General features: G+C 70.2%; 45 protein-coding genes (2 of these 45 only partly in view). 26 read left to right on the forward strand and 19 right to left on the reverse strand.

What is annotated here, in order from left to right; genetic code table 11:
* Positions 1-223, reverse strand: partial view of a sterol desaturase family protein gene (locus WME82_RS18600; RefSeq protein ID WP_438043923.1) — the start only. It extends 647 nt beyond the left edge of the window; the window shows 223 of its 870 coding nt (coding positions 1-223); its start codon is at positions 221-223; its stop codon lies beyond the left edge, outside the window.
* 63 nt (positions 224-286) lie between these two features.
* Between WME82_RS18600 and WME82_RS18605 the strand changes: the two genes are divergently transcribed.
* From WME82_RS18605 to WME82_RS18620, 4 genes are all read left to right on the forward strand, one after another.
* On the forward strand, positions 287-940 hold the full coding sequence (locus tag WME82_RS18605) for a TetR/AcrR family transcriptional regulator (RefSeq protein ID WP_438043924.1): 654 nt from the start codon (positions 287-289) through the stop codon (positions 938-940).
* A 377-nt stretch (positions 941-1,317) separates the two neighbouring features.
* A complete protein-coding gene (locus tag WME82_RS18610; RefSeq protein ID WP_438043925.1) occupies positions 1,318-2,643 on the forward strand; it encodes a hypothetical protein in 1,326 nt (441 codons plus the stop codon).
* A gap of 668 nt (positions 2,644-3,311) precedes the next feature.
* A complete protein-coding gene (locus tag WME82_RS18615) occupies positions 3,312-3,788 on the forward strand; it encodes a hypothetical protein (RefSeq protein ID WP_438043926.1) in 477 nt (158 codons plus the stop codon).
* Entirely contained in the window at positions 3,785-5,188 is a 1,404-nt protein-coding gene (locus WME82_RS18620) for a multicopper oxidase family protein (protein ID WP_438043927.1), read from the forward strand. The genes WME82_RS18615 and WME82_RS18620 overlap by 4 nt, the downstream gene beginning before the upstream one ends.
* An 8-nt stretch (positions 5,189-5,196) precedes the next feature.
* Here the strand turns inward: WME82_RS18620 and WME82_RS18625 are convergent, their stop codons facing one another.
* Entirely contained in the window at positions 5,197-5,679 is a 483-nt protein-coding gene (locus WME82_RS18625; protein WP_438043928.1) for a hypothetical protein, read from the reverse strand.
* A 188-nt stretch (positions 5,680-5,867) separates the two neighbouring features.
* On the opposite strand from WME82_RS18625, the gene WME82_RS18630 reads away from it, so the two are divergent.
* Positions 5,868-6,761, forward strand: a complete 894-nt coding sequence (locus WME82_RS18630; RefSeq protein ID WP_438043929.1) for a LysR substrate-binding domain-containing protein — start codon at positions 5,868-5,870, stop codon at positions 6,759-6,761.
* Positions 6,762-7,057: 296 nt separating this feature from the next.
* Here WME82_RS18630 and WME82_RS18635 read toward each other — a convergent pair whose 3' ends face one another.
* The 3 genes from WME82_RS18635 to WME82_RS18645 all read right to left on the reverse strand — a co-directional run bounded on the left by WME82_RS18635 (position 7,058) and on the right by WME82_RS18645 (position 8,730).
* Positions 7,058-7,903, reverse strand: coding sequence for a hypothetical protein (locus tag WME82_RS18635; RefSeq protein WP_438043930.1), 846 nt, complete (start codon positions 7,901-7,903; stop codon positions 7,058-7,060).
* 182 nt (positions 7,904-8,085) lie between these two features.
* Positions 8,086-8,271 (reverse strand): hypothetical protein, encoded by a 186-nt coding sequence (locus WME82_RS18640; RefSeq protein WP_438043931.1) that lies wholly within the window; start codon positions 8,269-8,271, stop codon positions 8,086-8,088.
* 99 nt (positions 8,272-8,370) lie between these two features.
* A complete protein-coding gene (locus WME82_RS18645) occupies positions 8,371-8,730 on the reverse strand; it encodes a four-helix bundle copper-binding protein (RefSeq protein ID WP_438043932.1) in 360 nt (119 codons plus the stop codon).
* A gap of 287 nt (positions 8,731-9,017) precedes the next feature.
* Here WME82_RS18645 and WME82_RS18650 point away from each other — a divergent pair, with 287 nt between their 5' ends.
* The 3 genes from WME82_RS18650 (at position 9,018) to WME82_RS18660 (ending at position 11,113) form a co-directional block, all read left to right on the forward strand.
* Positions 9,018-9,431 (forward strand): hypothetical protein, encoded by a 414-nt coding sequence (locus WME82_RS18650; protein ID WP_438043933.1) that lies wholly within the window; start codon positions 9,018-9,020, stop codon positions 9,429-9,431.
* 120 nt (positions 9,432-9,551) lie between these two features.
* A complete protein-coding gene (locus WME82_RS18655; RefSeq protein WP_438043934.1) occupies positions 9,552-10,085 on the forward strand; it encodes a TetR/AcrR family transcriptional regulator in 534 nt (177 codons plus the stop codon).
* Complete coding sequence (locus tag WME82_RS18660) at positions 10,082-11,113, forward strand: SDR family NAD(P)-dependent oxidoreductase (RefSeq protein WP_438043935.1); 1,032 nt, start codon at positions 10,082-10,084, stop codon at positions 11,111-11,113. Before WME82_RS18655 ends, WME82_RS18660 begins: the two co-directional genes overlap by 4 nt.
* A gap of 159 nt (positions 11,114-11,272) precedes the next feature.
* Here the strand turns inward: WME82_RS18660 and WME82_RS18665 are convergent, their stop codons facing one another.
* Positions 11,273-12,061, reverse strand: coding sequence for a hypothetical protein (locus tag WME82_RS18665; RefSeq protein WP_438043936.1), 789 nt, complete (start codon positions 12,059-12,061; stop codon positions 11,273-11,275).
* 179 nt (positions 12,062-12,240) lie between these two features.
* Between WME82_RS18665 and minC the strand changes: the two genes are divergently transcribed.
* The gene (gene minC, locus WME82_RS18670) at positions 12,241-13,086 is read left to right on the forward strand and encodes a septum site-determining protein MinC (protein ID WP_438043937.1); all 846 of its coding nucleotides are present in this window, start codon (positions 12,241-12,243) and stop codon (positions 13,084-13,086) included.
* Positions 13,087-13,108: 22 nt separating this feature from the next.
* Here minC and WME82_RS18675 read toward each other — a convergent pair whose 3' ends face one another.
* A complete protein-coding gene (locus WME82_RS18675) occupies positions 13,109-14,851 on the reverse strand; it encodes an ABC transporter substrate-binding protein (RefSeq protein WP_438044905.1) in 1,743 nt (580 codons plus the stop codon).
* Positions 14,852-15,172: 321 nt separating this feature from the next.
* Here WME82_RS18675 and WME82_RS18680 point away from each other — a divergent pair, with 321 nt between their 5' ends.
* Positions 15,173-15,844, forward strand: coding sequence for a cyclase family protein (locus WME82_RS18680; protein ID WP_438043938.1), 672 nt, complete (start codon positions 15,173-15,175; stop codon positions 15,842-15,844).
* An 83-nt stretch (positions 15,845-15,927) separates the two neighbouring features.
* On the opposite strand, the gene WME82_RS18685 is transcribed toward WME82_RS18680, so the two are convergent.
* On the reverse strand, positions 15,928-16,902 hold the full coding sequence (locus WME82_RS18685; protein ID WP_438043939.1) for a DUF4423 domain-containing protein: 975 nt from the start codon (positions 16,900-16,902) through the stop codon (positions 15,928-15,930).
* A 142-nt stretch (positions 16,903-17,044) separates the two neighbouring features.
* Here WME82_RS18685 and WME82_RS18690 point away from each other — a divergent pair, with 142 nt between their 5' ends.
* Positions 17,045-17,674, forward strand: coding sequence for a hypothetical protein (locus tag WME82_RS18690; RefSeq protein WP_438043940.1), 630 nt, complete (start codon positions 17,045-17,047; stop codon positions 17,672-17,674).
* Positions 17,675-17,758: 84 nt separating this feature from the next.
* Here WME82_RS18690 and WME82_RS18695 read toward each other — a convergent pair whose 3' ends face one another.
* The 3 genes from WME82_RS18695 to WME82_RS18705 form a co-directional block, all read right to left on the reverse strand.
* Positions 17,759-19,399: a hypothetical protein gene (locus WME82_RS18695; protein ID WP_438043941.1), complete on the reverse strand. Its 1,641-nt coding sequence runs from the start codon at positions 19,397-19,399 to the stop codon at positions 17,759-17,761.
* A gap of 200 nt (positions 19,400-19,599) precedes the next feature.
* Entirely contained in the window at positions 19,600-20,037 is a 438-nt protein-coding gene (locus WME82_RS18700) for an NADAR family protein (RefSeq protein WP_438043942.1), read from the reverse strand.
* A 76-nt stretch (positions 20,038-20,113) separates the two neighbouring features.
* Complete coding sequence (locus tag WME82_RS18705) at positions 20,114-21,277, reverse strand: sugar ABC transporter substrate-binding protein (protein ID WP_438043943.1); 1,164 nt, start codon at positions 21,275-21,277, stop codon at positions 20,114-20,116.
* 375 nt (positions 21,278-21,652) lie between these two features.
* Here WME82_RS18705 and WME82_RS18710 point away from each other — a divergent pair, with 375 nt between their 5' ends.
* From WME82_RS18710 to minE, 3 genes are all read left to right on the forward strand, one after another.
* Positions 21,653-21,829 (forward strand): hypothetical protein, encoded by a 177-nt coding sequence (locus tag WME82_RS18710; protein WP_438043944.1) that lies wholly within the window; start codon positions 21,653-21,655, stop codon positions 21,827-21,829.
* A gap of 236 nt (positions 21,830-22,065) precedes the next feature.
* On the forward strand, positions 22,066-22,893 hold the full coding sequence (minD, locus tag WME82_RS18715) for a septum site-determining protein MinD (protein WP_437746851.1): 828 nt from the start codon (positions 22,066-22,068) through the stop codon (positions 22,891-22,893).
* Between the two features lie 12 nt (positions 22,894-22,905).
* A complete protein-coding gene (gene minE / locus WME82_RS18720) occupies positions 22,906-23,220 on the forward strand; it encodes a cell division topological specificity factor MinE (RefSeq protein ID WP_437767850.1) in 315 nt (104 codons plus the stop codon).
* 8 nt (positions 23,221-23,228) lie between these two features.
* On the opposite strand, the gene WME82_RS18725 is transcribed toward minE, so the two are convergent.
* Both WME82_RS18725 and WME82_RS18730 read right to left on the reverse strand, forming a co-directional pair.
* Positions 23,229-24,152, reverse strand: coding sequence for an SWIM zinc finger family protein (locus tag WME82_RS18725; protein ID WP_438043945.1), 924 nt, complete (start codon positions 24,150-24,152; stop codon positions 23,229-23,231).
* The gene (locus tag WME82_RS18730) at positions 24,149-27,184 is read right to left on the reverse strand and encodes an SNF2-related protein (protein WP_438043946.1); all 3,036 of its coding nucleotides are present in this window, start codon (positions 27,182-27,184) and stop codon (positions 24,149-24,151) included. Before WME82_RS18730 ends, WME82_RS18725 begins: the two co-directional genes overlap by 4 nt.
* Before the next feature lie 602 nt (positions 27,185-27,786).
* Here WME82_RS18730 and WME82_RS18735 point away from each other — a divergent pair.
* The 3 genes from WME82_RS18735 (at position 27,787) to WME82_RS18745 (ending at position 31,509) form a co-directional block, all read left to right on the forward strand.
* Entirely contained in the window at positions 27,787-29,409 is a 1,623-nt protein-coding gene (locus WME82_RS18735; protein ID WP_438043947.1) for a DUF1552 domain-containing protein, read from the forward strand.
* Positions 29,410-29,538: 129 nt separating this feature from the next.
* Positions 29,539-30,501 (forward strand): SMP-30/gluconolactonase/LRE family protein, encoded by a 963-nt coding sequence (locus tag WME82_RS18740; RefSeq protein WP_438043948.1) that lies wholly within the window; start codon positions 29,539-29,541, stop codon positions 30,499-30,501.
* Between the two features lie 24 nt (positions 30,502-30,525).
* A complete protein-coding gene (locus WME82_RS18745; protein ID WP_438043949.1) occupies positions 30,526-31,509 on the forward strand; it encodes an asparaginase in 984 nt (327 codons plus the stop codon).
* Here the strand turns inward: WME82_RS18745 and WME82_RS18750 are convergent.
* Positions 31,477-33,093: an amidohydrolase family protein gene (locus WME82_RS18750; protein ID WP_438043950.1), complete on the reverse strand. Its 1,617-nt coding sequence runs from the start codon at positions 33,091-33,093 to the stop codon at positions 31,477-31,479. The genes WME82_RS18745 and WME82_RS18750 overlap by 33 nt on opposite strands.
* Before the next feature lie 400 nt (positions 33,094-33,493).
* A complete protein-coding gene (locus tag WME82_RS18755; RefSeq protein WP_438043951.1) occupies positions 33,494-33,649 on the reverse strand; it encodes a hypothetical protein in 156 nt (51 codons plus the stop codon).
* Between WME82_RS18755 and WME82_RS18760 the strand changes: the two genes are divergently transcribed.
* Complete coding sequence (locus WME82_RS18760) at positions 33,615-33,905, forward strand: carboxylesterase family protein (RefSeq protein ID WP_437873867.1); 291 nt, start codon at positions 33,615-33,617, stop codon at positions 33,903-33,905. The genes WME82_RS18755 and WME82_RS18760 overlap by 35 nt on opposite strands.
* Before the next feature lie 125 nt (positions 33,906-34,030).
* Here WME82_RS18760 and WME82_RS18765 read toward each other — a convergent pair whose 3' ends face one another.
* The 3 genes from WME82_RS18765 to WME82_RS18775 all read right to left on the reverse strand — a co-directional run bounded on the left by WME82_RS18765 (position 34,031) and on the right by WME82_RS18775 (position 37,278).
* Positions 34,031-35,401 carry a hybrid sensor histidine kinase/response regulator gene (locus WME82_RS18765; RefSeq protein ID WP_438043952.1) on the reverse strand — a complete coding sequence of 457 codons (1,371 nt, stop codon included), beginning with the start codon at positions 35,399-35,401 and terminating at the stop codon, positions 34,031-34,033.
* 100 nt (positions 35,402-35,501) lie between these two features.
* Entirely contained in the window at positions 35,502-36,797 is a 1,296-nt protein-coding gene (locus WME82_RS18770; protein WP_437746863.1) for a hybrid sensor histidine kinase/response regulator, read from the reverse strand.
* A 34-nt stretch (positions 36,798-36,831) separates the two neighbouring features.
* Complete coding sequence (locus tag WME82_RS18775; RefSeq protein WP_438043953.1) at positions 36,832-37,278, reverse strand: histidine kinase dimerization/phospho-acceptor domain-containing protein; 447 nt, start codon at positions 37,276-37,278, stop codon at positions 36,832-36,834.
* Between the two features lie 52 nt (positions 37,279-37,330).
* Between WME82_RS18775 and WME82_RS18780 the strand changes: the two genes are divergently transcribed.
* The gene (locus tag WME82_RS18780) at positions 37,331-37,951 is read left to right on the forward strand and encodes a response regulator transcription factor (protein ID WP_438043954.1); all 621 of its coding nucleotides are present in this window, start codon (positions 37,331-37,333) and stop codon (positions 37,949-37,951) included.
* A gap of 175 nt (positions 37,952-38,126) precedes the next feature.
* On the opposite strand, the gene WME82_RS18785 is transcribed toward WME82_RS18780, so the two are convergent.
* Positions 38,127-38,738, reverse strand: coding sequence for a hypothetical protein (locus WME82_RS18785; RefSeq protein WP_438043955.1), 612 nt, complete (start codon positions 38,736-38,738; stop codon positions 38,127-38,129).
* A gap of 1,071 nt (positions 38,739-39,809) precedes the next feature.
* On the opposite strand from WME82_RS18785, the gene WME82_RS18790 reads away from it, so the two are divergent.
* The 7 genes from WME82_RS18790 to WME82_RS18820 form a co-directional block, all read left to right on the forward strand.
* A complete protein-coding gene (locus tag WME82_RS18790) occupies positions 39,810-41,000 on the forward strand; it encodes a lipase family protein (RefSeq protein ID WP_438043956.1) in 1,191 nt (396 codons plus the stop codon).
* Between the two features lie 115 nt (positions 41,001-41,115).
* A complete protein-coding gene (locus WME82_RS18795) occupies positions 41,116-42,681 on the forward strand; it encodes a carboxylesterase/lipase family protein (protein WP_438043957.1) in 1,566 nt (521 codons plus the stop codon).
* A gap of 88 nt (positions 42,682-42,769) precedes the next feature.
* Positions 42,770-46,795 carry an ATP-binding protein gene (locus WME82_RS18800; protein WP_438043958.1) on the forward strand — a complete coding sequence of 1,342 codons (4,026 nt, stop codon included), beginning with the start codon at positions 42,770-42,772 and terminating at the stop codon, positions 46,793-46,795.
* A 388-nt stretch (positions 46,796-47,183) separates the two neighbouring features.
* Positions 47,184-51,140 (forward strand): hypothetical protein, encoded by a 3,957-nt coding sequence (locus WME82_RS18805; RefSeq protein WP_438043959.1) that lies wholly within the window; start codon positions 47,184-47,186, stop codon positions 51,138-51,140.
* Between the two features lie 31 nt (positions 51,141-51,171).
* Positions 51,172-52,890 carry a phage tail protein gene (locus WME82_RS18810; RefSeq protein WP_438043960.1) on the forward strand — a complete coding sequence of 573 codons (1,719 nt, stop codon included), beginning with the start codon at positions 51,172-51,174 and terminating at the stop codon, positions 52,888-52,890.
* Positions 52,891-52,941: 51 nt separating this feature from the next.
* Positions 52,942-54,918 (forward strand): phage tail protein, encoded by a 1,977-nt coding sequence (locus WME82_RS18815; RefSeq protein ID WP_438043961.1) that lies wholly within the window; start codon positions 52,942-52,944, stop codon positions 54,916-54,918.
* A 28-nt stretch (positions 54,919-54,946) separates the two neighbouring features.
* On the forward strand, positions 54,947-57,671 hold the 5' portion of the coding sequence (locus tag WME82_RS18820; RefSeq protein WP_438043962.1) for a DUF6603 domain-containing protein. 335 nt of this gene lie beyond the right edge of the window; only the first 2,725 of its 3,060 coding nucleotides appear in the window; its start codon is at positions 54,947-54,949; its stop codon lies off the right edge, out of view.

The following is a 57,671-nucleotide window of genomic DNA, read 5'->3' on the forward strand; positions in this document are numbered from 1 at the left end:
TGAGGTCGCGCCAGAAGCTCTGGCGGGTCATGCCCCAGTCCGGCGACAGCGGCAGCAGGCGCTCGACGGTGATGAGAAAGACGATCAGGCCCAGGAGGTAGCCCCACAGGGTGCGGCTCAGGTCCCAGCCCTGCGTCACGGCGGCGTAGATGATGTACAAGGTCACCGCCAGCAGCAGCGGGTACAGCAGGCGGCTCGTCATCCAGATCAGCGTTCCTCGCATGGGATGGATGCTGAGGTCGGGCGCCTCTTCCACCCAGCGACACGGACCGCGGATTGAACGTTAATGAACAAGAACGCGAAAAAGTCCGGAAACGAGGACAGGGACGGGGGCGGCGACAGGACGCGGGCTGCCGGCAAGATCGCGGATCGGCGCGTGCAGAAGACCCGGAAACTGCTCTCGGACGCCCTGGTCTCGCTGATCCTGGAGAAGGGCTATGACGAGGTGTCCATCCAGGACATCATCGATCGCGCCAACGTCGGGCGGTCCACGTTCTACTCGCACTACGAGAACAAGGAGCAGCTCCTGCTGTTCGGACACGAGCACCTGCGGGCGCTGTCCCTGCGGGATGCGGGACGTGCACTCGACTTCCTGCCGTTTTACCGCCACCTCGCCGAGATGCACGATCTGGTGCAGAAGCTCCTGTCCGCGGAGAAGAGCGAGCGGGTGCTGACCCGCTCCCTGGAGGACATCCTTCAGGGCAGCATCTGCCGTCTGTACGCTCCGCGGCTGGCGCTGGAGGAGGGGGCCCTGTTCATGCTCCGCTCCGAGGCGGCGGCGGCGGCGCTGGTGCGGCTGATGACGAGCTGGGTCCACAAGGGAATGCCGTGCTCACCGGAGCGGATGGCGGAGGAGAGCGCGGCGCTGCTGCAGCGGGTCCTCGCGGACGAGCGGGCCGCGGCGAGCGGACGGACGCGGCAGGAGGCAACCTCGCCCTGATGACCCCAGAGCTGAAGGGCACCCTCGTCGATCACGCCGCCGGCAACTCGCTCGACGCCGCCTCCACCGCCCTTCGGCTCGAGCACCCGACCGTCGATACGCTCGCCGAGCGCACCGACCCGCCTACGCTGTGCGCAGCCCGTCACCTGCTCGCCCGGATCCGCTCGCTCCGTGGCGCCGTCCGCTCCTACCGTTCGGCCGTCCGCCGGGTGCTCGAACAGCCCGACGACGACGGCATCCCCTCTGACGCGCGAGTTCCTCGCTCGACGCTGCGCGTCCCTTCATCTCCGTGCGCGGGGGTCCCTCAATTCTCGCGGGTATGCTCACATTGGCCAGCTCGTGCCGTGGGATGATTGAATCTTCGGAACGAGGACGTCTTGAACGCGCGGCGATCGACGCAGACGCTTTCCACCACGGATAACTACTTCGGCGAATTCTTCATTGTCATTCCCTCCATCGCCACTAGCATGAGAGCCCTCACACATTCGCTGTTTGCACGTGCGGCTGCGGACGGAGGGTGGATATGCGTTTTTTCTTTGCGCATTGGACGATTGTTTCCGATCGTGATTGCCGTTGCCGCGGGCGCGATGACGTCCTGCGCGCAGGAGGGCGTCGAGGAGCCGGTGACGGGCGAAGCGCAGAGCGCTGCTCGTGATCGAGGTCCTCTGCCGGATTGCCTTTATGTCGGCGACGATGAGGGCACGGCCGACCAAATCGAGATGTTCGACCCGTACTCGGGCACGTATGAAGGCTCGTTCATTCGGCCGGGAGAGGTCGTACCAAACTCGATACGCGGGATGGTATTCAACCGAAAGAATGGCGCGAACCCCAATCTTTACGTCGTGGATCAGGATGCGACCGAAGGCGAGGGCATCAATGGAGAGATCTTCCGTTACCGGAAGAACAACGGCAAGCTCCGCGATGTCTTCGTCCCTTCGACTGATCCGAACGGGGCTTTCGCGCCACGGGGCACCATCATCTACAAGGGCATTCTATTCGTAGCCGACGCGGGCGACAACGAACCGGATTTCCACCCCGGCGGGATCCGCATGTACGACGCCAAGACGGGAGATTTCCGCGGGGTCCTCAACGGCGCGGCCTTCCCGTCGGACCCGAACACGGATCCCCCACAGGTCCTCGGCCCGCGCAGCCTCGTCATTGGACCGGATGGGTTGCTTTATGCCTCCGTCTTCAGTTACACGAATATGAACGTGGGCTGGATCGTACGCTTCGACCCGGATACGGGCGCCTTCCTCGGGATTGTCGCGGACAGCGCCATGTTCCCCACCCTCCGCCGCCCGGAAGGCCTCGCCTTCGGCCCCGATGGGAAGCTGTACGTCACGAGCTTTCGCGACACCACCAATATCGCAACCACCATCGACCAAATCCTCGTCTTCGACGTGCTCGGCCGGGCGCAGGCCGTGCTCGTGGATTCGATCCCTCTTTGGCAGATCGGTCAGCCCCGCGCTTTTGCGCAGGCGCTGGTCTTCGGCCCGAACGGTCTGTACGTGCCAATCTCGGGCGGCGCCCCCACGACGATGGGGCAACTCCGCGTCTACAACCTCGGGACGGAGCCCGAGACCTATACGCTCCTCGCCGAGGCCGGCGGCCCGCTGCAGGCCCCCTGGTACCTCACGTTTTGCGGGACCAACCCCGCCACGCTCGCCTACGAGCCGCAGCGGCACTGCGCCTGCGGGCAGTGACTAGTACGGCGTTTCCGAAATTCGTCCCAGGATCGCTTCGCCACACGCCGCGGCGCTGTGATCCCGAAACAGGCCGCAGCGCGTCGAAGGGCCCGGCAACAGGGCGGCGAGCGGAGGAGAATCCCTCGGCGCTGCGCCGCCAGGCCAGGAGCCGACCTCGATCGGTGATGCCGCGGGCCCTCGACCGCGGACGACGCGACGGCAAAGGGCGCCCCGTTGGGCCACACCGGAGCCGCCCTCGGCGGCGAAACAGGCGGAAGCCGTCGAAATCGCTACTGCTTCCGGCGACCGCTCGTCATCGACCGGTGTTTCTGGCGGGATCCCTGACGCGTGGAGCAAGCTGCGGGCCCCGAACTGACGAGTCTCCGCCCCATTACATCGAGCGCCGAGGCTCGCTCGCCTGCCTCGGGAACGAGCTCCTCCAGCGTCGCGCAACCCCGCGACAGCCTTGGAGGCCAGCACGGCCGTGCGCCTTGCTGGTGTGCGGACGGATCGAAGAACGTACCGGGCGTCCGCCTCTGGGCGCGGCAGGCGAAAAAAAACGTGTCCGCGCGTCACGCCTGGCCCGCTGGTGCCTAGAACGAGCGGCGGCGTCCCGCTGCACCTCGCCGCTGTGACCAGATGGGTCACATTCGGGGGACACCAGGAACCAGCAGGGAGACACAGCCATGGCTTACTCTCGACTCATCGGCCTCGCCGCCGTCGGCCTCGCCCTCGCCGCCTGCGGAGGCTCGGAGACGGAGAGCTCTTCCGCCGGCGCCACGGGAGGTGGCGGCGGTGCGGGAGCCGCGAGCGGCACAGGGGGGCACGGCGGTACTGGAGAGGGAGGCGGGAGCGGCGGCGGGCCTGAAGCGACGGCGCCCGACGCGCCGGTGCTGTCGTTCGTGATGCCGATGCTGGACGTGCTTCACGTCGAGTGGGTGCTGCAGCCGGAGTGCGATGAGATCGAGGCCGAGCGCAAGGACCCGATGAATGACTACGCAGTCACCTTCACCGTCGCAGGATCGAAGAAGGCCTACATGGATTCCGAAGCGACGGAGGACATGGAGTACACGTACCGTCTGCGCTGTAAGGTGGGCGAGGTCTACTCCGGGTACTCGAACGAGTTGTCCGGCAACCCCACCGACGAGGAGATCGAGCCTTGATACGGCTTTCTCGTGCTCTTTGGGGCATCGCCTCGCTGTCGCTGCTCGCGGCCGGGTGCGCCGCCGAGCGGGTGGAGGAGCCGCCCGTGCCCGATGCCTGGGGCGAGCCCGCCGCCGCGCCCGACAGGAACCCCGATCCGAGGATCGTCGAGGTCGATCTCGAGGCCAAGGAGGCAGAGAAGACCTACCTGGAGGGCACGACCACCACGGTCTGGTCCTACAACGGTGCGGTCCCCGGGCCCCTTATCGAGGCGAACGTGGGCGACACGCTGATCGTCCACTTCAAGAACAGCCTGCCAGAAGAGACGACCATCCACTGGCACGGCGTCCGGGTGCCCAACGAGATGGACGGCGTGATGGCCGTGCAGGAGCCGATCGCGCCAGGCGAGACGTTCACGTACCAGTTCACGCTGCGGGACGCAGGGTTTTACTGGTTCCACCCGCACGTGATGGAGCCGGAGCAGATCCAGAAGGGTCTCTTCGGCCTGATCCGCGTGCGCGGACCGAACGAGCCGGAAGCCGATGTCGAGAAGATCGCCGTGCTCGGGGACGTGTTCCTGAACAAGGACGGGACCTTCAATGAAGAGCTCGACGACGACACGATCATGATGGGCCGCGAGGGCAATGTCGTGCTCGTCAACGGCCAGGTGATGCCAGCGCTCGATGTGCAACCGGGCGAGCTCACGCGTCTCCGGATCGTCAACGTCGCGAACGGGCGCTTCTTCAACCTGGCGCTCCCAGGCCACACATTCCGCGTCATCGGCACCGACGGCGGGCTGATCCCGAAGCCGTACGATAGCGAGAGGCTCCTGGTCTCTCCCGGCGAGCGCTACGACGTGCTGTTGATCGCCGACGGCGAGCCGGGAACGGAGCTCACCCTGATGAACGAGCCCTACGAGCGCGGGCACCACACCGGACTGGCCGAGCCGATGCCGCTCGCCAGGGTGCGGATCGGCGAGGGGCCCGGGCTGTCCGGGCGCACGCTTCCCGAGACGGGCCCCGCCATCGAGCGGCTGCCGGGCGGGCCGGCGGAGGCGACGATCACGTTTGACGAGGGGTATGTCGATGGCAAGCTGACGTTCACGATCGACGGCAAGGCGTTTCCGGACGTCCCGCCGATCGACGTCCAGAAGGGATCGGTCCATGTCTATGACCTGAAGAACGACGCGGAGATGGACCACCCGTTCCACCTGCACGGCTTCTTCTTCCAGGTCCTGGCCAGGGACGATGTCCCGGTGGCCGACGAAGAGCTCGCCAACAAGGACACCGTGATCCTGCCGCAGCGGTCCACCGTGCGCATCGTGACGCGCTTCGATGAGCCGGGCATGTGGATGTATCACTGCCATATCCTCGAGCACACTGAGCGCGGCATGATGGGCGAGATCCACGTCGAGCCCTGAAGACCCGCTCACCTTCGGAGGTCGAGCAGGCGTCGCGCGAGCGCCGCGGCGGCGACCCATGCCGGGATGACCTGAAGGACACCCGTGATCTCGAAGATCGCATTGTCCGGCATCACGTAGGTTGGCGGTGGAAAGAGGCGCAGGAGCGCCGGCGACCGAGGTGCGAGGAAGTACAGCGCGTCCTTCAGCACGTGGTTGTAGAGGCCCTCGTACACCCCGATCCAGGCGATCGGAATGAGCGCCAGCACGGCGACGAGCACGAGGAACGAAGCTCGCCCGGCTGGCGCGCCCGCGCGGCGGCGGTGGATGGCGAGGGCGCCGAGGATCACCGCGATCGTCGGGACGCTGAGCAAAGCGATGTGCAGGCGCCAGGGCGTCCTGTAGACCACGGCGCCGATCGCGTGATGCACGCTGGTCAGCACCATCACGGCGATGCCGCCGAGCGCTGCCTTCCGCGTGAGTGCTGCTGCGCTGTCCTGGAATGTCTGCATGAATGAAGCTCTGCGATTGAGGATTGGGGGTCGTGCTGGCGCCTCGCCTCACCTGGTCAGAAGGCGCCCGCCGCATGAGCAGGGATACCCGGCGCGCGGCGACGGGTCGATCTCGTCCCGCGAACATGACTCGTGCGCGGCGCGCACGAATCCAAGGCGCCCCTCGATGGCGTGGTAGCGTGGCCGCCGTGGATTCCCTGGCGAACATCGAGGCCTTCGTGCGGGTCGCGGAGCTCGGGAGCATCACCCGCGCTGCGCGGTCGCTGCATATCACCGCCTCGGCGGCGAGCCGGCGCATCGCGCAGCTCGAAGGCGAGCTCGGCGTCCGGCTGTTCCACCGAACCACGCGCGCGCTCCGGCTGAGCGACGAGGGCCGCGCCTTCCTCGAGCGGTGCCAGCGCATCCTCGAGGAGCTGGAGGCCGCGAAGCAGTCATTCGCGCACGCCCGCGGGATCCCCGAGGGGCGCCTCTGCGTCGAGGCGCCCGCGGTCCTCGGGAGGCTCGTGCTCGTGCCCGCGCTGCCAGGCTTTCTGGCACAGCATCCACGCATCGAGCTCGATCTCCGGCTGCGGGACGCGGTGATCGACCCGGCAGCGGAGGGGGTCGACGTCAGCCTGCGGATCGGGCACCTCCGGGACGCCCAGGTCGTGGCGCGGAGGCTCGGCGTCACGCGGATGCTCGTGTGCGCCTCACCGGCGTACCTGAGCCGGAGCGGGTCGCCGGCGACGCCGGAGGACCTCCAGCGGCACCGCTGCCTCGGGTTCGTCCGCGAGAGCCGTGTCGTGCCATGGCGTTTCCGCGCGGAGAGCGGGACGCTCCGGTTCGAGCCCACCGGCTCTCTCAGCGTCAACGACGGCGACGCGCTCAAGGCGCTGGCCGTGGCTGGCGCCGGGCTCGCCTGGGTCTTCGACTTGATGATCGCGCCCGAGCTCGCGTCGGGGGCGCTGGTCACCGTGCTGGATGAGTTCGCCGTGGACGAGCGTCCGATCCACGCGCTCTACCACAGCCCGCGGCACGTCATCCCCAGGGTGCGGGTCTTCCTGGACTTCGCCTCCACGCTGCTCGGACCACCACGTTCATGAGAGGCGTGGCGCAGGCGGACGCGAGCAACCCAGCTTGCGCGAACGTCGAAGCGCTGGCGGGCGGCGCCATCCGGGCAAGATGCATGTGACCCGTGCGGCCACAACGTTGCCTTGACGAGCCTCTACGCCACGCCTGAGGCCACCTTGACCCGGTGCGACGCGCTCCGCGAGCGACGGATCAGAAGCCGGGCCGCACCGCCACCACCCGCCCCGAGGCCAGCGCGAATGCGTGCTCGTCTTGTCCATTCGCTCGCTGGAGACCGGCCGCCAGCGGTCACCCGTCGCGGAGGAGCTCATCAAGGCTCGCCATACAGCGTCGCCGCCCCAGCCTTGTCGAGCCAGGTCAGCACGTAGTCTCCCCCGTTGGTGCCCTCGCACCGGCTCTGCGCGTTGTAGTGCATCACCGACCCCGGATCATACGGCGTGAGCGCCCGCCAACCGGGACGTTCTGTGCAGGCGCCGTTGCCCTCCGGCCGGGCGTGCTCGTGCCGGAAGCCGAGGACGTGCCCGAGCTCGTGCCGGAGGACCCCGGTCAGCGTCTTCGAGGCGGCCCGAGCGATGTTCTCCAGATTGATGAAAACCTGGTGATACCCCCGCGCGACCATGCTCGGAAGGAACGCTCGCCCGTTGTACGTGGTGCCGCTGGCGGGGACTACCTCGAACAGCACGGGATGCTCCTCGTAGTACTCGCAGGCCTCGTCGTAGTCGGGCTCGTAGACGAAGCGGACGGCGGCGGCGCTCGCCCAGGCGGACCCGGCCGACCGCGTCGCGTCGACCACCGCGTCATGATCGTCGCCGAAGCGCGGAGAGACGCAATACGTCAGGTTCATCTTCTGCTCGTCGCTCCAGCGGTCATCGCTCCCGTCGCCGCGCGTGTTGACGATGAGCGCCCCCGGTTGCTGGTACTCGACGGAGAGCTCCTTCAGGGTCACGTCGTCGTGAACGCCGATGTCGCCGTCGACGAGATAAGCGCCGTCGTTCGGATCGCGCGGGAGGCTGGCCTTCCATTCATCGAAGCTCTGGTAAGTATCACCGACGGGCTCGCCCGCATCGGACGACGGGTCGACGACGCAACCCGCCGCGAGGACGGAGGAGGCGAACAAAAGGAGGAGAGAACCGTGAATGGATGGAGGGATGAACATGGTGGGCTCCTTACTCGGGCCGATCCGGGCCAACACCCCATGAGTGCGCAAGCGCCATGCCAGGGCTTCAAGGCCGCCGGGAGGACGGAAGTTCCCGCGCCAGGCTCGATCGCCCCGGTGAAGGAGCGAAGCGGCCGCCTCGTTGTGCGTTCCAGGGCCACAGACGATCCTCGTGCGCGGCATCAGTTCTCGTCCATCGAAGCGCGGCTCCAGGGATCGGCCAGCGTGCCGGCCGGGAAGGAGACGAGGCGGTAGACCAGGTGGGCGTCGAGGAAGCCACCGACGAGCACCCAAGCGAGCAGCCGGCCGGAGATGTCGACATCGAGCCCCGCGCGGACCGAGCGTCTCTTGAGGACCTGTACTCCCACGAAGATCGCGAACGCGACCAGCGCGCCGAATGAATCGATGTGCAGCGGGCCGAGCTCGCCGACGTGGGGGGCTGGTGTCGCGCGGCGCCCCGGCCGGTCTCAGGGCACGCTCTGGTGTCCCGCGCCGGCCGCCCCGCCCGGGCGCATCTGCGCGACCTGATGACACGCGGCGGCGCAGCGGCGGCATTCGTCGGCGCAGGCCTTCATCTGCGCGTCACCCGTGAACTTGTCACAGCTCCGGGCGCAGAGCTCGCAGATGCTCGCGCACGCGGCCGTGACCTGGCTGTGTTGCGGCGAGCCGCGCATCAGGAACGTCGCGGTCGTCTCGCAGATCTTGGCGCAATCCTGCATGAGCTGCATGTGGGAAGGCTCCGCGTGCGAGCCTCCCATATGGAGGCAGTGCTGGATCGTCTGGACGCAGATCGACTCGCAGCTCTGGGCGTGGCTGGCCGTGTTCACGAAAGCCGTGCTCAGAGTGAACCCCTTGTGGGCCATGTGTCCCTCCCTTGTTCCGGTGATGTTTCTCGATGCCTGGTGAGCTCGTCTCGCGCGCACAGGATGAGTCCGACTGGCAGGGCGAGAGACTTGTCGAACTCACCAGGTTCGTCATGTCAGAGCGCTCCGCATTCGCGGCTCGGATGGAGGCTGAACGAGCGCCGACGCCGCGCATGCGTCTGGGCTGCTCACAGGGCGATGCTTGGAACAGATCTGGGCGGATGGCCTTCGAGGGGGGCGATGGGATTGATGTGACCTGTACGGTCACTTTCATCTATCCGGCCGACCAGGCTGTCGCTCTCCGCTGCCGGTGCGCTGGCGCGAGCACGCGGCGCGCGCCAGCTGGAGAGGAGGACGCGCGCAAGGGCCCTTCCGGGACGCCCGAGGTGTACCGCGGGCAGCCGCGGTACCTGAGCTTCACGATGGCGTTCTTGCTGGTCCAGGGCTCACCCGCGGATCGGATGCTCCGCACGGTCTGCGGCATCCCCAAGGACGGCCTGTGGCGCCGCGACATGTTCGGCCACATCCTCCAGAACCTCGGTCACGTGAGCTTCGCCAGCGTGAAGTCGGATGTCATCTACCTGATCCCGCGGGACAAGGGCTGGGCGCTGACGGTCGAGGACCTGACGGATCCCAAGTTCCACTACCTGCGGAAGATCGTCTGAGGCCGTTCGCGCGGAGGGGCTTGTCAGGCTGACCGGTTCCGACGAGGCGCCGTGCCTCGCTCGGAGGGGCTTGTCAGGCTGCCCCTTGAAACTGAACCGTCTGGACGGTACAGTAACGATATGCCGCGGATCAGCCAGCGCGACCGCATCCTTGCCGCCGCCGCCGTCGTCGTTCGTCGCGACGGCAGCGACGCCATGACCCTCGATGCCGTCGCGGCCGAGGCCGGGGTGAGCAAGGGCGGACTGCTCTATCACTTCGCTTCGAAGGAGGCGCTCGTCGGGGGCCTCGTGGAGGCGCTCGTCGCCGGCTTCGACCGCCGGCTCGCGCAGCTCGAGGACGGCAAACCGGGCTCTTTCGCGCGCGCCTACCTGCGCGCCACCGTCGAGGGCGACGTGCCCGACCGGACAAGCGCCGCGCTGCTCGCGGCCGTCGCGCTCGCGCCCCACCTGCTGGAGCCGCTGCGCGAGCGCTACCGTGCGTGGGCGGAGCGGCTCGCCCACGACGGCATCTGTCCCATCGACGCGCTGGTCGTCCGGCTCGCCGTCGACGGACTCTGGATGGCGGAGCTGCTCGGGCTGGACCCGCTGCCACCCGAGCGACGGATCGAGGTCATCCGTCGCCTTCAGCAGCTGACCGAGGGGAGCGCTCCGTGACGCCGTCCTCTCGCTGCAAGGCTGTCCTGCGCGCGCTCGCCTGGGGCTCGGTGATCGGCTCGTTTCCGGTCTGGTTCTCGGCGTTTCTGGTCGTGCCCTTCCTCCCGCTCTCGGTCGGGGGGAGGGCCGCCCTCGCCGCCGGGCTCATCGGGGCCGGAGAGGTCATGTTCTGGGGGGCGGGGCTGGTCCTCGGCGCCGAGGCGCTCGCGCGCTTTCGGGCTCCGAAGGTCAATACCGGCCGGAGCTTCCGCGACAAGCGGGTCGCGGTGGTCGGGGCCACGGGCGGGCTGGGCGAGGCCGTCGTGCGCGCCCTGGTGAGGGAGGGCGCGGAGGTCGTCGTCGTTGCGCGCGACGGCGCGCGCCTCGCTCGGCTCGCGGAGACGTACGGCGCGGCCCACCACACGGCCGCGCTCGCGGCGCCGCAGCTGCGCGACGTGGCGGCGCGCGTGGGGCCGGTCGATCACGTGGTGTGCGCGACCGGCGTCGACGTGCGCAAGGGGCTCGACGCGCACACCGACCAGGAGATCGAAGCGGAGCTGGCCGTCGATCTCGCGGGGCCGATCCATGTGGCGCGCGCCTTCCTGCCGCGCTTGCGCCCAGGGGGCGTGATCGCCCTCTTCGGCGGCTTCGGCGACGGGACCCTCGCGCTGCCGTACTACTCGGTCGACGTGGCCGCGCGGGCCGGGCTGGCGGGCTTCTGCAGCGCGGTGAACCGCGAGCTTGCCGTCGAGGGGCGGGCCGAGCGCCTCTGTTATGTCGGCCCGGCGCCGGCGGACACAGCCGCCGAGCGCCCCTTTGCAGATCTCTGGCGCCGCGCGGGGAGCACGCTCGCGCCGCCGGAGAAGGTCGCCGACTTCGTGCTGGCCTCCCTGCTCGCGAGGAGGACGAGGGCCGTGATGGGCGCGTCCACGCGGATCTTGCTGCTGCTGCAGGCGTTCGCCCCGCCCCTGGTCGATCTCGTCATCGCCCGGCGCATCGGGCCGCACTTGCGGCACGCGTTCGGGGCGTCGGGGCGAGCGAGCGACTGAGCGCCGCGCCACCGGCGCCTCGGCGCGCTCCAGCCTCTCCACCGAGAAATACACCGCCAAGCGCGCCAAGGACGCCAAGAGTCTGTTTCTTGGCGTCCTTGGCGCGCTTGGCGGTTCGAAATTTTGCTCGTTTCAGTCGGTTTCAACCCGCTTGTCGCTCTAAAACCACGTCTCCCAGCGGCCGCTGTCGATCTCGGCCGCATGCACCGTGGCGGAGATGCGGTCGCGATCGCCCGGGAACGGCTGTATCTGGTGCAGGCGGTAGCTGTCGATGACCAGCGCGCCGCCAGGGCTGTAACCGGCGACGAGGCTCCGCGCGGAGAGCGCCTCGTCGCCCGGGTCGTCTCGCCCGTCGTAGAGGACGTCCCAGAGCTTGAGCCCCCCGTCCGCGTCGGGGAGCTCCAGCATCACGACGACCGTGATCGCGCGGAGCCGGCGGGCAAGGTGGTAGTCGGAGAGCCCCTCCGTGTCGAAGTGGACGACGCCGCCCTCACGCGCGACCTTCTCCCCCGCGGGGAAGATGTGGACGCCTGGCCCGCAGAAGCCGCGCCGGGGCTGCGCGAGCCCGCCGGTGAGCGCCGCGACGAGCTCGCGCATCCGGCGCTGGAGCCCGGGGAGGTGGCGCTCGACGCGGGCGTCGGAGGCCGCCGCGTCGGCGAAATAGACCCGGGAGCTCCCCTGCTCCAGGTGCGTGTAGAAGGCGCGCCCGAGCGAGAACTGCTCGCCTCCGAAGTCGGCAGTCCACTCGGCCTTGGCTGCGCGGACCCCTGCGACGAGCGTGGCGCGCTCCGCCTCGGAGAACACGCGCGGAACCTCCAGCGCGAAGTGGTGATCGAGCGCGTCGACCGGCCGGGGCGTCGCGCGCGGGGACGCGGGAGAGGGAGAGGCGGAGGACGAGGCGGGAGGGGGATCGAGCCGCAGTACGGAGGCGCGGCGCGCGGTCGGCATGGCCAAACCACCGTTAGCACCGCGCGAGGCGGCCAGCCAAGCGGCGGCGCGCCGGCCGCAGGCAGCGGCGCGCCGGCAGCGCGGGGAGGCCCGGAACCTCAGCGGTTTTTCCCGCGCGAGCCCCCAGATCCGGGTTAGAGTGCCGCCGCGGAAGCACCTTTTTGCGAGCGAGGACAGCGATGGTGTCGGGCAGGCGAGGGGAGAAGCGGCAGGAGCAGCAGGCGTTTGCGCTCAAGGGCACGATGCCTGCCATCACGATGCTCTGTCTGAAGACGGCGAATGTCTCGGCCGTCGAGCGTCAGCTCGCCGACCACATCTCGCAGATGCCGCACTTCTTCCTGCACCTGCCGATCCTGCTCGATCTCGCGGAGCTCGGCGACGAGCCCGTCGACCTCGGCGCCCTCGCCGGGCTGCTGAGGAAGCACAACCTCGTGCCCATCGCCGTGCGCAACCCGACGGACGCCCAGCGCGAGCGGGCCGTCGCCGCCGGCCTCGGCGTGCTGCGGACGCCGCTCACGCGCTCGTCGCGCCAGGCTGGGCCGGCCGAGGGGAGCACCCCCACGCCGGGGCCCGTGGCGGTAGGGCCCGCGCCGGACCGCAGCGCGCCAGGGGCCGCCGCGGCGGAGCGCGGCGCGGCGGCGCCCGCCCGCCGCCCGAGGGACGCCGCGCCGCCGCCGGACGCGGCCGGGGAGCCGCCGCCGGCGGGGCTCACCGTGCGGCAGCCGGTGCGCAGCGGGCAGGTCATCTACGTGCCGCACGGCGACCTCGTGGTCCTCTCGCCGGTCAGCTCCGGCGCGGAGCTCATCGCGAACGACAACATCCACGTCTATGCGCCGCTCCGCGGCCGCGCCATGGCCGGCGCCCACAACAACGCGGACGCGAGCATCTTCTGCATGAGCCTCGAGGCGGAGTTCGTCTCGATCGCCGGCCGCTACCTCATGGCCGACGAGATCCCCGACGAGCACCGCGGCAAGCCCGCCCGCATCTCGGTGCAGAACGACGGGCTCGTGGTCACGCGGCTGTAGCGCCGTTCCCACCCGCCGCTCTTTACCTGGGGCGGAGCTCGGTCAGGACGAGCAGGTACTCCGGCGGGTTGTTCGGCGTCAGCTTCGCGTACGGGTTCTCCATCGTCGGGAAGCCGGTGAACCGCTTCGTGCTGTATTCACCCCACGACGGGTTGTTGAAGAGCGGGATCACCGGCGCGGCCTGGACGAAGATCATCTGCAGCCCGTCCAGGATGCGCTTCTGATCGGCAGGGGACGTCGCGGACTCGAACGCGTGGAACAGCACGTCGGCCTCCCTGGCGCCGAAACGGTGCCAGTTGCGCGGCGCCACCTCGCCGAGCGGCTTCACGAGATCTGCGCTCATCAGATCGCGGTAGAAATTGTACGGCGTGGGCTCGACGCTGGTCCAGCCCATCGACAGATCGAACAGGCCCTTCTGCAGCGCCGCGTAAAACGCGCTGAAGTCGTAGGTCTTCATCGACGCGGCGATGCCCACGCTCTCCAGGTTCTGCGTGATGATCTGGACCGCGCGGACCCAGTCGGACCAGCCGCTGACGACGTTGATCTCGAAGTGCATCGGCTTGCCGAGCCTCGTCCGGATCCCGTCCGCGCCCCTCGGATAGCCCGCCTCGTCGAGGATCTGGTTCGCCCGCTGCGGATCGAACTTCACCCAGTCGCCGGCCTCCACCGCCTTCTCGCTGCGAAACCGCTCGTAGGAGTCGTCCAGCCCCGTCGCGTCCGCGCCATGGGTGTAGTTGTCCGCCGCGAGCTTGACGATCTGGTCGCGGTCGATCGCCATGCTGATGGCCTTGCGCACGCGCACGTCGTCGAACGGCTTCTTCGTGGCGTTCGGGTACAGCGTGGCGGTGCCCCCGACGAGCGGGAACCAGTAATGATGATTGGCCGGATCCTTGGCGACGAAGACCCGCTCGATGTCCGGCACGAACGCGCCCGCCCAGTCGATCTCGCCGTTGACGAGCGCCAGGGTGACCTGGTCGTTGCTCGGATACGCCGGGAAGCGCAGCCCATCGACTGCCGGCTTGCCCTCCTGCCAGTAGCGCGGGTTCTTGCCGAGCTCGTACACCTGGTTCTGGAAGACCTTCACCTCGGTGAAGGGCCCTGTCGCCACGGGGTTCTCGTTCGCGAACGCGACCGGATCGACGACGTCCTTCCACACGTGCTCCGGAACGATCGGCTGGTGGCCGATGTAGCTGAGCCCGGGGACATAGGGCCGCCGCAGCGTGAACTCGACGGTGGTGTCGTCGATCGCCGTCACGGCGCCGAGGAACCTCCACACCCCGGCGAGATCGAGCGCCGCGTGTTTCTTGATGAGCGCGAACGTGAACGCGACGTCCCTCGCCGTGAACGCCTGTCCGTCCGACCACTTGACGCCGGAGCGGGTCGTGAAGGTGAGCTTCTTGTTCGCGTCGCTCCACGCGTAGCTCGTCGCGAGCCACGGCGTGTAATCGCTCCGCATCGTGTTGTAGACGAGCATCGGCTCGTAGATGCCGGCGACCGTCGGGAAGCGCGCGCTCCCCTCGGGGAGCAGGGGGTTGAAGTTGCGCACCCAGGTGGCCTGCTGCTCCCTCGCGATCGTGACCACCGCGGCCCGCTTCGGCGGGGGCTGCTGCGCGGAGGCGGCCGCCGCCTCCTGCGCCGACCCCCCCGGCGCCGCCGCCCGCTCCGGAGCGGCGGACGGGTTCTCGCTGCCATTCTTCGAACGACAGCCCGCCGCGGCGCAGGTGGACAGCAGCAGCGCCGACAGGACGAACGCGCGGCGCGGCATGGTTCGACTCATCCCAGACATCCACCTCTCCACGCGGGCGATCTCGACCCCCCCGCGACGCTCCGTTCCCGTGACCACTCCAGCGACGACGCCCGGCCCCCGCCGAGGCACCCATGCACGACGCTCGCCCCCGTGAACCATCGGGCCAGGTATCGCCGCGCTCGCACTCTATCGGCGCATGTGAGCACATGTCAACTTGACCCGCTCGCTCGCGATTTCTGGATCTCCTCGCGCCCTCCCGCGAAACTGGCGGCGGCTCGGGGCCCCCGACCGGGCGCACAGGAGGCTCCGCCGCGTGGAGCCCCTTCCGAGGAGCCGACCGTGACCACCCCCGTCTCACGAACCTTCGTCGACCTGAGCCACACCGTCGAGCACGGCATGACGACGTACAAGGGCGTGCCGGCGCCCGTCGTCTGCGATTTCCTCTCGCGCGAGCAGTCCCGCGGCGTTTACGCGGAAGGCGTCGAGTTCCACATCGGCCGAATCGACATGGTCGCCAACACGGGCACCTACGTGGACAGCCCGTTTCATCGCTATCCGAACGGCAAGGATCTCGCCGGCTTGCCGCTCGAATCGCTGGCCGATCTGGAGAGCGTGGTGGTCGAGGCGCGGGGCCGGTCCGGCAGAGCGATCGACGCCGACGCCTTCGACGGGCTCGATCTCGCCGGGAAGGCCGTCCTCGTGCGCACGGGCTGGAGCGCTCACTGGCGCACGGACCGCTATTTCGAAGGACACCCGTACCTCACGCGGGACGCGGCGCGGCTCCTGGCCGGCGCAGGCGCCGTGTTCGTGGGCGTCGACACCTACAATATCGACGACACGGCCGATCCCGCGCGGCCAGTCCACTCCCTCCTGCTCGGAGCGGACATCCCGATCTGCGAGCACATGACCGGGCTCGACAAGCTCCCCGCCGCCGGAGCCCGCGTCTTCGCCGTCCCGGTGAAGGTCCGCGCCTTCGGCACGTTCCCGGTCCGGGCGTTCGCCATCGTATGAGCCGCGCAGGCCGCTCGGTGGAAGCTCGGTGAGTCGCGGGCTTCCCGGGGCGGCGGCGCGGCGCCGCGGTGTCCGCAGCCGGCTCAGCCTCCGTCGAGCGGGAAGAGCTGCAGGTTCACGGCGACGACGCGCTCGGGCGGCCGCGACTCCGCGATCACCGCGCGCATGTTCTGGAAATAGCTCACGTGGAGCTCGGAGAGCTTCTCGAGATCGGCCGCGGAGATCGTGAAGACGTTGAACGAGAAGCGCCCCTCGGCCTTGCGCGTGAGCCGCGCCAGCCCGACGCCGGCCCAGAAGCACTTGAGCCGGTGCTCCGCGTCCGGATCCGGGCGCGTGTCCACCGTCCGGATCGGCGCGACGGTCCACCGCCCGCGGCTCCTCCGGATCTGGCCGGCCTCCGCGAGCCGATCCAGGCAGCGCGCCTCGTCCTCGACGGGGAACCCGAGCCGCCGCGCGATCCACCCCGGCTCGTGGCGCGGCAGCGCCCGGTAGGCCGGCAGCTCCAGCGCGAGCAGGACGGCGGGGAGCAGCGGCTCCTCGTAGACGGCGCGGCGCTGGGCCTCGAGCGTGCGCCACGCCGCGCTCGCCGCCGGGAGCGCCGCCGGGTCGGCGAAGAGCGCCACGAAATCGAGCAGGCGCAGCGAGCAGCCCTCGACCATCCGCAGGAAGTCGGGCAGCCGCGGCTCGGCCTCGCCCGAGAGCCAGCGCGCGACCGCGTAGCGGCTCCTGCCCGCGCGCCGCGCCACGTCGACGATGGGCGACATGGAGCGCATCTCCGAGAGGAGCGCCGCGACGCCCTCGGCCGACGCTGGATCGGCGCGCGCGAGCCACGCGGGCAGCGACGGGAAGAAGCGCCTCACCGCCCCCGCGACGTCGACCCCCGCGCGCCGCGCGGCGACGAGGAAGGTGGCCGCGGTCGGCCAGCGCCTTCCGGACTCCCACGTGTAAACGACGTTGGTGCGGAAGCCGAGCCGGCGGCTGAAGGCGAGCTGCGAGCGCCGGCCGCGCAGGGCGCGGATCAGCTCTTTTGCAAGGGATTCATGGTCCACGTATCGCATATTCGCACATGGGGAGGCCTTTTTGCCCTATGGAATGTGCGAAGTTGACCTGGCGTCGCGCCGACGACGAACGCAAGGTAGGCCGCAGGAGGTCTTGAACATGAGCGAGCGGCGCTGGCTTTCTTGGTTTGGTGGGGCGGTGATGAGCGTTGGGCTCTTCGGGTGCGTCGATGGCGTCGGCGGCAGCCCGAAGAGCGGCCAGATCGGCGGAGTCCACGACGAAGGGTGTGAGGGGAAGGGTGGGGAGGACATCGGCGCCGACGACGTCTCCCCGCTGGGCTTCTCTGCGCGAGAGGTGCTCTCCGTCGCCTCCGGAGAGCGCTCCGCCCCGCTCACCTGGGCGAAGGGCGGCAGCACAACAGCGACGCTCTCCGTGGGCGAGATCGTCGCCGCGCGCTTCGTGGGATCAATGGACGGGAGCGGAGTGGGGCCGGATATCGGCTGCGCCGAGCACCTGCAGATCGATGTCCCGATGGCCTTCTCGACGGAAGACGGCGCGTTCGACGAGTCGTTCGAGGTCACGCTCAGGGCCACGCAGGCCGACGCTGCCGGGTTCGAGCACGCGATCGAGCTCTCCCCTTCCGCGCTGCAAGGCTCGTACGAGGTCACCGAGGTCGATACCGCGGAGTTCAGGGAGGTCTTCCTCTACCTGAGCGGCACGCTGAGCAGCAGCGCCGTCGAAGGTCGGATCGACGGGCTCGGCGAGTTCGTCAGAGGGAGCGGACCGCTCGGGGCGGTCGGCGCGCAAACGTTCCGCGTGGCGGAGTTCTGAGCGCGAAGCCTCGGTCGCACGACAGCCATCTTCAGCGGAGCATCGCTGTCCGGGGCGACGCGCACCGGGCGCGGACCCCGCGCGCTACTCCCGCCCGTCCGCCGCCGCTGCCTTCGCGGAGTTGATGTAACGCCTGACGCCGGCGACGGCGAGCGCGGCGCTCGCGCCGAGGATCTCGACCCCGCCATGGCCGCTCAGCGTGAGATCCAGCCCGCGGTCGCTCGGCGCGAGCGCGAGCGACACCAGCGTCGGCGATGCGCCGAGCGCGCCGAAGCTCGCCGCCACAGGGCCTTCGAGCAGGCCCGCGAACGCCTGACGGTCGATGTACAGCTGCAGATGCGAGGCGCCCTTCGCGAGCGCCCGGGCCTCGGCGAACGACGGGGTCGCGGCCAGCGATTCCTTGTCCTTCCCGAAGCGCGCGGCGACCTGGGCGAGGTAGCGCCGGTCGCCCGCGCCGATCAGGACGAACCCAGGCCGGGTCTCGGCCCTCAGCTCGTTGCCGTCATCGAGATCTTGCGCGAGCGACCCAGGCTTGGCCCTGAGCTTCTTCGTTGTCCGCTTCATGTGCGCGGCGACCGCGCCGAACACCTTCTTTTGCGCTGCCTCATCCGCGGTCGCCAGCGCGATCAGCACGGCGCTGTGCCTGAGCGCCTCGGCGCGCCTGGCGCCTGCGAGGCCGAGCTTGTGCTTCGGATCGCGGTAGATCCCGACCGCGGCCTCGCCGCCGAGCGCCCTGTCCACATCGCCGAGCTCGAGCCCTACCTCGGCGAGCGCGGCCGCGGCCGCCGCCGCGGTGGGCTCGCCGGCGAACCCGTCGAAGGCGCCGAGGACATCGCTCACCGTCTTTCCCGGCGACCGCTGAAGGGACAGCCCGAACGTCACAAGCGCTCCCTGGGGCAGCTTCGCCACGGCGGCATGGTCCGTCGCGGCGAGCACCGTGCCGAGCGCGGGAACTTCCGGTCCGTAAAGCTCGAGCTCCACGTGGAGCCCGGGCGCGTCCTGGTGGATGGGAACGGCGATGAAGAGCCGCGAGCCGGGCTCGGGGCCGGTCGCGCCGCCGCCTTGCAGCCGGTGGAGGTCGATCGCGAGCCAGGGATCCTTCGCGCGCTTGGCCTGGAAGAGCGAGGACGTCTTGAACGACGGCTCGCGCTGCCCCGCGACGCGCAGGGCCCTCGAGAGCGGCTCTGGCCGGGCGCAGACGAGGGCGACCCGCGCCTCGGCGAGCCACGCGCCGTGGGCGATCACGTCGTCCTCGTCGCCTCGGAGCGCGAACCTGCCCTCGCCGGCCTCGCGCGGCAGCTCCTTCAGCAGCCGCTCGACCGGGGCTCCGTCGCGGAACCGCGCCGCCACGCAGCCGTTCTCGACGATCGCCCCCAGGGATTCGCGTGGAGCCGCCTCGCCCCCGACGAACACCGTGGCGCCGTCGAACGACGCCATCAGATCTCGGGCGAGCTCAGGGTTCAGGCCTGGCTGGCGCGCCAGGACCGCCGCGAGGAGCTCCTCCCGGATGGCCGGCGCAACGCCGGCGAGGAGCGCGCCGGCCTGCGGGACGCTCGCCACCAGCACCGCGTCGCCGGGGATGACGTCGACGAGCGACTCCACGCTTCGCGGCATCTCGGGGCCGCCCGGCGGCGCCGTCCCCGCGAGCGCCGGGGCCAGGGCCGAGCGCGGCGGCGTCGCCGCGGGGGGCCCTCCGCAGGACGCGAGCGCGACCAGCCCGGCCATGGTGAGAAGTCTGGGAAACGCTGGGCGCATGGACAGGCGGGTTCTCCTCATGGACGTGCGCTGTGGTACACCCGACCGGCTCAGGCGTCTCCGTCAAAGCGCCTGAGCAGCCGGGAAGCGCATGCCCCGGTCGCCACGCGCGTCCTGCCCATCGCCAGCGATCCCCGGGCCGTCCGGGGAGAGAGAGCCACTCTGACGCGTCAGCGGCGCAGCTGCTCGCGGACCTCCATCAGGATGATGCCCAGCATGTTCCGCCCGCTCCCGTCGCCGCCGTCGGCCCAGTAGGCGTCGTTCGCGGTGTGCTCGACCAGCTCCGCGTCCCCGGTGTCGAGCAGGGCGCGCCGGAGATCCTCGTGCTGGGTGAACTTCGCCAGCACCACCTCGCGCATGACGTCGTCTTTCACCTGCTCCCAGTCGCGGCGCAGCGGGCGGCTCCGCTGCCGGCCCATGCGGGCCGCCTCGCCGGGGCCGGGGGCGTTGCGGATCGCCTCCTCGTGCTCGGTGCCGGGGAACTTCTGGGCCTGGAAGTAGTGCTCGCTCGTGGGCCACACCTTGCCTTTGAGCGTGACCGGGTGGCGCGAGAAGTTGGAGAAGAACCCGTGAGCGTCGCCGGAGCGATAGAAGCGGATGACGGTCATCAGCCCAGTCTACCCCACGGCCCCCGCGGCACAGGGGTGGAACCTCCCCGCGAGCCCGCCGCCATCCACGGCGCCGCTACTGGATCGAGCCGATCTGGTCGAGGAAATCGTTGTATTCGTCGAACTTGTCCTGCGGGACCACGTCGACGCCGATGTTGACCCGGTGCTCGTCGACCATCCCGTTCTCGTCGACCATCAGCGGACGGAGGATCTGCTTCGTCGCGTCGAGGCCGATGTGCTGGATGCCATAGAGAATGTAGGGCACGAGGTACCCCTCGTAGTACTGCCGCTGGACGATCGTCGCCTTGATGCGCTTCTTCTGCATGTATTCGGCGGTCTTCGGATCGAAGTCGAACGTGACGATGGGGATGTCCAGCCTGTCGGCGGCTTCTGCGGCCATCACGCAGCGATACGAGATGTTGAACACGCCGATCATGCCCACGACGGGCGGGTCCGCGTTCAGGATCAGGGCTTTCAGCTGATCGAGGTCAAAGCTTTCCTGACCGTTGATGAAGACGGCCTGGACCACCTGCGCCGTGTAACCGGTCTTCCCGAGCGCATCCAGGACGCCGAACGTTCGCTGGGACCCGTCGTACCACTGCGTTGACGTGTCGCCGTGGACCACCACCGTGCCTGGCCCTTTCGGTAGCAGATTGATCAGGGTCTCTGCCCCCAACTTGCCGGCTTTCTCCTGGATGGCCCCGACGTAGAGCGTGCGCCCCGAGTCCTTCAGGTCGGTGTCGAACGTCACCACGTGGAGCCCCCCCGCCACGGCGTCCTTGATGGCGGCCTCGTTGAGGGAATCGTAGGGCGATACGCCGAGGCCCTGGGCGCCATCCTCTATCGCGTTCGCGATCTGTTGATTCTGGAGGTTCTGCGACGCCGTGCCGTCGTCCGTCGTCATCTGCGTGCTGGGGCCGAGCACGTTCCCCACGGCCTCGAGCTCCCCCATGGCTCGGTTCGCGCCGGTGGCGATCGGCTCGAAGAAGGTGGAGAGGTGCTTCAGCAGGACCACCATCTGAATCGGCTCGAGCCCACTCTGGTTGATCGCGCCGATGAGGTTGTCGACCGTCTCCTCGAGCTCCTTTGGCGTGAACTCGGTGAGCGGAGTACGGTCTCGCTTGATCAGCGCGATCTCCTCGGTCGGCTTGTCCGACTGGGGGGCGTCCTCTGCCGCGCACGCCGCCGTCATCAGCATGAGCCCGAGGGCCGTCATCCAGCGTCGTCCTGTCATCTTCATGACATTCCCTCCTCGGCGGTCGGCGAGCACGATGCCGAGATCTGGGACGCGAGTCTCACAAGCGTCCTGGTCTCCCTACAGTGCCGCCGACATCTGCGATAAACGATCACCATGTCGGTTCGACGGGCGCATTGCAACGTCGTGGGCATCCTGAAACCCATGTTTGCAATTTTGAGATACGACGTCGACGAAGTGACTGTCAATAGGCACGGAAAATCGCCGATGAGGAGCGGCGTGAAGGCGAGGTGGGAGCCCTCGGCTGAAGGCACCAGGCGCAGACGAGCCATGGAAGCACGATTACACACCTCGCCTCGCGCCGACGGTGCGTCTCTGCCAGGTCGCCGCCCGTCGCGGAAGGAGGTGGAGAATGCCTACGTGAGCTCGCTGAGCGCGCCCGTGGTGAGCGCCGGGTCGGGCTGGGAGCCGAACGACTCGATCTCGACGCCGAACGCCTCGGCGATCGACACGAGGACCCGGCTGTTCGTGACGGGCGTGAACGTGGCTTCCCTTTCGCCGTACCACGGCGCGTCGGCAGGGCGCACCTACATGTAGGTAACTTGGCTCCAGATCGCCGGCCGGGTTACGCTGCAAGTTTCGTCGCGAAAAAGTTGTTCGTTCGGTTCGCGATGACGTACCCAGTCGAGCGCGTCCCCGGCCTCAATGGAATCGGGTGGGCGCCGAGCTCCCATCACGTCGACGGCGTCTCCTCAACGCCGGGAGGTGGGCATCCGCGCGGGCTCGGCCGTAGGACAGGCCACGTCTCTCGAACCATCTCAAGGAGGTTTCTGGTGTCAAAGGTAGTCGTCGTCACCTCGGGCAAAGGCGGAGTCGGCAAGACCACCACGACCGCAAACCTCGCGTCCGGCCTCGCGGCCGTCGGTTGCAAGACGATCGCCATCGACTTCGACGTGGGGCTCCGCAACCTCGATCTCGTGATGGGGTGCGAGCGGCGCGTGGTCTACGATCTCGTCAACGTGATCCGCGGAGAGGCGACGCTCCGCCAGGCGGTGATCCGCGACAAGAGGCTCGATTCGCTGTACGTGCTCCCCGCGTCGCAGACGCGGGACAAGGACGCCCTCACGCTTGACGGCGTCGGGCGCATCCTGGACGAGCTGCGCGGCGCGGGCTTCGAGTACATCTTCTGCGACTCGCCGGCGGGCATCGAGTGGGGCGCGCAGATGGCGATGTATTTCGCCGACGAGGCGATCGTGGTGACGAACCCCGAGGTCTCCTCGGTGCGGGACTCGGATCGCGTGCTCGGCCTCCTGGACGCGAAGACCCGCAGGGCGGAGCTCGGCGAGGAGGCGGTGAAGACGCACCTCCTGCTCACGCGGTACGCGCCGGCGCGCGTCGCCAAGGGCGAGATGCTGGCGCACCAGGACGTGCTGGAGCTCCTCGGCATCCCGCTGCTCGGCGTGATCCCGGAGTCGCCGGCGGTGCTCCAGGCGTCGAACGCCGGGACGCCCGTGGTGCTCGATCCGACGAGCGACGCGGCGCAGGCCTACCTCGACGTGGTCCAGCGCTTCCTTGGCGCGGAGCGCCCCCACCGCTTCCTGGAGCCGGCCAAGAAGGGGTTCTTCAGCCGGATTTTTGGCGGCCAGGCGGCGACCGTCTGAGGGAGCTCTGCCATGTCGATCATGGATTATTTCCGTAAGTCGCAGCCGAAGTCGGCGACCGTGGCGAAGGAGCGTCTGCAGATCATCGTGGCGCGCGAGCGCGTGCGCCCGACGGGCGAGCCGGACTACCTGCCGCGGCTCAAGCAGGAGCTGCTCCAGGTCATCTCGAAGTACGAGCGGATCGACCTGGACCAGGTGAGCGTGAACGTGGAGCGGAGCGGCGATTGCGACGTGCTCGAGCTGAACGTCGTGCTCTCCGAGTCGGAGCGGGCGGCCGTGCGCGCCGCCGCGTCCCGGGCGGGGGCCCCCGCCGCGCGGAACTGCTGACGCGCGGCTCAGCCGCGCCCTCGCCCCCGCGGCGCGCCCTCCGCCATCGCGATCTCCCGCGCCCGCTCGGACGCCGCCCGGAGGAGCGGTCCGAAGAGATCCGCCGGAGAGCGCTCCTCGGTCCAGCCTGGCGGCGCGCCGAGCTGCGACAGGAGCGCCGCGTGGGCCGCGGGCGGCTCCAGCGCCACGTCGAGCGCCGGCGGCGCCTCGCGCCAGGCGTCGTAGTCCTTCACCGCCATCTTGCCGGGCGTCACCGTCGCGATCGCCGGTGCGTCTCCGGCGCAGGGGGCGCCTTTGCCGGCGCCCGCCCGCTTGGCGCGCGCGGGGGCGCCCCGCGCGGCGCGGATCGCCTCGATCACCTGCTCGCGCGTGCGCCCGCGCAGCTCGAACAGCAGGAAGGGGTCCTTGTCGAACGCCTCCCCGAGCACGTAGTGCGTCGCCGCGACGTGCTTGCAGGGGTTCGCCATGTCGGGGCACGAGCAGGCCGTGGTGAGGTCCTCCGGCCGCTCCGGGAACAAGCTCGTCCCGGCGCTCTGGAACGCGGACTCGATGTCCTGCGGCATCTGGCCCGCGAGGAGCTCCGCCGCGAAGCTCGCCCGCCTCGCCATGGCGGCGATCGCCTTCGCCCAGGTGGCGTCGTCGAGCCGCGCGAGCGTGAGGATCACCTTGTACGGCCTCGGCTGCGAGCCGGTCACGCGCGCGGTCACGAGGCCGGGCTTCACCGTGAGATCGTGGGTCCTCCCCGTGCGCGCGTACGTGCGCCCGCGCGCGAGGCGGCCCGCGTCGTCGGGCGCCATCCGCTCCAGCGCCTCCACCCAGCGCTTGCCCCACCAGGTCGTGCCGGCCCGCTTCATCCGGATGCCTCGCGCCAGCGGCGGCGGCTTCGGCCCGGCCTCCCGGTGGAACGGCGCCCATCGCGCCGGCGGGCTCATTCCGGCTCCTCGCGATCGTCCAGCTCGCCCGCGCCGGTCACGGCGTCCCTCGACAGCGCGAACAGCTCGCGCAGCGCCGCGTCGTCGAGCTCGGTGATCCACGCCTCGCCCTGGCCCACCACCTGCGCCGCCAGATCGCGCTTCTGCTCCAGCATCCGGTCGACCTTCTCCTCCACGGTGCCCGCGCAGACGAGCTTGTGGACCTGCACCGCGCGCCGCTGCCCGATCCGGTGCGCGCGGTCCGTCGCCTGGTCCTCGACCGCGGGGTTCCACCAGCGATCGAAGTGGAACACGTGGCTCGCCGCCGTCAGGTTGAGCCCCGCGCCGCCGGCCTTCAGCGAGAGGACGAACACGCGCGGCCCCCGCGGATCGTCCTGGAACCGCCGCACCATCTCGTCGCGCGCGAGCCTCGGCGTGCCGCCGTGCAGGAAGAGGACCTCCGCGTCGAGCGAAGGCGCGAGGTGCCGGACCAGCCGGTCGCCCATCTCGCGGAACTGCGTGAACACGAGCGCTCGATCGCCCGCCGCGAGCGCCTCCTCGAGCATCTCGGTGAGCCGCGCGAGCTTGCCGGACCGGCCCGCGAGCGGCCCCGCCTCCCCGAGGCACTGCGCCGGGTGGTTGCAGATCTGCTTGAGCACCGTCAGCAGCGAGAGCACGAGCCCGCGCCGCTCGATGCCCTCGGCCTCCTCGATGCGGCGCATCGCCTCGTCGAGCGCCGCCTGGTAGAGCGTCACCTGCTCGCGCGTGAGCGTGCAGAAGACCCTGGCCTCGTCCTTCGGCGGAAGGTCCTGAAGCACGGCGGGATCGTTCTTGATGCGTCGCAGCAAAAACGGTCCGGCGACGCGCCGGAGCCGCTCTGCGGCCTTCCGGTCGCCGTAGCGCTCGATGGGCACCGCGTAGGCGCGCCGGAACGCCTCGAGCGGGCCGAGCAGACCGGGGTTCGCGAACTCGAGGATCGACCAGAGCTCGGCGAGGCGGTTCTCGACGGGCGTTCCGGTCAGCGCGACGCGGTGCGGGGCGCGGAGCGCGCGCGCGGCGCGGGCGGTGCGCGACGAGGCGTTCTTGATGTTCTGCGCCTCGTCCAGCACGACCGCGGCCCAGTCCACGCCGGCGAGCGCCGCGGCGTCGCGGCGGAGCAGGCCGTACGTGGTCAGGATGAGCCCGCCTCCCGCGCGGCGCGCGCCGCCATCGCCGCCCTCGGCGGGCCGCTCGCTCGCGCCGGACGCCCGCGAAGCGAGCTCCTCGGCCGAGCGGGCGCGCCCCTCGCCGTAGTGCCGCACGAGGGGCAGGGCAGGGGCGAAGCGAGCCGCTTCCCGCTCCCAGTTGCCGACGACCGACGTCGGGGCGACGAGCAGCGTCGGGCGCGCGTCCTCGGGCGCCGCCGCCTGCCGGCCGACAAGGAACGCCAGCAGCTGGACGGTCTTGCCGAGGCCCATGTCGTCGGCCAGGCAGGCGCCCAGGCCGAGGCTCGCCATCGTCTGCAGCCAGGCGATGCCGCGCGCCTGGTACGGGCGCAGCGTCCCCACGAACCCCGCGGGCGGCGCGGCGGCGCGCTCGGCGCCCGAGCGGAGCCGCTCCATCGCGCGCGCGAGCGCGCCCTCGGCGACCACGGGGACGGCAAGGCCGTCGACGCGGGTCTCGCCCGCGAGCGCGCCCTCCAGCGCCTCGCGCGCCGAGATGCGGCCGCCGCCGGCCTCGAGGCGCCGCGCTATCTCGGCGAGCTCCTCGGGGACCACGACCACCCAGGCCCCGCGGTGCCGGACGAGCGGCGATTTCTGCCGCGCGAGGGCGGCGAGCTCGCGCGCGGAGAGCGCCTCGTCGCCGAGCGCCGCCTCCCACGCGAAATCGAGCGCCTCGTCGAGGCCGAGCCCGGCGCTGCCCGCGACGACGCCCGCGGTGCGGCGCGCCGCGCCGACGCGCATGCGGAGGCGCAGGCGGCGCTGCCCCGAGGCCAGGAGCTCGCCCGGCACGACCACGCCGAACCCGGCCTCGCCCAGCGCCGGCGCGGCCTGCGCGAGGAAGTCCCACGCCTCCGCGGGAGCGAGGTCCAGGCGCTCCGGCCGCGCCTCGCCGAGGGCCCGGGCGATCGGCGCGAAGCGCCGCGCGGCGGCGCCGAGCGCGCCGAGGAGGACCTCCTCGGCGCCGGAGAACGCGCGCCCGAGCGCCTTCAGCGTGCGTCCCTGGGTCTTCCACACGTCGGCGGCGGGCACGAGCAGGCTCGGATCGTCGGTCGCCTGCAGCAGGAAGCGGAGCACGAAGCCGCGGTCGCCCTGGGGCAGCTCCAGCCGGAAGCAGGCGCGCAGCGCGTCGCACGCGCCGAGCGCGGGCCGGACCCACGCGTCGAGATCGGCCACGAGCGCGCGCTCGGCAAGCCCTTCCGCGGCGAAGGCGCGCCGCGGGCCCGTCAGGGCGACCACCAGCCGGCGCTCCCACGGGGCGTGCGCCGGACGCGGCGCGCGCGCCGGGCGATCCGCGGCGCCGCCGCGCGCGAGCGCGTCGGCCGCGGCGTCCAGGAAGGAGCGCAGCAGGGCCTCCGCGGACCAGACCTCCGCGGCGCGTGGCCCGCGGGGGTGCCCGCCGTCGCCGCTGGCTTGCTGCGCGCCCGCCGGCACCGCGTGCGCGGCCGGCGGCATGGCGCGGGCGAGCGCCGCGACGCGCGCGGCGTCCTCCGGGGCGGCGAGCGACACCGCCCAGCGGGCCTCCGTGCGTTCCCGCGCGGCGCCGGCCGGCACCACGCGGGGCACGACCCGCTCCCGCACCACGAGATCCAGCGCGAGCTTGCTCGCCAGGCTCCACGCGGCGACGGACGGCGGAGCTCGCCCGAGGTCGTCCTGGGCCATGCTGGCGAGCGCGGACAGGCCGTCGAGGAGCGGCGCGGCCTGCCCAGCCCTCTTCACGGCGCGGCCCGCCTCGGAGACCACGACCGCCTCCGCCGGGGTCGTCGCGCCGAGCGACCGGGCCGCGAGCTGATCCACGGCCGTGTCGTCCCAGAGGAAGAAGCGGAGATCGCCTGGCAGAAAGACGAGCGGCATCGACGCGCAGATCCATTGCACAGCCGGCGACGGCGAAAAGGGGGCTTCACGCGTCATGAGCCAAAAAAGCGATGGGCCGGACGGGAGCGCTCCCGCTGAATCACGGGTGTGGCCCATTGCGTGTCATGGCTGCGAATTGCCAGAATTTGTTTGAAACCTCTGATCGGGAGGGCTGGAGAGCATCTCATGGAAAAAGCTCGTGGCTCGAGGAATGGGCCTTGCGGCGTGCTGCGCTGGGAGCCTGACGAGCTCGAGCGGCCGGGTGGCGTGCCGGTGCCGACGGCCTCGGCCTTGCTCTTCCACGAGCGCGCCCCGCTCGGCGCGGCGTGCGAGGACGGCGGCGACTGCGCGAGCGGCTTCTGCGCGGATTCGGTCTGCTGCGATGCGGCCTGTGCGGGTCCGTGCGACGCGTGCGCGGCCTCGGCGGGGCATCTTTCCGCTCGTCGGACGCGCCCGGCCGCGCGAATTCCAAATACGTTCACGGACCCGCGGAGATTATGGGGGATGGAGCCGTGACAAACTCGGGCATCCGAGGGCGTTCCGAGTGGCAGCCGGGCGTTTGTGTCCATTGAGGCAGGAAAAGTACGACCATGTCAAAGCGCATGAACCGAAGAATTTTCCTCCGGGGGCTGGGCGGAGCTTGCGTCGCGGCGCCGTTCCTCGGCTCGATCCTCGACCGCACCGCGATGGCGCAGCCGGCCACGCCGCCGAAGCGGCTGATCGTGATGTTCACGCCCTATGGCTGCATCACGACGAGGTGGTTCCCGAAGAAGTCGCACGGCCCGCTCACCGCCGCGGACCTCCAGTCGACGACGCTCAAGCACCTGGCGCCTCACGTCGACAAGCTCCTCATGCCCCGAGGCATCCGCGCGATGAACGAGTGGACGGCGACGCTGGAGCGGGGGCAGGGGAACGATCCGCACACGCAGGTGGTCGGGTCGTACTTCACTTGCCACCCGGTGACTCCCAACAGCGACGACCCGTTCAGCTTCGACTCCGCGACGAAGTTCAACGCCAAGCCGACCGGTCCCTCGCTGGACCACGTCATCGCACGGCAGCTCAGCCCGCAAGGCACTCCGTTGCTCTTGAACACGGCTGGTCAGAATGAAAACCCTCAGTCGGCGATCTCCTACTCCGCCGCCGAGACACCGTTCAGGGGCCTCAACGCGTCGCAGGTCTTCAGCGGCCTCACGGGCATCTTCGAGCCGGGGAGGCCGACGTCTCCGGACACCTACGCGGCGATGCGCGGCAAGAGCGTCCTCGACATCGTGAAGGATGATCTGCAGAGGCTCGAGCGGTTCGACATGAGCCGTGCCGACAAGCAGAAGCTCTCAGCCTGGAAGGAGCTCATCAACTCGACAGGAAATGCGGTGGCTTCTGCGCAGTGCAACACGGCCCTCGCCACGGCGCTCGGCGCGACGCAAGAAAACATCAACCTGTGGGGCACGCTCCCGAGCGGCGACGACAGGCTGACGCGGCGAATCTCCGACACTCTGGACGGAGCGGACCTCTGTTCGAACCTCGCCGTGCTCGCGGCGGCGTGCAACGCGAACCCCGTCATCTTCCTGAAATACCCCGGGAACTACGTCTTCAAGGGGCTCGGCGTGATGCACGAGAGCGCCAGTCTGTCGCGTCGCCTGGACAATGCGGGCATGACGGGCACCTGTCTCCCCGGTGCGATCGACATGCTCCTCACGATCGACGACTACTATGCGAGGAAATTCGCCCACCTCGTCGATCAGCTGAGCCGCATCGAGGAGGGCGACGGCACGCTCCTCGACAGCTGCGCGGCCGTCTGGTTCCAGGACGTGTCGGACGGCTGCGCCCGCAACCTCAACAACCTGCCGATCGTCCAGGCCGGCAGCGCCGGCGGCTATTTCAAGACCGGCTGGGCCGTGAACGTCGATGACGGCTCGCCCGATCTCACGACCGGCGCCAGCGAGATCACGTGTACCGAAGGCACCTCGAACGAGGTCGACGCGATCTCCCAGGAGACGGGGACCGATCCGTCGCTCGCCAACGCGCCCATCAACAAGTACTTCTGCAGCTTGATGAACGCCCTCGGGGTCAAGGCAGGCGCGGATGGTTTCCCGGCACCCGGCGGTTCGGGGCCGGTGACCCACTTCGGCATGTACGACCGGACGGAGGACTTCATCGGCGGCGGGGTCAATCCCCCCACCATCCACGATCCAGGCGAGTTCACCGCGCTCAAGGCGAACTCCTGAGCGGTCTCGTTCCCGAGCCTGTCGGCCCGGGGCGGCGCGGCTGCTCGAGATGTCCCCGTCGGCGAGGGGGATGTTATGCTCGCGCGCGTCGAGAAGGCGCGGCGCGGCGCCGTGCCGGGAGGTCGCTGGATGTCATCTGTCAGGGGTTTCACCCTCGAGCTGTCTCGGATCGAGTACGTCGGGCAAGGCCTTGTCCGGCCGGAGTGCGTGATCGTCGAGCCCGGCGGCACGCTCTGGACCTCGGACGCTCGCGGCATCGCGACGCGCATCGAGCCCGATGGCAGGCAGGCGACCCTCGGCCCGGAGGTGCCCGAGCCGAACGGCATGGCGATGGATCGGCAGGGCAACCTCATCGTCGCCAGCATGTCCGGCGGCAAGATCCACAAGCTCCACCGCGACGGCCGGTCCGAGGTCCTCCTCGACTCCATCGACGGCAAGCCGCTCGGCGCCGTGAACTTCTGCTTCATCGACTCGCGGGATCGCCTCTGGATCTCCGTCACGACACGGCAGCTCCCGTGGTGGCCCGCGGTCGTGGGCAGCATCCGCGACGGGTACATCGTGCTCGTCGACGAGAAGGGCGCCCGCATCGTGGCCGACGGCCTCAGCTTGACGAACGAGGTGCGCCTCGACGCCGCCGAGCGGTTCCTGTACGCCGTCGAGACCGTCCCCGGCCGCCTCCTCCGGTTCCCGGTGCGCGACGACGGCAGCCTCGGCGATCCCGAGCAGTTCGGGCCCGATAGCCTCGGCATCGGCGGGTACATGGATGGCTTCGCCTTCGACGCCGAGGGCAACATCTGGGTGGTGGCCGTCTGTCGCAACGGCCTCGGGGTGATCTTCCCCGACGGCAGCTACCAGACCGTCTTCGAGGATCCGCGCCCTGCCGTCCTCGAGACGATGACCCTGAAGCAGAGGAACGGCACCATCGAGCCGGCCGATCTCGGCGCATGCGCGGGAAACACGCTTCAGCTGCCCACGAGCATCGCGTTCGGCGGCCCCGATCTCCGCACGTGTTACATGGGGTCGCTGGCGATGCCCCATCTCCTCACGTTCCGCGCGCCCGTCGCGGGGCTCCCGCTCTCGCACATGCGGTGATCGGGTTCACGCCAACAACTATCCATGCCTCGCGTTCACCTCGTCACCACCGGCGGCACCATCGCGAGCCGCGTCGATCCGAAGACGGGCGCCGCCGTGCCCGCCGTCCGCGCGGAGGAGCTCGTCGCCGACGTGCCCGCGCTCGGTCGCATCGCCGAGATCGCGGTCACCGAGTTCTGCCTCGAGAGCAGCTGGAACCTCGGCCCGGACAGGATCGCGGCGCTCGCGCGCGCCGTGCGCGATCTCCAGGTCGATCCCGAGGTGACCGGCGTCATCGTCACCCACGGCACGGACACCCTCGAGGAGACGGCGTTCGCGCTGGATCTGCTGCTCGACGGGGACACGCCGGTGGTGCTCACCGGCGCGATGCGGGACGCGAGCACCGCGGGGACCGATGGCCCGCGCAACCTCGTCTCGGCCGCGCGGATCGCCGTGGAGCCCTCGGCGCGGGGGCTCGGCGTGCTCGTCGCGCTGAACGACGAGCTCCACGCGGCCCGGTGCGTGATGAAGACCCACACGACCGCGCTCGGCACGTTCGCCTCGCCGGGCGTGGGGCCGCTCGGCTGGGTCGACGGCGAGGGCGTCCGCGTCCACGCGCGCCCCGCGAGGACGCCGACGCTGCCGCTCGCGCCGCCCGAGCCGCGGGTCTACCTCGTCAAGATGGCGTCCGGGATGGACGATCTCCTGCTGCGCGCGATCCTCGCGGCCGGGGCGCGCGGGGTGGTGATCGAGGGCTCGGGCGCCGGGAACGTCTGCGGGAGCTGGGAGGGGGTGATCGCCGCGCTGGTGCAGGCCGGCACGCCGGTGGTGCTGAGCTCGCGCTGCCCGGGCGGGCGGGTCACGCCGACGTACGGCGCGCCCGGCGGCGGGCGGCGGCTCCGGGATCTCGGGGTGATCGCCGCGGGCGCGCTCTCGGGGCCCAAGGCGAGGCTCGCGCTGATGTTCGCGCTCGGGGCGGGGCTCGACGGGGCGGCGCTACGCGCGTATTTCGACCGGCTTGCCGGGTAGAACCTCGCCCTTCGCGCCCGGCTGCGGGCCGCGCCGCTCGTCGCCGGCGCTGCTCGCCGCCTGCTTCCGCTTCAGCTTCTCCTCGACCCGCGTGCCCTTGAAGAAGCTCGCGTTGGCCTCCGTATAGAGCTTGTACGGGTTCTCGAACACATACGCCTTGAAGTCCTCGGCGCTGAGGACGCCCTCCTCCACGAGGCGAAAGCTCTCCGCGAGCGCCTCGGTCAGGTCGGGGACGTCCCAGTGGCCGACGTCGGAGGAGTAGATGGCGTTGATCTTCACGCCGAGCGGGTTCGCCTTGGCGTTGAACGCAGACGCGATGGTGCGGTCGTCCGACTCGGATCCGAAGAAGAAGTTGTTCACCCAGCGGTCGCGGATGTCCTCGATCTTCTCGATGCCCGCGGCCGCGAAGTCGTTGCGGTACTCCGGCGCGGGCTGGCGGGCGTCGCTCGTGTACCCGGCGCCCAGCGTGTCGGCGATCAGCTGCTCGCCCTCGATGGAGCGCCCGTTTGCGAGCTTTGCGAGATCCGCGCCGTACCGCCGGAAGAGCTCGGTGAAGAGCGCTCGATCGGTCGCCGCGGGGTCGTAGTGCTTGAGGCCCTCGGGGCCGCGCTTCTGGAAGCGGTCGACCAGGTGGATGTAGACCCGCGCGCCCCAGTCCGCCCCGCCTTCGAGCATGCCGATGCGCAGCCCGGGGAAGCGGCGGGTGACGCCGCCGAAGAACAGCGCCTTGGCGAACGCCTCCGAGCCGTCGGCGAAGTGGCCGACGTGGTTGTTCATGTAGTTGCTGATCGACGCGCGCCCCGTCCAGCCCTGGCTCCCGTAATGGGTGAGGACAGGCACGCCGAGCTCGACCACCTTCGCCCAGAAAGGATCGTAGTTGTACTCGCTGTCGATGCCGTAGAAGTCGATGTACGTCGCGTACTTCGCGATCTCCGGGTGGTGCGCCGGCGGGTACTTCTCCGCGATCGCCTTGATGGGGCGGCGCACCCCGCCGGCGATGTTGATCGCCTTGAGCCCCAGCTTCTTGACGGCGAACTCCAGCTCTTCGATCCCCTCCTCGGGCGTGTTCAGGGGGATGCCGGCGACCGGGGTGAGGCGGTCGCTGTACTTGCGAAACAGCTCCGCGTGGTAGTGGTTGATCGCGCGCTGGAGCGCCTGCCGCGCGCCCGGGTCCTTCACGGCGAGCGGCGCGAGGGTGTTGTTCGGGAACAGGACCGAGTAATCGGAGCCTTGCTCCTCCAGGCGCTCGGCGAGCAGCTCCGGCAGGTGGTACGTGGCCACGTCCAGCGTGTTGCGCGTCACCCGCGCCCACCACGGCGACCTGACGGTGCGGTAGTGCTGCCGCTCCTCGGGGGTCTGGCTGTACCAGTCCTTGCCGCTGCTGTTCTCGGCGTTGCGGCGGCGGGAGCTCAGCGCCTTGCGCAGGTCGTCGACGAGCTTGGCGCCTCCGTACGTGGCGACGAAATCCTCCAGCGCCGGCGAGTAATCGTTGGTGTGGATGTCCGTGTCGATGACGGGGTAATCGAGCTTCTCCTTGACAGCCACGGAGGGCGAGGCCTTGAGACGAGCGATACGGTCAGTCATGAAAGACTCCGGAAAGGGGTTGGGCGCGCCGATGTCGCCGGTGTGAGATCGATGGCCGTGCTGGCGCGCGGCACTCTGCAACCTGCGTGCCCTGACGCCGCTGCCGCGATGTCGCTCCTCGACCGCTGATCTCGGCGTCTCTCCGGCGCGCTCCCCCCGCGCGTTGCTCGGAATCGAGCACCGATTCAGCGCGGCTGCTTCTTCAGCAACACTCATTCAGCAACACTCAGACCATCGTGTCGCGCACGGATCCGGGCGCGCAGCGGCTCCCTCGACAGCAGCCTCGCGGCGCCCAGCTCCGCGTGCCAGCGATACGCCAGCACCGCGCGCCCCCACCTCGAAAGTCGAGGCGACGAAAGACAAGCAGCTCAGGACCACATGGCGCGATCCGTCGCAGATATCAGCGGCGCATGGAGGCAGGGGCCAGCGCCGCGACGCCGCGCAGATCGAGCTCGGGTGTCCAGATGGGCGCGTGGTGCGCACCGAACAGCGCGGCCTGACCTCCCTGCGAGTGGCCGACGATCGTCCTCGGCACGGGCGACCTATGCCCGCCCACGCAGGGACTCCTCACGGAAAAGGACCGAGAGCTCTCGCGGCGCGTCAGCAAGTACTGGCTCCAGTTCGCCCGCACCGGTACGCCCAGCTGCGCGGGGAACCCGGCCTGGGAGCAGCACAAGGAGGGGCAGGACAGGACGCTGCTCCTGGGGGAGACGATCGAGCTCAAAACCGACTTCGTGCCGGCGAAGCACAAGCACATGGCCGCTTTCCAGGCGACCCGCGTGTGGAACGACTGGATCGTGGCGCTCCCGTGAGGAGCCGCGCCCGACCACGCGCCGTGGTGACGCTGGAAAGGTAGGTCGTTGGTCACGTCCGGCGGGCCGGGGATGTTTGAACCCCCGGCCCGCCGTCGCCAGGGCGCCGACGCGGCCCGCCGGGCTCACCCTGCGGGAGGCGCGTCCTCGTCCCAGGCCGGCAGCAAGCAGCGGAACGTCGCCCCCTCGCCGGGCCTGCACTCCGCCCACAGGCGGCCTCCGTGCGCCTCGATGATCGAGCGGCTGATGGCGAGGCCCACGCCGAGCCCCTGCGCCTTCGACGTGAAGAACGGCTCGAAGACCCGCTCGACGTCCTCGGGCGGGATGCCCTCGCCGGAGTCCGCCACGGAGAGCTCCAGGCAGCCCGCTCCGCCCGACTGCGCCCGCACCACCACCACGCGCGCGCCGGGCGGGCGGCGGGACACCGCGTCGAGCGCGTTGACGAGCAGGTGCAGGAGCACCTGCTGGAGCTGGGCCCCGTCCCCCCGGGCGCGCGGCAAGCCCGGCGCGAGCTCGAGCCGCACGGTCGCGCCCGCGCGGCGCGCGGCGCTGGCCACGAGCTGGATCACCTTGCGGACGAGCTCGCTCAGGTCCAGCGCGGCCACGCTGAGCTCGCCCTCGCGGAGCACCGCGTGCATCCGCTGGATGACCTTCGCGGCGCGCCGGTCGTCCGCCACGATATCGTCAAGCGCGGCGCGCGTCTCGGCAATGTCGGGCGGGGTCTGCGCGAGCAGCCGCAGCGCCGCCTGCGCGTTGCTCAGGATGGCCGCGAGCGGCTGGTTCAGCTCGTGCGCGAGCGAGGCCGCGAGCGCGCTCATCGCCGACACCCGGTTGAGGTGCGCGAGCTCGTCCTGGGCCCGTTGCGCCTCGAGCTCGGCGGCCCGGTTCAGCTCGAGCTTGCGCTCGAGGCGCCGGCACTCCGCGCGCAGCGCCTCGGTCCGCCGCGTCACCTCGCTCTCCAGCGAGGACTGGACCCGCGCGATCTCCTCGCCCATCGCCGAGAGCGCCCGCGCCGCCGCGCGCAGGGCGAGCTGCGTCCGCACGCGGGCCACGAGCTCCTCGCGCAGGTACGGCCTGGTCACGCAATCGACCGCGCCGAGCTCCAGCCCGCGCGCCCGGCTCGCCGTATCTGCAAGCGTGGTCATGACGAGGACGGGGATCTCGTGCGTCGCCGGATCCGCCTTCAGCCGGCGGCAGACCTCGAGGCCATCCAGGCCCGGCATCTCCGCGTCGAGCAGGACCAGATCAGGCACCTCGCCCCGGATCTGCGCGAGCGCCGCCTCCCCGTCGCCGGCCACCGCGATGTCGAACGGCTGGCCCGCGAGGGCCTCCGAGAGCAGCTCGAGGCTGCCGGGGTCGTCGTCCACGAGCAGGACGAGCGCGGGGCGGGCCGCCGCCAGCCTGGCGCCGGAGGCCAGCGGGTTCGCGGGCGCATCCATCGCGCCGCCGCCGTCGCTCCGCTCACCGATCTGAGCGTGGGATGGTCGTGCTGCCATGGCGGAACCGAGCCTCGTTGGATCTGTGACAGCAGCCCCCGCCGCCTGCAATGGGACCATGGTCCCACAGCGAGACGTCCCGCTCCCCTCAGGCTCAGGACTACCCCGCGGGGCGCGCGCCCTGATCCCAGGCCGGGAGCGCGCAGCGGAACGTCGCCCCCTCGCCGGGCCTGCACTCCGCCCACAGCCGCCCACCGTGCGCCTCGATGATCGAGCGGCTGATGGCGAGGCCCACGCCGAGCCCGTGGGGCTTCGACGTGACGAAGGGCTCGAAGATGCGCTCGAGATCCTCGGGCGCGACGCCATCGCCGGAGTCCGCGACGGACAGCTCGACGTGCCTTCCGTCGGCCGGGCGGGTGCGCACCACCACGAGGCGCGCTTCGGGGGGACGGCGGGAGACCGCGTCGAGCGCGTTGACGAGCAGGTTCAGCAGCACCTGCTGGACCTGGATCCCGTCACCATGCACGTGGGGCAGGCCCGACGCGAGATCGAGCCGCACGGTCGTGCCCGCGAGGAGCGCGGCGCTGGCCACGAGCCGGACCACCTCGCGGGCGAGCTCGCTCAGGTCCATCGCGGCCACGCTGAGCTCGCCCTTGCGGAGCATCGCGCGGATCCGCTGGATGACCTGCCCGGCCCGGCGATCGTCCGCCACGATATCGTCGAGCGCCGCGCGCGCGTCGGCGATGCCCGGCGGGGTCTGCGCGAGCAGCCGCTCCGCGGCCTGCGCGTTGCTCAGGATGGCGGCGAGCGGCTGGTTCAGCTCGTGCGCGAGCGAGGCCGCGAGCTCGCTCACGGCCGAGACCCGGTTCAGGTGCGCGAGCTGGTCGTGGGCCCTCTGCACCTTGAGCTCGGCGGCTCGGTTCAGCTCGAGCTCGCGCTCGAGGCGCCGGCTCTGCGCGCGCAGCTCCTCCGTCCGCCGCGCCACCTCGATCTCCAGCGACGCCCGGGCGCACGCGAGCTCCTCGTTCTTCTCCGAGAGCGCCCGCACCGCCGCGGAGAGCTCGCTGGCCGCCGCGCGGATCGACAGCTGCGTCCGCACGCGGGCCACGAGCTCCTCGCGGACGAACGGCTTGGTCACGTAATCGACCGCGCCGAGCTCCAGGCCGCGCACCCGGCTCGCCGTGTCCGCGAGCACGGTCATGAAGAGGACCGGCACGTCACACGTCTCCGGGGCCGCCTTCAACCGGCGGCAGACCTCGAAGCCGTCGAGGCCCGGCATCAAGGCGTCGAGCAGGACGAGATCGGGCAGCTCGCGCCGGATCTGCCGCAGCGCCATGTCCCCGTCGGTCGCCACCGCCAGGGTGAGCGGCAGGCCCGCGAGGGCTTCCGAGAGGAGCTTCAGGCTGGCGGGGTCGTCGTCCACGAGCAGGACGAGCGCGGGGCGGGCCGGCGCCATGGTCAGAACAGGGGAGTGCGCGACGCGCGGCGCGTCAAGCGGCTCGGTGCCGTCCGCCTGTCCGCTGTTGACGTCCCCGCCGGCTTGGGATCACCTCGCGGACGAGCTCGCAGACGTCCAGCGCAGCCGCGCTGACGTCGCGCCTGCGGAGCGTCGTGCGCATCGGGTGGACGAGCATCCCGGCGCGGCGATCGTCCGCCACGATATCCTCGAGCGCGGCGCGCACCTCGGCGAGATTCGACGGGGTGCGCGAGAGTAGCCGCTGCGCCGCTTGCGCGTTGCTCAGGACGGCGGTGAGCGGCTGGTTCAGCTCGTGCGCGAGCGAGGCCGCGAGATCCATCGAGGCCCGGGCGCGCGTGAGCTCGTCGTTCTTCTCTGAGAGCGCGCTCTCCGCCGCGGAGAGCGCGCTCGTTGCTGCGCGCATCAAGAGCTGCGTCCGCACGCGGGCCACGAGCTCCTCACGGACGAACGGCTTGGTCACGCAATCGACCGCGCCCAACCCGAGCCCGCGTGGATGGGATACGATCGCTGCCATGATCGCGACCGAACCCACGGTGTTTGTGGTGGACGATGATGCCTCGGTGCTGCGCGCCATGGACCGGCTGCTGCGCGCGGCGGGCTATGCGGTGGAGGCGCACGCGTCGCCCGCCGCGTTCCTGGAGGGCGCGCCCTCGGAGCGGCCGGGCTGCGTGGTGGTCGATCTGCGCATGCCTGGCTTGAGCGGGCTGGAGCTGCAGGAAGCGCTGGTGCGCCGGGGATGTCTCCTCCCGATCGTGTTCCTGACCGGCCACGGCGACGTGTCGAGCTCGGTGCGGGCGATGAAGACGGGCGCGATCGACTTCCTCACCAAGCCCTGCGACGACACCGTCCTGCTCGCGGCCGTCGAGCGCGCCATCGCTCGCGACGCCGCGGTGCGCGCGGCGCGGGGTGAGCAGCAGTCGCTCCGGACGCGCTTCGATGCGCTCACCCAGCGCGAGCGCGAGGTCTGCCTGCGCGTGGCGCGGGGCCTCATGAACAAGCAGATCGCCGAGGAGCTCGGCGCGGCGGAGAAGACGATCAAGGTGCATCGCGGTCGGGTGATGGAGAAGCTCGGCGTGGCGTCGGTGGCGGAGCTCGTGCGGCTCGTGGACCGGCTCCAGGGCCCTGATCCCTGATCTCGCGCGGCGCCGCCGGCCAGCGAGCGGGAGGACGCGTTCATGGAGGAACGCCGGCTGCTGGACGCGGCGCAGGAGCGCCTCTCGGCCGGCGACGCCGCCGGTGGAGCTGTCGCGGCAGGAACAGGCGCTCATGAAACGGTTGACACGCGTGAGGGCGCTGTTCGGCTTACGGCTACCGCTCGACTTTGATCGCTTCGACAACCTGACCAGAAACCTGTAGGTCCACGCGAAGGAATTCGAAGCTGGCTACGGGAAAATTCGAGGTGTAGGACCCTCCAGGCGCAATGTCCCACCAGGCCTCTCCCGAGCCCCTGCCAAAGCTCGGATTCCGTTCTTGCTCTTGCTGGCTCGTCGGAATCTCGTAGCTGTACGGTGCGTAGAGACGCACGGTGTAGCCGGTGCGATTCTCGAAAGGGGGCCGAGCCGGCGCGGCTGTCACCTGGATCCTACCTGATGGAGGGGTACCTGCCACGGTCTGCCGCACCCCCTTTGCGTCGGTGTAGGTGAAGGCGAGGTTGGTATCGGGCTCGAACCAGAAACTGCGGAACGGCTTCACACGTACTTCCTGGCCCGGATAGACGACATCGGTGTCGCTGTTCCATTGCCTGTCGGGGTAGCCATCGTAAGGATAGAGCCGCACGACCCTGTCTGTGCCATTGACGACCACTCCCCAGACACGCGCCGTCAGCGGGTCACCGGGAAACTTCAATGGCACACTGTCCGGCGGATCGATGATCTTCGCGTTGTCGAACTGACTCGAATAACCAAGTGCACCTTTTGCCATACTTACCTCTCTGCCTGGATAGAGATATCGCAGCCGCCGGCGCCGGCCGGCGGTACTTCAATACGGACGGGGCAAATCCGTGCCGCCGTCACGCGCCTGGGTGAGTCGATGCTTGGCTCGCCTCGCACGTCGGTCGAGCGGCCCGACTCGTGACCTTCTTTAGTTCCACTCCTGGGAGGCGTCAAGATGATTGCTCCCCAAACTGTAAATCAAGTTGAGATGATGCTCGGCTGCCTCGGTGCGACCATGCCCGCGCTCTCGCAGCGCGCTATGTGTCCCGCGGGGCATAGCGATTAAACAATTTTTTAGCATGTTTGCCGTTCTAGAGCGTAGCCTTCCAGGCTTGTGTCCCCACTATCGAACAAGAGCGCGTCCTTCGTGGTCCGGCGCCCGACCTCGGGGGCGTCATCGCGTGAGCCCAGCTTCACCGGCCTGGCATTGGGCGTCGCAGAGCCCTCCCGCGGACCCAAACGGCGTGAATCCCGGCTCGTGTCGAGCACGATACGGATTCGGTCTCAGGACCCTTCCCCACGATGGGCGTCTGCAATTCTTCTCCCAAACTCGGCGCCTTCCTCATCGTCACCCATCCATGATGCGGTTCGATCCCTGTGCACTCTTCCCGACGTGGGCCCGGGCGGCGGCGCCTCAGACGCACGTCATCGGTTCACGACGGACGCTTCGAACGCCATCGCAGGCGGCGACGCCGAGAAGAAGGCCTAAGAGGAGTGGAACGAGGTGTCGGTTATGCATACGGGTCCTCCGATGCCTTTGAAAAGGAAAACACGATGTGAATGAGGTAGAGGTCGGCGCCTGGGATCGGCCTCGCAAGGCGTCGAACCTTCCGGCGTCGCTCCCGGAACGAAGACCGGAGCCCTGCGGCGAGCCGAGGTGAACGGATTACAACAGCGCGTCGGCGCTGCCTATGGGACCTTGGTCCTACTTCTTGCCATGCGGGCTGCGGGGGCCATGGGACCAAGGTCCCATAGCGAGGGCCATGACCCGGGGCTACAACCGGCGGGCCTCGCGGCGATGCGCGGAGGCATCAACAATCCACTTGCAAAGAGAGAAGCCATGACGTCCAGCGTGACCGTCCCCGACGACGACACATTTTACCGTCCGGATCTGCCGCTCGAAGGCGAGCACGGCGAGGTGATCTGGTCGCGGCCGCTCACGGGCCCGGCGGCGCTCGCCAAGGCGCGGGTCAATCAGCTCGTGCTCTACCGCTCCAGAGACGTCCACGGCAAGGCGATCGCGGTCTCCGGCATCATCGCGCTGCCTCACAAGGCTCCGCCGGAGGGCGGCTATCCGATCGTGAGCTGGGCGCACGGGACGGTCGGCTGCGCGGACACGTGCGCGCCGTCGCGCGACACGATCACGTCGCCGGCGCACCCCTTCAACGAGCACCCGCACGGGCTGCTCAGCGCGTTCCTGGACAGGGGCTGGGCCGTGGTGATGACCGACTACGAGGGGCTCGGCACAGGCGGGCTGCACCCGTACCTGCTCGGCGAGTCCGAGGGGCACGGCATCCTCGACATCGCGCGCGCCGCGCGGCGGCTCTACCCGGCGGAGCTCTCGAAGAAGCTCGCGATCGTGGGCCACTCCCAGGGCGGCCAGGCGGCGCTGTTCGGCGGGTACCACGCGCCCATCTGGACTCCCGAGCTCGACCTGCGCGGCGTCGCGGCGATGGCCCCCGCCTCGGGGGTCCACCTCCTCGTCGCCGCCGGCACCACCCTGAACTACGCGCAGCCGGGCTTCGCCTTCACCGCGCTGTTCCTGGCGGGCGCCATCGCCGGCAACCCGAACATCAACCCGGAGGAGCTCCTCACCGTGAAGGCCTACAGCGTGTGGCCCCACATCCACGAGAAGGCGCGGATCGAGCTGGCCAAGGAGGACTCCTGGGGCGGGCTCAAGGGGACCGAGCAGCTGAACCCAGGCCCGAATCCCAGCAAGAAGGCGTTCTTCGACCAGCTCGAGCTCATGAACCCGGCCCTCCGGATCCTCGCCCCCATCCGGATCTCCCAGGGCGCGAAGGATCCCCGCATCCGGGCGGACTTCACGAGGACGCTCCACCACCAGCTCGCCGCGCTGAACGGCCCCGCCAACGTGACCTACAAGGAGTACGAGGAGGTCTCGTCGACGCACGATCCCGTCGAGCTCGGGTTCCACTTCGGCCTGATGGACACGGACCTCCCGAGCCTGACCACGTGGCTGGAGGAGCGGTTCAAGGACGTCGAGGAGGAGCAGACAGCCAGTCCCCGATGAGCGCGCGGCGCGGGCCGCGGGGCGCCGATCTCATCGCGCCATCTCTCTTCAGCTTTTCCCGGGGCGCGCTCCGGCGCGCCAGACGAGCATCAAGAAGACCAAAGGAGACGAATCCATGACAACCAACAGCACGCCGGTCATCACCACGACAGAGGGCCCGATCCAGGGCGTCGTCGAGAGCGAAATCCTCGTGTTCAAGGGCATCCCCTACGCCGCGCCGCCGGTGGGCCCCCTGCGCTGGAAGGAGCCCCAGCCGGTCGAGCCCTGGAAGGAGACCCGCAAGGCCGACACCTTCGGCAAGGCCTGCCTCCAGCCCACGTATCCCTCCATGGATGGCGCGGGCTCCGTGGGGCCGCAGAGCGAGGACTGCCTGTACCTGAACGTCTGGACGAGCGGCGTGGAGCCCGGCGCGCTCAAGCCCGTGATGGTGTGGATCCACGGCGGCGCCTTCAAGATCGGCGTCGGCAGCGACAAGATGTTCCGCGGGGCTGCCCTGGCCAGGAAGGGCGCCGTGGTGGTGACCTTCAACTACCGCGTGGGCCTCCTCGGGTTCTTCGCCCATCCGGGCCTGGAGAAGGAGCGTCGCCTGGGGCCGGTCAACTTCGGCATCCTCGATCAGATCGCCGCGCTGGAGTGGGTGCAGCGCAACATCGCGGCGTTCGGCGGCGATCCTGGCAACGTCACGATCTTCGGCCAGTCGGCGGGGGGCGAGAGCGTCCTCGCCCTGTTCGCCTCGCCCCTCACGAGGAACAGGGAGCCGGCCCTGTTTCACAAGGGCATCGCGCAGAGCCCCTATGCGATCCCGGAGCAGAGCCGGGAGAAGGCGAACGAGCTCGGGGTCAAGATCGCCAGGGGGCTGTTCAAGCTGAACGGCGAGCATGCGACGGCAGAGGAGCTGCGGGCGGTGCCGGCGGAGAAGTTCTCCGCGAAGTTCATGCCGACCCCGGACAACCCGCGGGGCCAGGTGCCGTTCCTGGGGCCGAGCCCCGTGCACGGCGACGTGGTGCTGCCGACGGCGATCAGGGCCACGTTCGAGGCCGGCGAGCAGGCGCGCCGGCCGCTCGTCATCGGCAGCAACAGCCATGAGACGAGCGTGCTCGACGCGTTCAACATGGATCCGGCGGCGATCATGGCGGCCATCCTCGAGAAGGGAGGGGAGGACGCCGAGAAGGCCCTGGCGTACCTGAAGAGCCTCTACCGCAGCGACCCCGAGGTGACCGACGAGGACCTCGAGGACCCGAGCCGCTTCGCGGGCCTGGTGCTGCGCGACATGCTGTTCACCATGCAGGCCCGGTGGATCGCGGACAAACACTCCGGCGTGGCCGACAGCCGGTGGTACTACTTCAGCTACGTCCCCGAGATCGACCGCGCCGACCAGCCCTTCGGCGTCCCGCACGGCGGCGAGATCCTCTTCCCGTTCGGGGGGATCAGGGACAGGTTCACCGCGGCCGATCGGGCGATGTCCGCGAAGGTCAGCGGCTACTGGTTCTCCTTCGCGGAGAACGGCACGCCCGCGGGCGAGGTCGCGTGGCCCAAGCACACGACGGGAGGGGGGCTCCGGCAGGACAAGACCCTGAAGCTCGGCGAGCAGATCGTGGTCGCGAACGACTTCAGGAAGATGCGCCTCGACGCGTTCATCGCGATGTACCCGCAGCTCGAGGCGGCGCTGGCAGAGATGTAGCCTCCTGTCGGCCAGCGGCGCTTCCTTCACCCGGCTGCCGAGCTACCGGGGATCTTGGTCCTATGCGAAAATCCTAGTATGCGGCCGCATGGCTGGCCGGTCTCCCTCATCACGTGGGCGCCTGCTCGCCGCGCTCGGGCTCGGCATGGCCGTCGCGTCGTCACCCGCGCTCGCCGCCGGCGGCGCGCCCGCGCCCGCCGCGGGCGACCTCCGGGCGCGCGGCGTGCCGTGGATGCGCGTCTTCGACGCGGAGGACGGCATCCCCCAGATCACCATCAACTCCATCGCCTTCGAGCCCGGCGGCCGCCTCTGGATCGGCACCCAGGGCGGCGCGGCGTCCTACGACGGGCGCCGCTTCACGCCGCTTCCGCTGCCGACCGGCGGGGGGTCGAGCTGGGTGCAGGCGGTCGCCACGGGGCAGGACGGCGCCGTCTGGTTCGGGATGATGACCGGCCAGATCCTCCGCTACGCCGAGGGGCGCTTCACGCGCTTCGGGGCCGCCGAGGGGCTCGCGTCCGAGAGGCCGATCCGGACGCTCCTCGAGGCGCCCACGGGCCGAGGGCGCGCGCTCTTCGCCGGGACGACGGACGGCCTCTACCGGCTCGACGGCGAGCGGTTCACGCGCATCGACCTCGGCCCCGGCTTCGAGCACCCCGACGTGCGCGCGCTGCACCCGACGGCGCTCCCCGGCGGGGAGCCGGCGCTCTGGGCCGGCACGGGCGCGGGCCTCTTCCGCTGCGGCGACCGCGGCTGCGCCCGCTTTGCCACGACCGCGGAGGGGCTGCCCAACGACACGGTCGTGAGCCTGCTCGAGACCGCCGGGGAAGCGGGCGGCCGCGTGCTCTGGGCAGGCACGCGCGCAGGCGTCGCCCGGCTCGCGGGCGGGCGGTGGGAGAGCGTCACCCCGGCGAGCGTGCCGGCCCTGGCGCAGCCTGTGCGGGCGCTCGCCGAGACGGTGAGCGGCACGGGCGCGCGCACGCTCTGGGCCGCCACGTACGGCGGCGGCCTCGCGCGGCTCACGGGCGGGACGTGGACGTCGCTCACGAAGACGAACTCGACCCTGCCGGACGACCACGTGATGGCGCTCGCGGCGACCTCCGAGGCGCACGGCGGGCGTACGCTCTGGATCGGCACCAACGCCGGCGGCCTCGCGCGCCTGCGGCACGACGGATGGGTCGGGTTCACGCAGCGGAGCGCGGGCCTGTCGGGCAGCATCACGTCCCTCGCCGAGGTGCGCGCGCCGGGAGCCCAGGGCGGCCCTCCCGAGCTCTGGGTGGCCCTGAACAACACCGTGGCGCGGTCCTCGGGGCAAGGCTTCTCGCCGCTCGACGCCCCCGAGCTCGCCGGCAAGCTCGGCGACCTCGTGAGCTTCCTCCTGCCCTCTTCGCGCGAGCCCGGGGTGGTCTGGATCGGCAGCGACACCACCGGGCTCCACCGCTGGACCGGCGCGCAGCTCACCACGTACACGATGCAGAGCTCGCCGCTCCCTCACAACGGCATCTGGTGGCTGTCCGAGTCCCGCGACGGGCGCGCGCTCTGGATCGGGACGGTCGGCGGGGCCGCGCGCCTCGATGTGGACGGCGCGTGGCAGGTCTTCACGAAGGCGCAGGTGCCCCTCGCGGACGACCACGTGACCAGCATCCTCGAGACCGCGGGCGCGGGCGGGAAGGTCTCCACCTGGTTCGGCACCATGAAGGGGCTCTCGCGGCTCGAAGACGGGCAGTGGCGGAGCTACACCGCGGCGAGCGCGCCGCTCGCCTCGGACGCCATCGGCGCGCTCGCCGAGCTCAGGGACACGCGCGGCGCGCGGGTGCTCTGGATCGGCGCCCAGGGCGGGATCTCGCGCTACGACCTCGACGCGGAGGCGTGGCTCGATCCGCTGAACGAACCGTCCCGGCCGGCGCTGCCGGACGGCATTGTCTACGGCGTGCGCTCGGACGCGCAGGGCCGGGTCTACGCCTTCACCGACCAGGGCGTCACCCGCTTCACCCCGCGCGCACCCACGCCCGACGATCCCGCCGAGCTCGCCGCCTACACCTTCACCACCGACGACGGGCTGCCGAGCAACGAGTGCAACCAGAACGGCTCGCTCGTAGACAGCCGGGGCCGCGTCTGGGCGAGCACGACCGGCGGCGTGGCGGTGCTCGATCCGGCCGAGGAGATCCCGAACGCCGCGCCGAAGCCGCTCGCGCTCGAGGCGCGCGCGGCGGGCGGCGCGCTCGCCCTCTCCCCCGGCGCGTCGCTCGCGTGGGACGAGAACACCGCCTCGTTCGCGTACACGCTGCTGAGCCTCTTCCACGAGCGCAGCACGCGCTACCGCACCCAGCTCGTCGGCTTCGACGCGGCGCCGAGCGCGTGGACCGCGGAGGCGAGCGCGCGCTACACGAACCTCGCGCCCGGCCGGTACACCTTCCAGGTGTGGGGCCGCGATCACGCCGGCAACGTCGCCGGCCCGGCGAGCGTCGCCTTCCAGGTCCGGCCCGCGCCGTGGCGCACGACCTGGGCGTACCTCGGCTACGCCGCGGCGCTCTCCGGGCTCGCCTACGCCGGCATGCGCCTGCGGCTCCGGGCGCTGCGGCGGCGCACGCGCGAGCTGGAGTCGCTCGTGGAGCAGCGCACCGCCGAGCTCACGGCCGCCAGGGACGCCGCCGACGCCGCGAACCAGGCGAAGACCACCTTCCTCGCCAGCATGAGCCACGAGCTGCGCACGCCGCTCAACGGCATCCTCGGTTACGCGCAGCTGCTCCAGCGCTCCGCGCGGCTCGCCCCGGAGGATCGACCCGGCGTCGACGTGGTGCGCCGGTCGGGCGAGCACCTGCTCACCCTGATCGACGATGTCCTCGACCTCGCCCGCATCGAGGCAGGGCGGCTGGATCTCGCGCCGGGCGACGTCCACCTGCCGTCGCTTGCGCGCACGGTCGCGGAGCTGTGCAAGGTGCGCGCGGCGGCGAAGGGGCTCGCGTTCGTGCTCGAGATCGCGGACGGCACGCCGGCGTGGGTGCGCGCCGACGAGAAGCGGCTCACGCAAGTGCTGCTCAACCTGCTCGGCAACGCGATCAAGTTCACCCGCGAGGGGCGGGTGACCTTCCGGGTCGCGCCGCGCGACGGACAGGCGCCCGGCGGCGTGCTCTTCCGCGTCGAGGACACCGGCCCCGGCATCGCGGCGGCGGATCTCGCCCGCATCTTCGAGCCGTTCGAGCAGGCCGGCGACCTTCGCGCGCGCGTGGAGGGCGCGGGCCTCGGGCTCGCGATCACCCGCCACATCGTCGACCAGATGGGCGGCCGCATCGACGTGGAGAGCGCGCCCGGCGAGGGCAGCACCTTCACCGTGGCGCTCGACCTGCCCGTGCTCGCCGGCGCGGCGCCGGCCGGCGAGCGGCGCGGGGACGGGGCGATCACGGGCTACGAGGGCGCGCGCCGGGCGATCCTCGTGGTCGACGACCACGAGGACAACCGCGCCTTCCTGCGGGACGTGCTGGTGCCGCTCGGCCTCGAGGTCGTCGAGGCCGCGGGCGGCGAGGCGGCTGTCGCGCTCGCGGCGGAGCGCCGGCCGGACCTCGTGCTGATGGACCTGCGCATGCCCGATCTCGGCGGCGACGAGGCGGCGCGCAGGATCCGCCGGATCCCGGGGCTCGCCGGCCTGCCCATCGTGGCCACGTCGGCCAGCGTGGAGGCGCCCGAGCGCGCGCGCAGCGAGGCCGCCGGCTGCGACGGCTTCCTTCCGAAGCCGATCGATCTCGGCGCCTTGCTCGAGCAGCTCGAGCGCCGCCTCGCGCTCACCTGGGTGCGCGCGGCGCCCGAGCGCGCACGCGGCGTGGACGGCGTCGCTGGCGGCGCTGGCGGCGCCGGCGACGGGGCGTCGCTGCACGGCGCGGTGCCCTCGCCGCCCCCGGAGGAGCTCGCGCGCCTCGCCGATCTCGTCGAGCGGGGTCGCCTCCAGGATCTCCTGCAGCGGCTCGCCGCGCTCGAGGCGGAGGATCCGCGGCTCGCGCCGTGGATCCGGGAGGTGCGCGGTCTGGCCGAGGAGTTCCGGGTCCGCGAGCTCGGCGCGCGGCTGGTCGCGGCCGAGCGACAAGAGTCGGCTCCAGGCGAGGGCGACCGCATTAAAGCGTGATGTAGCGTGCGACCGACAGGACGCCGGGTCTCACGTGACACCGTGACCTGACTGCCGTTCGCTGGACCCTGTAGAGCGTCAGTAAAAATGGCTCTCCCGCACTCTTGCTGAAGTAGGGAAGCGAGGTCTTCCCCAGCCGTTCGACTCGCCCGGCACCGATCTCCAGGCGCGCTTCGTTGCGATGCGCGGCGCGCTACATCAGCTCCCGGCGGGCTGCCATGGGACCAAGGTCCAATCGACGCCCCCGGCGCACGTGTTCTAGACCTTCCGCGCCCTCGACGACGCGCGGACGCCGCGGCGCCGCCGCCCTGCGCGAAGTCCACGGGGCCCACCAGCGGACACCCAACGATCAACGCCGATCCCACGGATCGCGGAGCCGGGCAGGCATATGGCAAGCAAGAGCGCGCAGGGCTTTCTCTGGGTTCCTCTCCGTCTGCAGGCCATGTGCCTCGACGCCGAGCAGGATGTCGTCCGGGCGATGGCAGATTACCGGAAGCTGCCCTTCACCGCCGGAGGTCAGACCTACAACGGCGGCACCCCGAACCTCAGCGAGAAGATCCTCTCGCCGCCGTTCACGAAGGGCCTGCCGCTCCCCCCGGGAATCCACCTCCACTGGTTCTTGCCGTCCGCCCTGACCCAGGGCGAGCAAGAACAACACGTCACGCGCTTCCCCGAGGTGCCGAGCCGCTTCCTCATCCTGCGCAGCGGCGGCGGCCAACCCGAGCGCCAGTGGGTGGTGGAGAGCGACTACCTCCACCCGGAAGGCCACGGAGACGACATCGGGGGCGAGGCCGAGGCGCCCGTCAACATCATGGTCGTGCCCGACCCGGCGCCGGCGCGCCAATACCGGTTCCGCTTCCTCGGGCGGGCCCTGACGCTCGACGCGTGGAGGAAAGCGCAGGAGGCGGGCGGCCATGAATACCTCGCCGCGCTCACGGCCGTGGGCTCCGAGACCGAGGTGCCGGCCCTGGATCCGGTGCGCGCCTCGTTCGCGTCCTTCTACCCCAACTGCCGCACCGTCTTCGGCTTCCATGACCCGGACTTCCCGACCCGCACGCCACCCCAGGGGCTGCGGTACGACGTGATCGGCTGGTACAGCGACCCGGCGCGCGACTGCCTGGCCCCGCTGCTCGCCGAGGCGAACAGCCCGGCGGCGCTCAAGGCGCTGCTCGAAGAGAAGATGCAGTGGGCGCTCGACGCCGGAGGCGCGCTGCCGCAGGCGACCCTCTTCCACGCGCGGCTCGCCTTCGCGCCGGGCGCACGCGCGGCGCGCGATCGCGTCCGCGAGTTGCCCAGGCCCACCCTCGCCGTGGGGCAGACCGAGACCGAGGCCCTGGCCGCCCTTCTGGCCTACCGCCGCGCCCCGGACGACAACGACGCGGCGCTGGCAGAGCGCCGGCTCGTGGAGGACCAGCTCGAGGCGCTGCAGCTCACCGAGCGGATCGAAGGGCACCAGCTCGACCTCGACGCGCGCCTCTTCGAGGCCCGCCACGAGCGGGGGTTCGCCGCCCGGTCGGCCGGGATCCGCTGGTCCATCCAGCCGCTGTCCAACACCGCGACAGACCTCTTCTCCTCGCTGAAGCGGCGCGCGGGGCGCACCTCGGCCTCGCCGCCGCCGGCGTGGGCGGAGCTGCTCGAGGCGCTCAACCTGGCCGAGGAGGCGCACCAGCGCGGCCTCGAGGAGATCGAGGCCCTCCGCCAGCGCATGTACGCCCGCTGGCATATCGCCGCGAACCAGGAAGAGGTGATCGAAGAACCCTTCTTCCAGGCTCACGTCGTCCCCGTACGCCATCAGCTCACCAGGACAGGCCGGCTGCACCTGGAGCAGGAGCCGTCCCTCGCCTTCCGCGCCCGCGCCGAGCCCATCTCGTTCGAGACCGTCTCGCGCCAGTGCGGTCAGTACGACACGTACGTCGAGGTCTTGAGCTGGGGCGAGCCCTTCAACCTGGAGGACGAGTACGACCAGTCGAACTGGACGTGGGTCATCGAATTCCGCAATTGCTGCGACCTCACGCTGTCCGAGTCACACGAGGTCAAGGTGGTGACGCCGGACGAGCAATGGGAGATCCACAACGAAGGGATCACCTACACGGTGCGCGCCCTCGCCGAGGGGCTCTCCCTGGAGATCCCCGCGTCGGACCACTCGCTCGCGGGCAAGCTCGCCAGCGCCCTCGCGGCGCTGCAGGACGCTATCAGCGCGTACAACGCCACCCCCGCGGGCGCTGCCGCGCCATACGTCCTCTGCCGGATGCCCGCGGCGCCTTACTGGGAGGCCGCGAACCCCGTGCTGCTCCTCACGGGCGAGGCGGCCCGGAACGACCTCGCGCAGGACCGCGCGGGCAGCGCCGCGGACGGCGATCTGCTCGCGTGCAGCTTCCTCGACGCCGCGCTCGACCTGCAGGCGCTGCCGGAGGCCACGGTCACGGCCCTGGCGAGCCACCTCGCCGGGCTCGGCCCGGAGGTGGGGAGCACCTGGAAGGAGCCGCCGTGGAGCCCCTTCATGATGCACTGGTATTTCAAGATCGCGCCCTCGGGCCGTGAGGGCAACGGCGATTACGATCCGGCTCAGCTGATCGAGCACTACACGCTGGAGACGCAGGCCGTGGACCAGGCGCTCAGGCCGGGGCACGAGAGCAGCTTCGCCGCGGACGACAACATCTACAGCGGCATCAGCCTGCTCACGCCGTCGGCGAGCCGGGAGGTCGAGGAGCGGATCACCCTCTACCTCCAGCACGAGCTCTTGCCGGCGTACTTCGCGGCGCACGGCGTCCCCGCCGAGGAGCAGAACCAAGGCTACCTCGCGGCGCACTTCGCGGAGATCCAGGCCTGGTACCTGTCCCAGAGCACGCCGGAGCCTGGCACCGAAGACCCCGTGTTCACCGCGCTGTGGGCCTACGGAGAGCTCCAGGAGACGCCGTGCCTGGCGCAGGCGCTCGGCAATTTCAACGACGTGCTGCTCCTCCGCGAGCCCGTGATGCAGCTCAAGATCAGCGACCCCCTGGCCCCGATCGAGGACCCGGACGACTGGGACGCCTTTTATGCCGACACCGTGCGCAACGCCATGGGCGGCGGCTTCCAGCGCCGGCCGCTCACGCTGGACCGCTTCAACGCGCTGCGCTCGGGCGCCATGTCGATCACGGGCCTCTGGCTGGTGGACACCTTCGGGCAGGTCAAGGAGGTGGTGGACATCGAGACGCCGGGCGACATCGACGTCATCACCACCGTCGATCAGACGCCGCCCGCGGGTGTCTATCACCAGGTCCTGCTCTCGCCCCGCCTCTCGCAGCCGGCCCGCCTGCGCTTCGAGTGGCTGCCCGCGGACTCGGCCGTCGCCCAGCGCACGAACGATCACCCGGAGACGAACCCGGTGTGCGGCTTCCTGCTGGTGAACAACCTGGATGGCGCGCTCGCGGTGTACGACAAGGCAGGGCGCGCGCTGGGCAGCATCGACCGCACCAACACCTGGCGCACGGCGCCCGGGAGCGGCGGCCGGGTGCGGATGGGCGCGCGCGGCATGCCGCAGTTCTACAACGTTCACCTTCAGCGGGTGGTGGAGCACGTCCTCCAGCAGGACGCGGAGTTCTTGAAGCGCTTCCTCTCCACACAGCGGACGGCGCTGGAGACGATCGACCCCGAGGCGTACGCCGAGAACCCCAGCCGGGCGCTGCTCATGGCCCGGCCGGTGGCGGTGGTGCGGGCCGCGCTGACGCTGGAGCTCAAGGGGCCTCCTGCCCTCGATCCGACCACGCTCGTCGACGACGAGGACACGAGCCGCGGCATCGAGGCGCTGAAGCTCCCCGTGCGCCTCGGGGAGTTCAGCCAGCTCGACGATGGCCTGGTGGGCTACTTCCGCGAGGAGCCCGCCGGGCAACGGAGCTACACGTACGGGGACGGCGTGTTCTATTCGCCGCAGGAGCGCGACGTCGGCCACGCCCTCATCCGCACCTACGGCAACAACGATGGATCCATGTACATGCTCCGGACGGCCGCGGATCCGGCGCAGCATGTGACGATGCTGCTCGACCCGCGCGGTCAGGTGCACGCCACGACAGGGGTGCTCCCGAGCGAGCAGCTCCGCCTCTCGCCGGAGCACTACAGCAAGGCCCTCGCGGCCATGGAGGTGAGCTTCTTGACGGCGCCGATCTTGACCGATCGGGGGGCGCTCCGGCTGCCCGTGCCCGAGGAAGCGGGGCACACGTGGTCGTGGACGACGCAAGAGCCGACCGGCGACTGGGCCGAGACGAGCGCGCTCGCGCCGGTGAACCCCCGCGCCGCGTTCTCCGCCCCGCAGGAGGTGCGCGAGGGCTGGCTGATGCTCCGGCGCTCGGCGGGCCAGGACAACTGAGTTTTCCCCCGGAAAGGAACAGGCAAGGACCATGTCAGACGAGACACCGAAGAAGAAGCCGTTCGCGTTCGAGATCACCTACGAGCTGTTCACCCCCACGGGAGCGCGCGTGCGGGACGTGCTCCTCCGCGAGAACCCCGGCGTGGGCCAGCCGCTCGTGCTCGGGATCGAAAACGCGCTGGTCCAGGAGAACGAGACGATCACCCTGCGAACGCTGCCGGATGCGAGCGAGCGCGAGCACCACTTCAGGCTGCAGTTCGCCCCGGGGGTCCTGGTGAGCCAGGCGATCAGCGCGGTGGGGGCGAGCTGGTCCGTCGAGCGCGTGGACGGCGACGATGGCGCCGCGAGCCTGTACGTGTCCTGGATCAGCGAGGACGTCACCATCGGTCCTGGCGAGCGCTTGATGCTGGCGCTGGAGGGCGTGTCCGCGGCGCCCGGGGCAGGCCTGCCGATCACGCTGGGCCTCTCCTGGAGCGAGCCCGTCGTCAAATCGGAATACATCGGCGCGTTGTGCATCACGAACCCTGCCAGCGAGGGGGCGGGCTCGGATTACGAGCTCTCCGCGACGCTCGATCTCGGGGTGCGGAGCCGGCGCGGCAAGCCGGACATCCCGCTTCGGGCCGGCTTCTTCGGGTCCAGCCGCGTGCTCAACGTGAAGGACCAGGAGAACACGCTGTTCCTCCGCCTGGCCAACACCGCGCCGGCAGGGAGCGCGGAGGCGACGGTGCGCTTCCACAAGGGCGCGACGACGGAGCTGTCCTCGAAGCTCGTCGTGGCGCTGCCCGTGGGACCGCAGGAGACGCACCCGTGGGCGCTGGGCACGACGGAGCAGATCACGAAGGTGCAGCTCGGGGCCCTCGAGAGCTGGACGATGTCAGGGCCCGCGGCGAGCGCGGACGGGACCCTGCAGGAGTGGACGTTCACGCCCACGAGCGACGTGGACCTCGCGCCCCAGGCGTTCCTCGAGCTCTCGCTGAGCAAGCTCGTGACGAGCCACCCGGACGGGCCGACGCACCTCGTGCTCCGTTACAGCGCCGTGCCCGGCTACTGGGACGGGGAGCTCGTCTGCCCCATCGAGAAGGCGCCGCTCGTGTTCGGCCACAAGGTCGATGCGACGCACGATCACCGCGGCAACGTCGGGATCGGGCGCAGCTCACCGGACGCCGGGCTCTCCCTGGACGGACATCTGTGGATGCCGGACGGCAAGGAGATCCAGAACACGGGGACATTCGTCTTCCGGGCCGACATAGATAATAACGACAGATACGGGAGCTCGGCGGAGTTCTATTCTCCCTGGGACGACCTCGAGCCCGCGCTGAGGGTGACCAACACCGGCGACTTGTACCCCAGTGGCACGCTCATCCTGCGGCCCCCCCGCAACCACGATCAGGCAAAGAACGCCGTGATCCTGGCGAAGCTGACCGGTTACGACAAGGACGTCGGTCTGCATATCGGCACCCAGAAGAACGGTGATCACGTGGATGCGCTGCGCCTCACGCCGGAAGGTCGGGTCAAGGACACGTCCGGCTTCCTGGTCCCGGTGGGCACCATCGTCGCGTACGCCGGCGATACAGCTCCCGAGGGGTGGCTGCTGTGCGATCACGGCGCGTACAAGCGCGCTGCCCATGAATACAGCGACCTGTTCGAGGTCATCGGCACCAAGTACAACGGATCGACACCTCCCGCGGACGATGAGTTCCGCGTCCCCGGGCCGCCCGACGTGGCCGCCAACTCCATCATCAAGTACTGAGTGAAGCCGGCGCGAGGCGCACGAGCCCTCTGGAAGGAACAGGGAACGACCATGTCGGAAGAGACACCGAAGAAGAAGCCTTTCGCGTTCGAGATCACCTACGATCTGTTCACCCCCTCCGGGGAGCGCCTACGGAACGTGCTCCTCCGCGAGAACCCCGGCGCGAGCCAGCCGCTCATGCTCCAGATCGTCAATATCCTGGTCCAGGAGGAAGAGACGATCACCCTGCGGAAGGAGCCAAAGCCGAGCAAGAGCAAATATCACTTCAAGCTGCGGTTCGCGCCGGGGATCCTGGACGATCGGACGATCGACGTGGTGGGAGGGGATTGGTCCGTCCTTCGCGACGACACCGGCGACGGCGCGTACCTGTACGTGGCGTGGGTCAGCGAGGATGTCGCGATCGGCCCGAGCGCGCACCTGACGCTGGCGCTGCAGGGCGTGTCCCCGACGCCCGAGGCGGGCGCGGAGGTCACCCTGGACCTCTCCTGGAAGACGCCCGTCACCGACCCGCTGTACAGGGGCCCAATGGGCATCATCGCTCCCGCCGGGAAGCCGCCCTCGGAGTACGAGCTCGACGCGAAGCTCGAGCTCGGGGTGCGGAGCCGGGTCGGCAACCCGCACAGCCCGCTTCGGGCGGGCTTCGTGGGGGACAACCGCGTGCTCAACGTCAACAATCAAGAGAGCTCGCTGCTCTTTCGCCTGGCCAACGCCGCCCGGGAGGGGCTCACGGGCGGGGCCGTGCGCTTCCACTACGACGCGAACGAGCCAGGCCTCTCCTCGAAGCTCGTGGTGGCGTTGCCCGTCGGACCGACGGACACGCATCCGTGGGCGCTGGGCACGGCGGATCAGGTCAAGGACGTGCTGCCCGGGGATCTCGACGGCTTTGCGCGCTCCGGGCCCGAGCCGAGCGCCGACGGCACCCTGCTGGAGTGGACGTTCACGCCCACGAGGGAGGGCGTGGAGCTCGCGCCCCAGGCGTTCCTCGAGCTCTCGCTGAGCAAGCTCGTGACGAGCCACCCGGACGGGCCGACGCACCTCGTGCTCCGCTACAGCGCGGTGCCCGACTACTGGGACGGGGAGATCGTCTGCCCGATCGAGAAGGCGCCGCTGGTGTTCGGCCGCCGGGTCGACGCGGATCACGACCACCGCGGCAACGTCGGGATCAGGCGCGGCCTGCCGGGCACCGGGCTCTCCCTGGACGGAGATCTGCTGCTGCACAGCAAGGAAGTACAGAACGTCGGGACACTCGTCTTCCGGTCCGATGTGGACGGGAGCTCGGAGGACGTCGCAGCGCAGTTCTTCAAGAAAGGCGAGACGGACGCTCTGCTGGCGCTCACCAGCAAGGGTGACTTGCATCCAGCTGGCAAGCTCTCCCTGAAGAGCCCCCACGCCGAGCAGGCACCGGCGGCCGTGATCGAGGCGGACAACCGCGCGAGCAGCGGCGACCTCGGGCTACGGATCCGTACCCAGAAGGGCGGTTCTCTCCAGGACTCGGCGCTCATCACCCCGGAGGGCCGCGTCAAGGACAAGACCGGCTTCCTGGTCCCGGTGGGCACCATCGTCGCCTACGCCGGCGCCGAGGCCCCCGAGGGATGGCTGCTGTGCCACGGGCAAACGGTGTCGCGCACGACCTACCCGGAGCTGTTCGCGGCCATCGGCACCACGTACGACCCATCCAACACGACCGACTTCACGGTGCCCAACCTGCAAACGCGGGTGCCGGTGGGGGCCAGCGCGGACTACTCGGTGGGGGCGACCGGGGGTGCGGCCACGGTCACCCTGACCGAGGCGCAGATGCCGTCCCACACACATGGAGTGGACGATCCCGGGCATCAGCATGACATAACTGCATACCAGGACAAGGACCCAGACAAGCATTGGGGCCCCTATTTCTCGTGCCTCACCAACAAGAAAACCCCGGTGACTGAAACGGCCACGACGGGCATCTCGATCATCAGAACTGGCGGAGGGCAGCCCCACAACAACATGCAGCCCTACCTGGTCCTCAATTACATCATCAAGCACTGACCCCAGCCGGCGCGAGGGCACATAAGCCATGGGAACCATCGAGCTCGATCCGAACACGCTCACCAGCATGGGGGTGCTCCTCAACGTGCTGGACAACACCTTTGCCGCCGACTTCGTCCCCCAGTTCCTCATCGACCTCAACGAGACCTTGCCGCTGCGGAACGCGACGTTCGCGTTCAACCCCTCGAAGAACAAGTACGAGCTCTCCGTGGAGTTCGGGGTCAAGGTCGGCGAGGACAACGAGGGCGAGGCCCAGCACCTGGGCATCGGGCTGAGCATCAGCGTGGCGCCGGATCCGGTGAGCGGCGCAAAGCGCGCCACCGAGTTCGGGGCCAAGGTCGAGGTCCCCATCCCGGACAGCGCGCTCACTCACTTGACCTTCGAGGGGATCATCAGCCGCAAGATGGGCGACACGCTCGTCGCCCAGTGCAACTTCACCGAGGAGCAGCCCCTGCGCCTCCACGCGCTGCTCGGCGGCATCGCGCCCGCCCTCGGCGTGCTGATCCCGGAGGAGCTCCCGATCCCCCTCCGGCAGAACCTCCTCCTGGTCCTCTCCGGCCGCGTCGGCAGCGGCTTCGGCAAGCGGCTCATCGTGGGCGTGGGCTTCAACGCCGGGGTCAACCTGGGCGAGCTGCCGCTCGTGGGCCTCTACTTCAAGGAGGAGCAGACGTCCGCCGCCTTCACGGTGGAGCTGCTCGTCGCGTCCCACGAGTTCTCGCACGCGGAGCTCAAGGTCATCAGCGGCGCGCTGACGGAGATGACGTCGCCGCTCAAGATCCGGCCGTCCAGCGCTGGACAGCAGGGGCTCGGGCGCGGGGCCCACCTCGTCGGCTACCTCGCGCTCGGGGAGCTGACGCGCACCTTGTACACGCCGATCCAGCGCACCCGATCCCAGAACCCCTTCGAGGCGCGCTCGCTGCGGCAGGTCGCCCGGAGCTCGGGGGACGACAGCCCGCTCACCCTCGGGCTCAACGGCGCCTGGCTCGCCGTGCAGCGCGCCGTGGGCCCGGTGTACATCGAGAAGCTCGGCCTCACCTACAAGGCCGGCGGCATCCACTTCGTCCCCGAGATCGTGCTCTCCGTGGGTGATCTCCGGCTCATCCTCGACGGGGTGTCCGTGCGCCTCCCGGTCCCCAGCGGCGAGGTGGAGCTCCGCGCCGACGGGTTCGGGCTCGAGTACGAGAACGACGCCCTGCGGGTCACGGGCGCGTTCCTGCGCAGCACGCGCGGTGGATACGAGGAGTACGCCGGCATGGCCGCGCTCCAGCTCGGCGTGAAGGGCCAGACGATCGGCCTCGGGGCCATCGGCGCCTATGCCTACGTCGACGGCCAGCCGTCCTTGTTCCTGTATGCCACGCTCAGCTATCCGCTCGGCGGCCCGCCGTTCTTCTTCGTCACCGGGCTGTCGGCGGGCTTCGGGTACAACCGCTCGCTCACGTCGCCTACCCTGGAAGAGGTCACGAGCTTCCCCCTGGTGGCGCAGGCGGTGGGCGGCTCCGGCGACCCGAGCACGGACAACCCCGGCGAGGTCGTGTCGGGGCAGCTCTCGCAGCTCGTCCGCTATATCCAGGTCGCGCCGGACCAGGGCTTCCTGGCGCTCGGCGTCAAGTTCACCTCGTTCAAGCTGCTCGATGGGTTCGCCCTGATGACGGTGATGCTCGGGAAGACCTTCGAGCTCGACCTCCTGGGCCTCGCCCGGCTGCAGGTGCCCTTCAAGACGGATAGCCCGCTCGTCTTCCTGGAGATGGCGCTGCTCGCGCGCTTCGCCCCGTCCGAGGGGCTGGTGACGGTGCGCGGGCAGCTCACGCCCGCCTCGTACTTGCTGGGCAGGTCGTGCCGGCTCACCGGAGGGTTCGCCTTCTCGACCTGGTTCGCGGGCGACCGCGCCGGCGACTTCGTGGTCACGCTGGGCGGGTATCACCCGAGCTTCAAGGTGCCCGGCCACTACCCCGTCGTGCCGCGGATCGGCTTCGACTGGCGGGTGGATGGCAACATCTCCGTCCGGGGAGAGGCCTACTTCGCGCTGTGCGCCCACGCGCTGATGGCGGGCGGGCGGCTCGAGGCCAGCTTCCGCTCCGGCAGCGCCTGGGCGTCCTTCACCATCGGCGCCGACTTCCTCATCTGCTGGAAGCCGTTCGCCTACGAGGCGAGCCTCTACCAGCACTTCAAGGCCGGGCTCGGCTGCCTCTCGGGCAGCATGGGCTCGAGCTTGAAGGTCTGGGGCCCGGAGTTCGGCGGCTATGCCAAGCTCGATTTCTTCCTCTTCTCGGTCAAGGTCAAGTTCGGCAATCAGTCCGGGCCCGCGCCCAGGCCCATCCTCTGGGGTGATTTCCGCACCTCGTTCCTGCCCGCGACCGAAGAGGTCTGCAGCGTGGCCGTCACCGAGGGGCTGATGCGGCAGATCAAGCCCAGGGACGGCGAGCCCTTGTGGGTGGTCAACCCGAAGCAGTTCGCCCTGTCGACCGGCTCGGTGATCCCGAGCAAGCAGGCCTTCCACCCGGGCGCGCCCGACGCACCGGTGACGGGTGGGGGCAACCAGGCGTTCGGCGTGGCCCCCGTGGCCGTGAGGTCAGCGGACCTCTCGATCGACTTCCACGTCACCATCCAGCGGAGCAAGACGGACGTGGAGCCGGACAAGTTCACTTTCACCCCCGTGCTCCGGAGGGTGCCCAGCGCGATGTGGGGGGAGCCGCAGATCGAGGGCGACCGGCTGCGCTTCCCCGACGTCAACGGGCGCTCCTTCGTGGAAGGCG

The sequence above is a fragment of the Sorangium sp. So ce128 genome (genome assembly GCF_051525245.1).
GTDB lineage: Bacteria > Myxococcota_A > Polyangia > Polyangiales > Polyangiaceae > Sorangium > Sorangium cellulosum_B.

What these genes read in the sequence shown, in the direction of transcription:
- WME82_RS18605 (WP_438043924.1), top strand. Translation starts at nt 287, where the DNA reads ATGAACAAGAACGCGAAAAAGTCCGGAAACGAGGACAGGGACGGGGGC.
- WME82_RS18615 (WP_438043926.1), top strand. Translation starts at nt 3,312, where the DNA reads ATGGCTTACTCTCGACTCATCGGCCTCGCCGCCGTCGGCCTCGCCCTC.
- WME82_RS18625 (WP_438043928.1), bottom strand. Translation starts at nt 5,679, where the DNA reads ATGCAGACATTCCAGGACAGCGCAGCAGCACTCACGCGGAAGGCAGCG.
- WME82_RS18635 (WP_438043930.1), bottom strand. Translation starts at nt 7,903, where the DNA reads ATGTTCATCCCTCCATCCATTCACGGTTCTCTCCTCCTTTTGTTCGCC.
- WME82_RS18655 (WP_438043934.1), top strand. Translation starts at nt 9,552, where the DNA reads ATGCCGCGGATCAGCCAGCGCGACCGCATCCTTGCCGCCGCCGCCGTC.
- WME82_RS18665 (WP_438043936.1), bottom strand. Translation starts at nt 12,061, where the DNA reads ATGCCGACCGCGCGCCGCGCCTCCGTACTGCGGCTCGATCCCCCTCCC.
- minC (WP_438043937.1), top strand. Translation starts at nt 12,241, where the DNA reads ATGGTGTCGGGCAGGCGAGGGGAGAAGCGGCAGGAGCAGCAGGCGTTT.
- WME82_RS18675 (WP_438044905.1), bottom strand. Translation starts at nt 14,851, where the DNA reads ATGCCGCGCCGCGCGTTCGTCCTGTCGGCGCTGCTGCTGTCCACCTGC.
- WME82_RS18685 (WP_438043939.1), bottom strand. Translation starts at nt 16,902, where the DNA reads ATGCGATACGTGGACCATGAATCCCTTGCAAAAGAGCTGATCCGCGCC.
- WME82_RS18690 (WP_438043940.1), top strand. Translation starts at nt 17,045, where the DNA reads ATGAGCGTTGGGCTCTTCGGGTGCGTCGATGGCGTCGGCGGCAGCCCG.
- WME82_RS18695 (WP_438043941.1), bottom strand. Translation starts at nt 19,399, where the DNA reads ATGGCCGGGCTGGTCGCGCTCGCGTCCTGCGGAGGGCCCCCCGCGGCG.
- WME82_RS18700 (WP_438043942.1), bottom strand. Translation starts at nt 20,037, where the DNA reads ATGACCGTCATCCGCTTCTATCGCTCCGGCGACGCTCACGGGTTCTTC.
- WME82_RS18705 (WP_438043943.1), bottom strand. Translation starts at nt 21,277, where the DNA reads ATGAAGATGACAGGACGACGCTGGATGACGGCCCTCGGGCTCATGCTG.
- minE (WP_437767850.1), top strand. Translation starts at nt 22,906, where the DNA reads ATGTCGATCATGGATTATTTCCGTAAGTCGCAGCCGAAGTCGGCGACC.
- WME82_RS18725 (WP_438043945.1), bottom strand. Translation starts at nt 24,152, where the DNA reads ATGAGCCCGCCGGCGCGATGGGCGCCGTTCCACCGGGAGGCCGGGCCG.
- WME82_RS18730 (WP_438043946.1), bottom strand. Translation starts at nt 27,184, where the DNA reads ATGCCGCTCGTCTTTCTGCCAGGCGATCTCCGCTTCTTCCTCTGGGAC.
- WME82_RS18735 (WP_438043947.1), top strand. Translation starts at nt 27,787, where the DNA reads ATGAACCGAAGAATTTTCCTCCGGGGGCTGGGCGGAGCTTGCGTCGCG.
- WME82_RS18740 (WP_438043948.1), top strand. Translation starts at nt 29,539, where the DNA reads ATGTCATCTGTCAGGGGTTTCACCCTCGAGCTGTCTCGGATCGAGTAC.
- WME82_RS18745 (WP_438043949.1), top strand. Translation starts at nt 30,526, where the DNA reads ATGCCTCGCGTTCACCTCGTCACCACCGGCGGCACCATCGCGAGCCGC.
- WME82_RS18750 (WP_438043950.1), bottom strand. Translation starts at nt 33,093, where the DNA reads ATGACTGACCGTATCGCTCGTCTCAAGGCCTCGCCCTCCGTGGCTGTC.
- WME82_RS18765 (WP_438043952.1), bottom strand. Translation starts at nt 35,401, where the DNA reads ATGGCAGCACGACCATCCCACGCTCAGATCGGTGAGCGGAGCGACGGC.
- WME82_RS18770 (WP_437746863.1), bottom strand. Translation starts at nt 36,797, where the DNA reads ATGGCGCCGGCCCGCCCCGCGCTCGTCCTGCTCGTGGACGACGACCCC.
- WME82_RS18780 (WP_438043954.1), top strand. Translation starts at nt 37,331, where the DNA reads ATGATCGCGACCGAACCCACGGTGTTTGTGGTGGACGATGATGCCTCG.
- WME82_RS18785 (WP_438043955.1), bottom strand. Translation starts at nt 38,738, where the DNA reads ATGGCAAAAGGTGCACTTGGTTATTCGAGTCAGTTCGACAACGCGAAG.
- WME82_RS18790 (WP_438043956.1), top strand. Translation starts at nt 39,810, where the DNA reads ATGACGTCCAGCGTGACCGTCCCCGACGACGACACATTTTACCGTCCG.
- WME82_RS18795 (WP_438043957.1), top strand. Translation starts at nt 41,116, where the DNA reads ATGACAACCAACAGCACGCCGGTCATCACCACGACAGAGGGCCCGATC.
- WME82_RS18800 (WP_438043958.1), top strand. Translation starts at nt 42,770, where the DNA reads ATGGCTGGCCGGTCTCCCTCATCACGTGGGCGCCTGCTCGCCGCGCTC.
- WME82_RS18805 (WP_438043959.1), top strand. Translation starts at nt 47,184, where the DNA reads ATGGCAAGCAAGAGCGCGCAGGGCTTTCTCTGGGTTCCTCTCCGTCTG.
- WME82_RS18810 (WP_438043960.1), top strand. Translation starts at nt 51,172, where the DNA reads ATGTCAGACGAGACACCGAAGAAGAAGCCGTTCGCGTTCGAGATCACC.
- WME82_RS18815 (WP_438043961.1), top strand. Translation starts at nt 52,942, where the DNA reads ATGTCGGAAGAGACACCGAAGAAGAAGCCTTTCGCGTTCGAGATCACC.